We start from the raw sequence: 55,224 nt of genomic DNA on the forward strand, positions 1-55,224 counted from the left end.
AGTTGTCCTCCAGTTTTCTTGAAAACCATATCAAGGGAGCGTTTGTGATACTTACTTGCTAGGTATTGCTTGAAAAAGGTCGGTCTAGATATTAAAGCTGTTAAAGCAGACACTCGGCAAAATCATACCAAATGACACAATTTGATATAATCTGACCCAATATTCTCTAACATGAATATTAGAGCTTTTTTGCTAGAATATAGGCAATCAAATTACGAGCTGCTATTAGAAAAGGTGAATTTTTGCCAATCTACAAATACTTATTGTCGATCTTAACCACTATCTCCGCTTTGGCCGGGGCTTTTTTGACTGCCAGCAGCGGCTTAGCGGCTTATTTAGCCGGCCAGCCCTTAAAGACGGGGATTTTTGCCGTCCTCTGCCTCTTAGAGGGGCTTAGCGCCTACCTTCTCTGGCGGCCGGGGAAACGGGCATTAGCTGTTTTGAATAGCGGCCTGCTGGCAGCAGCTTTGCTTTTGCTTTGGCAGGGAGAAGGCCTGGCAGCTGGAAGTGCCCTGGCTTTATTGGCAATCAACTATTTGCTGAAAAGGAAAGAGACCTGGGCCTGGACTCTGGCTTTAGTCTTGAACCTGGTCTTTGCCGCTTTGACCATGCTGCCCCACCAGTTTATGTCTTTCCCGGCTGCTTAGTTTTTTCACGAAAGAAAAAAGAAAATTAATTTGGATAAAATCAATTATTACGGGGTCAGCCACTACCTAAACAATTTGTCTAATGTCGACCAGCTCTACCAAAAGGTTGACCAATTGATGTACGAGGTGAGAAAGCAGGGTGGGGGCAATGTTTTGCTAGCCCGGTCCTGATTTTTTGGAAAAGAGATTGACTTTGGACAAAAAGCTCGTATACTTTAAATACAGATTAAGTTTAGCTGGGAAAGTGCTTTCAGCGGCTTGATTTGGTGAATAGGACGATAAACTAGGAAATCACTGCCATGATTTCCTGGTTTTTGTTTACCGCTTTTTCTAAAAAACGGATTGACATTTTCCCTAAAGTTAGTATACTTAAAACTAAATTAAGAACTGATGAAGAAAAGGAGAACCAAGATGGAATTCGCAGCTAAGAATTGTCAAATGCAAGTCATGCCAATGAACATGCTGATGTCCAGCATGCCTCTTAGCGTAGAAGCGAATACCTGTGGTTCACCATTCTAAGATTTCGTTACTGTATTGAAGATAGTAAAGGCCGCCTGAACTACTGGTTAGTTGGGCGGCTTTTTTTACGAGGTAAGGTTCATGTGCAGGAAACGGTATCAACAGACGAAACGCTGGCTGATCCTCTGGCGGGGAGCGGCGATTGGAGCCAGCTACATGTGTTGCTTGTGTTTTTAATAGCAATATTTCAGCAATCTAATCATTTCCAACAACTAAAAAATATTCCACATTCATAACACAAGCGAGGTAAAAAATATGAGTAAAGAAGCTATCAGCAACGAAGGTTTGTCATTTGAAACTTTGCAGGTCCACGCCGGCCAGCCAATCGACGAAACTGGCGCCCGGGCAGTGCCGATCTACCAGACCACGTCCTATGTCTTTGACGACGCTGACCAGGCCCTGGCCAAGCTGTAATTTTTGAAGAATCTCCTTATACTAAAAACAATGTTAAAAAAACGTTTCCTCAAGCAGGAAACGTTTTTGTATCTACATCTTCTTGATGGTCTCCATGTCATAGATGGAGTAGTCGCAGCGGTAAATAAAGAGCCGGTGGCCGTCGACATTGATCTGGGTGGTTGATGGCATGTCAGTGGCACTGACCCGGACCTTGTTGCCCGCATAAACGGCGATTGGCTTGCCGGCTTGGGACCGGATCATGATGACCTTGCCCTTGGAGAGCCAGTCGTTTCTGAAATTGTTATACATTATTGACAGAATCGGGATGGACCGCTGCTTGTCGGTAATGGTGACCTTTTTTGAAAAAGTATCTTCGTAATTGCGCAGGCCTTCATTGGCGATTAGGCTGGAGCCGACATGGATCATCTGCTGGCCGCCGAATTCCACGTCGATGACCTTGGACTGCTCGTCGCCGCTGGAATTTTTCTTGCTCATCGGCTTGTAGGTCTCAATGTGGACTGACTTGCCCTTGATCTGGTCGATCTTTTGCCCGTCGTAGTCATAGGTGGAGACGGTAAAAGGGATGCCGACTAGCTTTGACTTGAGGTCCAGGGTGTAGTCGCTGATCATGGAGCAGGAGGACAGGAGAGGCAGGAGGGCCAAGGCCAGGCAGGCCGCCAGGAGTCTTTCCTTTTTCATTTTTTCTCTTCCTTTCATTTAGACAAACGCTTTCTTACTATTAGTTTAATCGAACTTGCCCCCTAGGAAAAATACTATTTTTTATAAAAAAGACCTTGCCAAGACCCGGCTTTTAGATTATCCTAATAGATGTGTTGCGGAAGTAGTTCAGTGGTAGAACATCACCTTGCCATGGTGGGGGTCGCGGGTTCGAATCCCGTCTTCCGCTTCTTCGGGAATTAGCTCAGTTTGGTAGAGCGCTACGTTCGGGACGTAGAGGTCACAGGTTCAAATCCTGCATTCCCGATTAGCCAATGTGTGATCAAAGCGTTGCTTTATAGCGGCGCTTTTTTCTCATTTATGGGCAAAAAAGACTTGCAAAAGATAAAATTTTTGGTAAACTAATAAATGTATCGCGGAAGTAGTTCAGTGGTAGAACATCACCTTGCCATGGTGGGGGTCGCGGGTTCGAATCCCGTCTTCCGCTTCATCAAAGACTCGCTGATTAGCGGGTCTTTTCTTTTTGCCTTATAATAGATCTGCAGGGCACCTGGCTTGTCGAAAAGATCGGGAAATGTTATGCTTGCAAGCATAGCAATTTTTGCCTTTTTACCTATTTATTGGCAGACGTGAAGGAGGAAATCATGGCAGCAGCAAGTCAGGCAGAGTACGAGCTATTACTTGAGCAGGCCAAGGCCTTGACGGCCGCAGAGAGCGACTGGATCGCTAATACCGGCAACGTTTCGGCCCTTTTGAAAGCGGGGATGAAAAACGTTAATTTTGCCGGGGTCTACCGCTTTGAAAAAGGGGAATTGATCCTGGGGCCCTTCCAGGGGATGCCGGCCTGCGTGCACATCCAGCTGGGCAAGGGGGTCTGCGGGAAAGCGGCCCTGGAAAAGAAGACGCAGATCGTGGCCAATGTCCATGACTTCCCAGGCCATATCGCCTGCGACAGTGCCTCAAATTCAGAAATCGTCGTGCCGATTTTTGACCGGGATGGCAGCCTTTGGGGCGTGTACGACTTTGACTCGACTAATTTGAACAATTTTGATGATTTGGACCAGAAGTACTTAGAGCAGATCGCGGCAGTAGCTTTAGGCAACTAGGTCCGGTGTGAGGCGATTTGATATGCAAAATTCATACAGTAAGAGCAGCAGACAGGTTTTGGAAATTGCCCAGGAACAAGCCAAGGAGTTTCACCACCGTCTGGTCGGGACTGAGCATGTCCTTTTGGCCCTGGTAATCGAAGCTGACGGCAAGGCCGGTAAGATTCTGCGAACCATGAACGTGACGCCGACCGGGGTCAAGGAAGAAATCGAGCGCTACACGGGCTACGGCTCAGCGGCTCCAACCAGCTACATGGAATTTTCTCCCCGTCTGACTCTGGCGCTGGATTATGCCAAGCGGAATTCTAAACTCCGGTCCAGCAAGGAAATCGAAACGACTGACATTCTCCAGGCTTTGGTCTCCAGTGAGCAGATCCTGTCAGCCATGATCCTGCGCAACCTGGACGTGGACCTGGAAAACTTGAAAGACGAACTGGATGATGCCAACCAGGTGACCGGGGAAAGCAGCCAGGCCAGCCGGCCAGCCGCGGCAGGCAGCAGCCAGTCGCAGACGCCGATTTTGGACCGCTTCGGGATTGACTTGAACCGGCGGGCTAAAGAAGGTGACATTGACCCGGTGATCGGCCGTCAGCGGGAACTGGACCGGGTAATTCAGATCCTGTCCCGGCGGACCAAGAACAATCCGCTTTTGGTCGGTGAGCCTGGGGTCGGCAAGACCGCGGTCGCTGAAGCTTTGGCCAGCGCGATCGTTGCTAAAAAGGTTCCCCGGGACCTGGCTGACAAGCGGGTGGTTTCACTGGACGTCAACAGCATGGTGGCCGGTACCCGCTACCGGGGCGAATTTGAAGAGCGGATGGACCGCTTGATCAAGGAAGTTACCGCCAGCAAGAATGTCATTCTTTTTGTCGATGAAATTCACTCTTTGGTCAAGGCCGGGGACGCGGAAGGGGCGATGAGCGCCTCCAACACCTTGAAGCCGGCATTGGCCCGCGGGGATATTCAATTGATCGGGGCCACGACCTTTGAAGAATACCGCAAGCACATGGAGAAAGACTCGGCCTTTGTTCGCCGCTTCCAGCTGGTCCGCCTGGCTGAGCCAAATGAAGAAGAAACCTTGCAGATTTTGCATGGGATCAAGGACAAGTATGAAGACTACCACCGGGTAGCCTTGTCAGAAGAAGCCTTGCAGGCAGCAGTTGACTTGTCTAGCCGCTACATTGCTGACCGCTACCAGCCGGACAAGGCCATCGACTTGATCGATGAGGCCAGCGCGGCGGTTAAACTGGCTAATGATACTGGCGAAGACAAGGACCTGGCTGAAATTGATTTGGAAATCAGCCGGACTCTCAAGCAAAAGAACGATGAAGCAGCCAAGCAGAACTTTGCCCAAGCCGCTAAGCTGCGCGACCAGGAAATCGCCTTGCGGCAAAAGCGGAGTGAGATCGCCAAGAAGCTGGCTGGCAAGGATGAGAAGCGGTCAGTCGTTGGCGCCGAAGACGTGGCTAAGGTGGTCTCTATCTGGACCGGGGTTCCGGTAACCCAGCTTAAGACCAGCGAAAACAAGCGTCTGGCCCGCCTGGAAGGGATCCTGCATGAAAGGGTTATCGGCCAAGACGACGCCGTCAAGGCCGTGGCTAATGCCATCCGCCGGTCAAGAAGCGGCCTGAAGGATGAAAACCGGCCAATCGGTTCATTCCTCTTCCTGGGCCCAACCGGAGTCGGCAAGACCGAACTGGCTAAGGCCGTGGCTGAGGCAGTTTTTGGCTCAGAAGACAACATCATCAGAGTTGACATGTCAGAATACATGGACCGGGAATCTTCCTCCAAGCTGATCGGGTCAGCGCCTGGTTACGTCGGCTATGAAGAAGGGGGCCAGCTCTCCAACAAGGTCCGGGAACATCCTTACTCAGTCGTTCTTTTTGACGAAGTGGAAAAGGCTAACCCGGAAATCTTCAACGTCCTGCTGCGGGTGCTGGATGAAGGCTTCATGACTGACTCTCTGGGCCGGAAGGTCGACTTCAGAAACACGATTATCATCATGACCTCCAACCTGGGTTCCAGAAGCCTGGAGGCTGACAGTCACGTGGGCTTCTCAGCCAGCCAGGAAGACCAGGGCAAGCTGATCGCGGAAAAGGTAACCAAGGCTACCAAGGACTTCTTCCGGCCGGAATTTTTGAACCGGATCGACGAAAAGATCGTCTTCAAGCCGCTGGAAGCCAAGCAGCTGCGGGAAATCGTGACGCTTTTGACCCGGAAGCTGGTCAAGCGGCTGGCGGAAAAAGACATTACTTTACGCCTGTCGCCAGCTGCCTTGGACCAATTGGCCAAGGACGGCTACAATCCGGAAATGGGAGCCCGGCCATTGCGGCGGACTATCCAGGATGAAGTTGAAGACGAATTGGCCCAGGACCTGGTCAGCGAAAAGCTGCGGGCCGGTGACACGGTCAAGATTGGCGCCCGGGGCGGCAAGCTGCGCTTTGAAATCGTCAAGGCCAAGACTGGTGAAAAAATCAAGGGATAATGAATAGATAATTTTTGGAGGCAGATTATGTTTGGCAAGAAGAAAAAAGCTGACGCTGCTAAGGCAGAACAAGAAGCAAGCAAGAAGACTGACGGGCGGATCCTGCTTTATAGCGACATCATCGACGCTCTTTACGACGAAATGCCGGCAGAAGAGCGGGAGGCCCTGCTGGAAGCTAAGCAGCAGCTGGAACAGAAGGTCTACCTGGGCAAGGTGATGCGGGACTTGCGGATCGCTTTAGAGCCGGTCGCGATCAAATCCCAGCTCAGCCCGCAAGGCAAGCAGATTTTCTGGAATATCACGGCTGGCGGCTACCAGCTCACCGGGGTTGGTCTGGCCACCCAGGCAGCCCTGCTTTTTAGCAGCCGCTAGGGCTTGCTTTCCTTTAAAATTAGTGATACAATATTGGGCGATTTAAAAGGCTGAAGTTCAGGATTTTACTGATATATTGTCCAGTAAAATGATAAAGACAAAAACGACAGGTTCGTTTTTGTCTTTTTTATGCCCAAAATCCCGGCCTTTTTAAAATGTAACACAAATGTAATATTTGCTCTCTTCAACAGGATAGAAAGGATGTTTTCCTTGCTAAACGGACACGTAGTTAATTACGGACAACACCGGACAAGACGCAGCTTCTCTCGGATTAAGGAAATCCTGCCGCTGCCTAACTTGACCGACGTACAGACTGAATCATACAAGTGGTTCCTTGACGAAGGCATCAAGGAAGTTTTTGACGACATTCTGCCAATCAGCGACACTTCAGGCCGCTTGACTCTGGAATACGTCGACTACAAGCTGCAAGAACCTAAGTATACTGTCGATGAATCACGCAAGCACGACGCGACTTACTCAGCTCCAATGCACGTGACTCTGAAATTGACCAACCACGAAACTGGCGAAATCAAGACCCAAGACGTCTTCTTCGGCGACTTGCCGCTGATGACCAAGTCCGGCTCCTTCATCGTTAACGGGGCGGAAAGAGTTATCGTTTCTCAGCTGGTTAGATCACCTGGTGTCTACTACAGTGGCGAATTCGACAAGAACGGCCGGCAAATCTTCGGCACGACTGTCATCCCTAACCGCGGGGCTTGGCTGGAATTCGAAACTGACGCCAAGAACATTTCCTACGTCCGAGTTGACCGGACCCGGAAGCTTCCTTTGTCTGTCTTGGTCCGGGCCCTGGGCTTTGGCTCCGACAGCGAAATCAAGGAAATCTTCGGCGACAGCGACACTTTGGACTTGACTTTGGACAAAGATGTTCACAAGAACCCAGCGGACAGCCGGGTAGCAGAAGCCTTGAAGGACATCTACGACCGCCTGCGTCCAGGTGAACCAAAGACTACCGACTCATCCCGGAGTCTCCTGGTTTCCCGCTTCTTTGATCCACGCCGCTACGACCTGGCTGCTGTTGGCCGCTACAAGGTCAACAAGAAGCTGAGCTTGAAAAACCGGCTTTTGGGCTACACTTTGGCTGAAACCCTGGCTGACCCTGACACTGGGGAAGTTCTGGCTGCCAAGGGGACAGTTGTCAACAACGAAGTCATGGACGTTCTGAAGGACTACCTGGACCGCGACGACTTCAAGACTGTTACCTACACGCCATCTGAAGAAGGCGCGATTCCAGAACCTGTAACTGTTCAGGAAATCAAGGTCTTCTCCCGTGAGATTCCTGACCGGGAAATCAAGCTGATCTCCAACGGCCACATTGCTGAAGACGTTAAGTGCATCACTCCAGCCGACATCATCGCTTCTGTCAACTACTTCCTGGAACTCCAAGAAGGCGTCGGCAACATCGATGACATCGACCACTTGGGTAACCGCCGCATTCGCCGGGTTGGCGAATTGCTGCAAAACCAGATGCGGATCGGTTTGGCCCGAATGGAACGGGTTGTCCGCGAACGTATGTCAATTCAAGACGCCGCTACGGTTACTCCGCAGCAATTGATCAACATCCGGCCAATCGTTGGTTCAATTAAGGAATTCTTCGGTTCATCCCAGCTTTCCCAATTCATGGACCAAAACAACCCGCTGGGTGAATTGACCCACAAGCGGCGTATGTCCGCCTTGGGGCCTGGTGGTCTGTCCCGTGACCGGGCCGGCTACGAAGTCCGGGACGTTCACTATACCCACTATGGCCGTCTGTGCCCAATCGAAACGCCAGAAGGTCCTAACATCGGTTTGATCAACTCTATGGCCACTTATGCCATCATCAACAAGTACGGCTTCCTGGAAACCCCATACCGGCGCGTTTCCTGGGCAACCCACAAGGTTACCGACAAGATCGACTACTTGACTGCTGATGTAGAAGACAACTACATCATCGCCGGGGCCAACACTCCTTTGAACGAAGACGGCTCCTTTGTTGATGACGTGATCCTTTGCCGGCACCGGGAAGACAACGTCGAAGTAAGTCCAGACCGGATCGACTACATGGACGTTATTCCGAAGCAGGTTGTTTCCGTAACTTCCGCATGTATTCCATTCCTGGAAAACGACGACTCCAACCGGGCCTTGATGGGGGCCAACCACCAACGTCAGGCTGTTCCTTTGATCAACCCGCATGGCCCGCTTGTGGCTACTGGTATGGAATACCGGGCAGGTCACGACTCCGGTGACGCCTTGCTGGCTGAAGCAGACGGTGAAGTTGAATACGTGGACGCAAATGAAATCCGCGTTCGCCGCGAAGACCAGACACTGGACACTTACACTCTTGAAAAGTACCGCCGGTCAAACGCAACTAAGAACTACAACCAGACGCCAAACGTCAAGCGTGGCGACAAGGTTGTTGACGGCCAGGTAATTGCCAACGGTCCATCAATGGCTGACGGCGAACTTGCCCTGGGTCAAAACCCGGTTATCGCCTTCACCACTTGGAACATGTACAACTTCGAAGACGCCATCATGCTGAGCGAACGCCTGGTTAAGGAAGACGTCTACACTTCAATCCACATTGAAGACTACGACTCAGAAGCCCGTGACACTAAGCTGGGGCCGGAAGAAATCACCCGGGAAATCCCTAACGTTGGTGAAGACGCCTTGAAGGACCTGGATGAAAACGGGATCATCCGGATCGGTGCCGAAGTTCACGACGGCGACATCCTGGTCGGCAAGGTTACCCCTAAGGGGATCACTGAACTGAGTGCCGAAGAAAGACTGCTGCACGCCATCTTCGGTGAAAAGGCCCGTGAAGTCCGTGATACTTCATTGAAGGTACCTCACGGCGGTGGCGGTGTGGTTCAAGACGTTCAAGTCTTCACCCGTGAAGCCGGCGATGAACTGGCACCAGGCGTTAATACCCTGGTCCGGGTCTACATCGTGCAAAAGAGAAAGATCCAAGTCGGGGACAAGATGTCTGGTCGTCACGGTAACAAGGGTACGGTTGCCCTGGTTGCGCCAGTTGAAGACATGCCATACCTGCCAGACGGTACTCCAGTCGACATCTGCTTGAACCCAATGGGTGTGCCATCACGTATGAACATCGGGCAGCTGCTTGAAATCCACTTGGGCCGGGCAGCCCGGGCCTTGGGTATCCACGTGGCTACTCCGGTATTCGACGGGGCCAGCGAAGATGACGTTTGGGACTTTGTCCGCGAAGCCGGTGTTGACTCAGACGGTAAGACTGTCCTTTACGACGGCCGGACCGGTGAACCATTCCACAACCGGGTTTCAGTCGGGGTTATGTACTACTTGAAGCTGACTCACATGGTTGACGACAAGATCCACGCGCGGTCAATCGGGCCTTACTCACTTGTAACCCAACAGCCTTTGGGTGGTAAGGCACAATTCGGTGGCCAGCGTTTCGGTGAAATGGAAGTCTGGGCTTTGGAAGCCTACGGTGCAGCCTACACCTTGCAAGAAATCCTGACCTACAAGTCTGACGACGTTGTTGGCCGTGTCAAGGCCTACGAAGCAATCGTCAAGGGCGAAAGAATTCCTAAGCCAGGCGTGCCAGAATCATTCCGCGTTTTGGTTAAGGAACTGCAATCATTGGGTCTGGACCTGCGCGTTTTGGACAGCGACGAAAATGAAGTCGAACTGCGCGACATGGACGAAGACTCAAATGAACACGTAAACATCGATACTTTATCTCGCCTTGCGGAAGCGCAAGAAAAGAAGAAGTTGGCCGAAGAAGAGGCTGAAATCGCCGCGGAAGCTGAAGCAGAAGGCAGCGTGGAAGAAGACGCGGCTGAGGCAGATGCTGATGCAAATGAAGCTGAAACTGCTGACGATGACAAGGCTTCAAAGTAATTGGGAGGTTAAACTTTGATCGACGTAAATAAGTTTGAAAGCATGCAGATTGGTTTGGCTTCACCAAACAAGATCAGAAGCTGGTCTTACGGGGAAGTTAAGAAGCCGGAAACCATCAACTACCGGACTTTGAAGCCAGAAAAAGACGGTCTGTTCGATGAACGGATCTTCGGGCCAACCAAGGACTATGCTTGTGCCTGTGGCAAGTACAAGGGCGTTCGCTACAAGGGGATCGTCTGTGACCGGTGCGGGGTTGAAGTAACGACCTCTCACGTGCGCCGGGAACGGATGGGCCACATCGAACTGGCTGCTCCTGTAACCCACATCTGGTACTTCAAGGGTATTCCATCAAGAATGGGCCTGGTTTTGGACGTATCTCCAAAGCAATTGGAAGAAGTTATCTACTTTGCTGCCTACATTGTCATCGATCCAGGTGACACTGGCCTGGAAGCCAAGCAGCTCTTGACTGAAGCTGAATACCGGGAAGAAAAGGCCAAGTACGGCAACCGCTTCGTAGCTAAGATGGGTGCCGAAGCCATCCGCGACCTGCTTAAGCAGGTTGACCTGGACAAGGAAGTTACTGCCCTTAAGGCAGAACTGCAAACCTTGAAGGGGCAAAAGCGGACCCGGGCTATCCGCCGGCTGGACATCCTTGATGCCTTTAGAAACAGCGGCAACAAGCCTGAATGGATGGTTATGGAAACTGTTCCGGTTATTCCGCCGGACTTGCGGCCAATGGTTCAGCTGGAAGGTGGCCGTTTCGCAACTTCCGACTTGAACGACCTTTACCGCCGGGTTATCAACCGTAACAACCGGTTGAAGAAGCTGCTGGACATGCACGCTCCTGGCTTGATCGTGCAAAACGAAGAGCGGATGCTGCAAGAAGCAGTTGACGCCTTGATCGACAACGGCCGCCGGGGCCGCCCAGTTGTTGGGCCAGGCAACCGGCCACTGAAGTCTATCTCACACATGCTGAAGGGTAAGCAAGGGCGTTTCCGCCAAAACTTGCTTGGTAAGCGTGTTGACTACTCCGGCCGTTCAGTTATCGACGTTTCTCCAAAGCTGAAGATTTACCAATGTGGTGTTCCGCGTCCAATGGCTCTGGAATTGTTCAAGCCATTCGTTATGCGGGAACTTGTCCGCCGGGGCATTGCTTCCAACATTAAGAACGCTAAGCGCAAGATCGACCGGGAAGACGACGACATCTGGGACGTATTGGAATACGTCATTAAGGAACGTCCAGTTCTTTTGAACCGGGCACCTACCCTGCACCGTCTGTCAATCCAGGCCTTTGAACCAGTTTTGGTTCCAGGCAAGGCCCTGCGTTTGCACCCACTGGCTTGTGAAGCTTACAACGCCGACTTCGACGGTGACCAGATGGCCATCCACGTGCCGTTGTCAGACGAAGCTGTGGCTGAATCCCGCCTCTTGATGCTGGCTGCCCACCACATCTTGACTCCTAAGGACGGTACCCCAATCGTTACTCCGTCCCAGGACATCGTTTTGGGTAACTACTGGCTGACCCAAGCTGAAATCGGCCGGGAAGGCGAAGGCATGATCTTTGCTACTCCAGAAGAAGCAACCATTGCCTACAACAACGGCGATATTCACTACCACACCATCATCGGTGTGTCAGCCGCTTCAATGCCGAAGAAGGACTGGGGCGCGGGCCACGAAGACAGCATTTTCGTAACTACTTACGGCCGCTTGGTCTTCAACTCCCTCTTCCCAGACGACTACTTCTACATCAACGAACCAAGCCAGGACAACTTGAAGCAGCCAATGGCTGACAAGTACTTCCTGGAAGATGGCCAGGACATCCACGACAAGATCGCTGAAGTTGGCCAGGACCTGGTGGCTACGCCATTCAAGAAGGGCTTCCTAGGTGAGACTATTTCTGAAATCTACAAGCGCTACCAGGTACAAAGAACTTCAGAATACCTGGACGACTTGAAGGAAATGGGTTACTCAGCTTCAACTATTTCCGGCTTGACTATCGGTATGGCCGACGTTCCGGAAACCAAGACCAAGGATGCCTTGGTTGCTGAAGCCCGCAAGCAGGTTAAGGAAGTATCCAAGATGTTCCGCCGGGGTAAGCTGTCTGACAAGGAACGTCACGACAACATCATCAAGATCTGGACTGACTGTAAGGATGCCGTTCAACAGGAAATTGCCGAATTCAAGGACCAAAAGAACCCAATCTCCGTCATGCAGCAGTCCGGTGCCCGTGGTAACATCTCCAACTTTACCCAGCTGGCTGGTATGCGTGGTTTGATGGCCACACCAAGTGGTGAATTGTTCGAAATTCCGGTTATCTCCAACTTCAAGGAAGGTCTGACCGTTCTGGAACTGTTCATGTCCACTCACGGCGCCCGGAAGGGGATGACTGACACGGCCTTGAAGACTGCCCAGTCTGGTTACCTAACCCGTCGTTTGGTTGACGTTGCCCAGGACGTTATCATTCGTGAAGACGACTGTGGCACTGACCGCGGCATTACTGCCAAGGCCATCGTTGACAAGGATGCCGGCTTGATTGAATCACTTTACGACCGTCTGGTAGGCCGCTTTACCAACCGGACTGTCCGTGACCCGCAAACTGGTGAAGTCATCTGCCCTAAGGGTGTCTTGATGGACGAACAAATGGCGCAGAAGATTGTTGACGCTGGCGTGCAGGAAGTCCAAATCCGGTCAATCCTGACTTGCAACACTTCCCACGGTATCTGCCGGAAGTGCTACGGCCGGAACCTGGCTACTGCCGAAGAAGTTGAAATCGGTGAAGCAGTTGGTACGGTTGCCGCTCAGTCAATCGGTGAACCAGGTACCCAGCTGACCCTGCGTACTTTCCACACCGGTGGTGTTGCCGGCGCAGAAGACATCACTCAAGGTCTGCCTCGTGTGCAAGAATTGTTCGAAGCCCGCAACCCTAAGGGTCGCGCGGTCATCTCTGAAGTTGACGGTGTTGTTGACAAGATCGAAAGCAACGCGGCTGAACACTTGCAAGAAATCACCGTTAAGGGCAAGATCGACACCAGAGTCTACACGATTCCTTACACTGCTAAGCCAGCAGTTCAAGAAGGCGATGAAATCCACCGTGGTGACAAGCTGATCCCTGGTTCTATTGACCCTAAGGAATTGATCAAGGTAACTGACACTTTGACGACTGAAGAATACATCCTGGCTGAAGTCCAGAAGTCATACCGGACTCAGGGTGTTGACCTGGCCGACAAGCACGCCGAAGTCTTGACCAGACAGATGCTGCAGAAGGTCCGGGTCCTTGACCCAGGTGAAACCGACATCTTGCCAGGTGAAGTCATGGACATCGCTGAATTCCGCGACAGAAACCGTGACGTCATCATCAGCGGCGGGATCCCGGCTACTGCCCAGGCTGACATTCTGGGTATCACCAAGGCTGCCTTGGAAACTAATAGTTTCCTGTCAGCTGCTTCATTCCAGGAAACTACCCGGGTTCTTACCGACGCGTCAATCCGCGGCAAGAACGACCCACTTCTTGGTTTGAAGGAAAACGTCATCATCGGGAAGATCATCCCAGCTGGTACTGGTATGCCAATTTACCGCGAGCAAGTGCCAAAGGCCGATGTTCAACAACCAGACTCAGTTTACTCAATCGCTGACCTGGAAAAGAAGATGGAAGACGAAAACAAGGAAACTGAAAGCAAGTAATCCAGTTTAATTAACAAGAAAAAACGCTCGAATGGCTCAAAGTCATCCGAACGTTTTTTCTTTTGCCCTAAAGGAAAAATTGGAGGTTGAGGCCCCAGAATAAGTAGGGCAGGAAGGCGAAGGGCTCTTTACCCGGCCGCTTATGCCAAAGCGCGTGGGCGATGGCCAGCAGGGAGGCCAGCAGGAAACTCTTCACAGCAACGGGACATGAAAAATTTAAAGACAGGAGTAAAAAATGCCAAACGTCCCCGGTTCCCATTTTCCCTGTAAAAGCGAGCCAGACCAGGACCGCCAGAAAAATGGCCGCCTGCCCCAGGCCTTCCGTGTCTGGTGCCTGGAAAAAATGTATCAGCCCGGTGGCCAGTGGCACGACGAGCAGGCAAGTATCAAAAGACTGCTCATGGAGGTCGCTGACAACCATTAAAAAGAAGTTGATTATAAAGAGTAGAGAAATAACACTGCTCCTAGAATTGGAGATTAAATAAACTAACAAATTTCCGGCCAGGATGATGTAAGGAGTATCATCAGCCAGCCAGCTTTTACACTCAAGGATGGTATTATAACGGTAGTGGTCGGCGATGAGAGCTGCCAAAAGACCGCAGAGTAAAGAAATCATTTCGCTGAGCATTTTTTCCCTCCACTTACTATTACACCTTTTTTGCCTATATTTTTTAAAAAGGCAAAAAAATGTTAGTTTAGGGAAAATCTTTACCTGCTAAAAAACAAACTTCTCCAGAGCCTGGGCAATTCCGTCTTCGTCATTGCTGCTAGTGACATAGTCAGCGGCTTGCTTGACCAGGTCATTGCCGTTGCCCATGGCCACGCTGGTGCCGGCAAAAGCAGGCCTTGGCGATGGCCTGGATTTGTCCGCGTGAATTGAGCAGGGTGCCGTCAGTGTCGATAGCAATTAATTTGATCATTTTTTACCTCATTTTTTCTTTTCTACTAACTGCAAATTAATATTTTTCGCCTAAAATAAATCTTAGTACAGATGGAAAGCGCGGTCATTGGCGGAAAAAGCGCAGCTTTTTCCAAGCAAGAAATTCTTGAAAAAAAGCTTTGCATTGGCTGGCAAATGGAGTATACTAACAGATGTATGTTTTGAAGATTACTCCGCGAGGCAAAAAAGAAACTCCCGGATATGTGAACAAAATGATATATAAATTTAGGAGGAACTAGTTAATGCCAACCATTAATCAATTGGTTAGAAAAGGCCGTCACTCAAAGACTACTAAGTCAAAGTCACCAGCCTTGAACTACAGCTACAACAGCATGAAGAAGGAACAAGTCTTCAACCCAGCACCACAAATGCGTGGGGTTGCGACTCGTGTCGGTACTATGACGCCAAAGAAGCCTAACTCAGCTTTGCGTAAGTACGCCCGTGTACGTCTTTCAAACTTGACTGAAGTTACTGCCTACATCCCAGGTGAAGGCCACAACTTGCAAGAACACTCAGTTGTCTTGATCCGTGGGGGCCGTGTAAAGGACCTTCCTGGTGTACGTTACCACATCGTTCGTGGTGCCCTTGACACTGCTGGTGTTGACGGCAGAAAGCAAGCTCGTTCCAAGTACGGCGCTAAGAAGGGTTAAAGGAGGACTTAAATAATGCCAAGAAAAGGTCATGTTTCAAAGAGAGACGTTTTAGCAGACCCAGTTTACAACTCAAAGCTGGTTACTAAGCTGATCAACCACTTGATGAAGGATGGTAAGAGAGCTCAAGCTTCATCAATCCTTTACGACGCTTTTGACATCATCAAGGACAAGACTGGCAAGGAACCAATGGATGTCTTTGAAGAAGCCATGAACAACGTTAAGCCAGTTTTGGAAGTTAAGGCTCGCCGTATCGGTGGTTCTAACTACCAAGTTCCTGTAGAAGTTCGTCCAGAAAGACAAACTACTTTGGCATTGCGTTGGCTTGTTTCATACTCCCGCCTGCGTAACGAACACACTATGGATGAACGTCTGGCAAACGAATTGATCGATGCCTCAAACAACACTGGTTCAGCCGTTAAGAAGCGTGAAGACGTGCACCGTATGGCAGAAGCCAACCGTGCCTTCGCTCACTACCGTTTCTAATCTAGTGCTCGTTATCTAAGGAGATAGAAAATTATGGCTAACAAACGTGAATTCTCATTAGAGAAGACTCGCAACATCGGTATCATGGCCCACATCGACGCCGGTAAGACTACTACTACTGAACGTATCCTTTACTACACTGGTAAGATCCACAAGATTGGTGAAACTCACGAAGGTGACTCCCAAATGGACTGGATGGAAGAAGAAAAGGAACGTGGGATCACGATCACTTCCGCAGCCACTACTGCTCAATGGAAGGACCACCGGATCAACATCATCGACACCCCAGGACACGTTGACTTCACTATCGAAGTTGAACGTTCCCTGCGTGTCCTTGACGGCGCCGTAACTGTTCTGGACGCTCAATCAGGTGTTGAACCACAAACCGAAAACGTTTGGCGTCAAGCTGAAAACTACGGTGTTCCACGGATCGTCTTCGTTAACAAGATGGACAAGATCGGTGCCAACTTCGACTTTTCAGTTAAGAGTCTGCACGAACGTTTGAACGCTAACGCTATCGCCGTTCAAATGCCTATCGGTGCTGAAGACCAATTCGAAGGCGTTATCGACTTGTTCGACATGGTTGCTGACGTTTACGACGAAGACAAGTTGGGCGCAAACTGGGAAACTATTCCAGTTCCAGACGAATACAAGGAAGAAGCTGAAAGCCGTCGTGAAGAAATGATCGAACAGATCGCTGAAATTGACGACGACATCATGGAAAAGTTCCTTGGCGGTGAAGAAATCTCCAACGAAGAACTTAAGGCTGCTTTGCGTCGGGCAACTTTGAACTTGAAAGCCTTCCCAGTATTTGCTGGTTCAGCCTTCAAGAACAAGGGTGTGCAAATGATGCTTGACGGCGTGATCGACTACCTGCCATCACCACTTGACGTTAAGCCATATGTTGCTCACGACAAGGACGGCAACGAAGTTGAACTGCTGGCTGACGACAACAAGCCATTCGCAGCTTTGGCCTTCAAGATCGCTACTGACCCATTCGTTGGTCGTTTGACTTTCATCCGTGTCTACACTGGTTCATTGGAATCAGGTTCTTACGTATTGAACGCTTCAAAGAACCAACGTGAACGTGTTGGCCGTTTGCTGCAAATGCACGCCAACTCACGTACTGAAATCCCAGAAGTCTTCTCAGGTGACATCGCTGGTGCCATCGGTTTGAAGAACACCACTACTGGTGACTCTTTGACTGACCCAGCTCACCCATTGATTCTGGAAAGCCTGGACATCCCAGCTCCAGTTATCCAAGTTTCAGTTGAACCTAAGTCAAAGGCTGACCGGGACAAGATGGACGTCGCTTTGCAAAAGCTGACTGAAGAAGACCCAACTTTCCGGGCTGAAACTAACCCAGAAACTGGTGAAACTTTGATCTCCGGGATGGGTGAACTTCACCTGGACATCATGGTTGAACGTATGAAGCGTGAATTCAACGTTGAAGCAACGATCGGTGAACCACAAGTTGCCTACCGTGAAACCTTCACTGTACCGACTCAAGCTCAAGGTAAGTTTGTTCGTCAGTCCGGTGGTAAGGGTCAATACGGTGACGTTTGGATCGAATTTACTCCAAACGAAGGCAAGGGCTACGAATTCGAAGACGCCATTGTCGGTGGTGTAGTTCCTCGTGAATACATCCCATCAGTTGACGCTGGTCTGCAAGAAGCCATGAAGAACGGTGTTCTGGCTGGCTACCCATTGATCGACGTTAAGGCTAAGCTGTACGATGGTTCATACCACGAAGTCGACTCAAGTGAAGCTGCCTTCAAGGTTGCCGCATCATTGGCTTTGAAGAACGCTGCTTCAAAGGCCGGCGCTGTTATCCTTGAACCAATCATGAAGGTTCAAGTCATCGCTCCAGAAGAATACCTTGGTGACGTTATGGGCTCAATCACTGCTCGTCGTGGCCAAATGGAAGGTATGGAAGACCGGGCAGGTGCCAAGGTCATCAACGCGATGGTTCCATTGTCAGAAATGTTTGGTTACGCAACTACCCTGCGTTCATCCACTCAAGGCCGTGGTACCTTCACGATGGTTATGGACCACTACTCACCATGTCCTAAGTCAATCCAAGCTGACATCATCAAGAAGCGTGGCGGCAACGCTTAATGCTTCCTAGCATGATCTAAGCCTTGATTTAGACCAAAACAGAAATCCTAGCAAAGACATTGCTTGTCCTTGCTAGGATTTTTTGTATTTTTAAAAAACTGTATTCTGGAAATATGTTAAAAAGGAAAGAAAAATTTCTCCACCAAGGGAAAGTAATTATAGAAAATTTTTTCGAAAAAAATCGGGCTAAACCCTTGCTATTTAAGGCTTAAGGCCTTATACTAGATAAAGTGCTTTTGAGAGGGAAGTTGCCCTCTGAGTACAAATTGTAGTTAGCTTCGACGCGGAAGGTTGCGGCACACCAGGCTGCATTGCCACAGTGGTTGTGCAGGGAATTTTCGCCGAGCTAGTCATCTTTTAAAGAAGACGTATAGGAGGTAATTAGATGGCAAATGAAAAGATTCGTATTAGATTAAAGTCTTACGAACACAGCATTCTCGATGAATCAGCTGCTAAGATTGTGGACACTGCGAAGAGAACTGGCGCTGAAATCTCAGGTCCAGTTCCGCTTCCAACTGAAAGAACTTTGTTCACTGTTCTGCGTTCACCACACATGAACAAGGACTCACGTGAACAATTCGAAATGCGGACCCACAAGCGTCTGATCGACATCTTGAACCCAACCCCTAAGACGGTTGACTCATTGATGAAGCTCGATCTGCCAAGTGGCGTTGACATCGAAATTAAGCTTTAATTTTTAGATAGAAAGAGGTGTAATCATGACCAAAGGAATCTTAGGAAGAAAAGTTGGCATGACTCAAATCTTCACTAAAGATGGTGTTCTTGTACCAGTAACTGTTATTGAAGCAACTCCAAACGTTGTTATGCAAGTTAAGACTGTAGAAAACGACGGTTACGAAGCTGTACAATTGGGCTACCAAGACAAGCGTGAAGTTTTGAGCAACAAGCCAGAAAAAGGTCATGCTGATAAGGCAAAGACTTCACCTAAGCGCTTCATTCGTGAACTCCGCGGAGTAGAGCTTAGTGACTACGAAGTCGGCTCAGAAGTTACTGTGGAGACGTTCAAGGAAGGTGACGTTGTCAACGTTACTGGTACTTCAAGAGGTCATGGCTACCAAGGTAACATCAAGCGCCACCACCAATCACGTGGTCCTGAAACCCACGGTTCCCGTTACCACAGAATTCCGGGTTCAATGGGTTCAATCATCAACCGCGTGCCAAAAGGCAAGAAGTTGCCAGGTCACATGGGTGTGAAGACTGTTACTATTGAAAACTTAGTAGTAGAAAAAGTTGTTGCAGATAAGAACGTCTTGATGATCAAGGGTAACGTACCAGGTGCCAAGAACTCATTGATCGTTGTTAAGTCATCTGCAAAGGCTAGCAAGTAGGAAGGAGGACTCAAATGGCTAATTTCAAACTTATGGATCAAAACGGCAACAACGCTGGTGAAGTAACTTTAAACGACAACGTGTTTAGCGTTGAACCAAACGAAGCTGTTGTCTTTGATGCAATCATCAGACAAAGAGCTGGCAAGCGTCAGGGTACCTCTAAGGTGAAGAACAGATCTGCCGTTCGCGGTGGTGGTAAGAAGCCTTGGAGACAAAAGGGTACTGGTCGTGCTCGTCAAGGTTCAATCCGTGCTCCACAATGGCGCGGCGGTGGTGTTGTCTTTGGGCCTACTCCACGTTCCTACGCTTACAGCATGCCAAGAAAGCAACGCCGTCTGGCTATCAAGTCTGTCTTGTCACAAAAGCTCCTTGACCAAAACTTGGTAGTTCTGGACAAGCTTACTCTGGACGCTCCTAAGACTAAGGACTTCGTTGCAATCTTGAACGGCTTGAAGCTTGAAGGCAAGGTTCTGGTTGTTTCAGACGACAAGAACGTACAACTTTCAGCCAAGAACCTGCCAAAGGTTAAGGTTGTTCCAGTTAACGGCTTGAACGTTGAAGACGCCGTTAACTACGACAAGCTCGTTTTGACTCAAGACGACGTTAAGAAGATTGAGGAGGTATTGGCTTAATGGACGCACGCGACATTATCTTAAGACCTGTTATCACTGAAAAGTCAGCCGACTTGATGGACAGCAAGAAGTACACTTTCGACGTGGCCTTAACTGCTACCAAGCTTCAAGTTCGCGACGCTATTGAAGAAATCTTCGATGTTAAGGTTAAGAGCGTGAACATCATGAATGTTCGCGGCAAGGACAAGCGCGTAGGCCGCTACACTGGCAAGACTGCCCGTCGCAGAAAGGCAATCGTCGCTTTAACTGAAGATTCAAATGACATCAAGATTTTCAAAGACGAAAACAACGAATAAATCAAGTAATTAGGAGGTCAGTAAATTGGCTATTAAAGTTTACAAGCCAACATCAAACGGTCGTCGTAATATGACTTCTTCTGACTTTGCAGAAATCACTAAGTCAAAGCCTGAAAAGACTTTGCTTGCTTCTAAGTCAAAGACTGCAGGTCGTAACTCATACGGTCACATTACTGTAAGACACCGTGGCGGCGGTCACAAGCAACAATACCGTATCATCGATTTCAAGCGTACTAAGGACAACGTTAAGGCTAAGGTTGTCGCAATCGAATACGATCCAAACCGTTCAGCAAACATCGCCTTGCTGCACTACACTGATGGTACTAAGGCTTACATCTTGGCTCCTAAGGGCTTGACTGTAGGTTCATGGGTAGAATCAGGCGCAGATGCCGACATCAAGGTTGGTAACGCATTGCCACTGAAGAATATCCCAACTGGTACTGAAGTTCACAACATCGAACTTAAGCCAGGCAAGGGTGGCCAAATCGCACGTAGTGCTGGTACTTCAGCTCAAGTTTTGGGTGTTGACGGCAAGTACACTCAAGTTCGTCTGCAATCCGGCGAAGTTCGTGAAATCCTTTCAGAATGCCGCGCTACTATCGGTGCTGTCGGCAACGAACAACACTCACTGATCAACATCGGTAAGGCTGGTCGTTCACGCTGGATGGGCAAGCGTCCACAATCCCGTGGTTCTGTAATGAACCCTAACGATCACCCACACGGTGGTGGTGAAGGTAAGGCACCTGTCGGCCGTCCACAGCCAATGACTCCATGGGGCAAGAAGTCACGTGGTGTTAAGACTAGAGACAGCAAGAAGGCTAGTGAAAAGTTAATCATCCGTCACCGTAAGGGTCGTAAGTAAGAGAAGGGGGTAATTAAATGAGCCGTAGTATTAAAAAGGGTCCTTTTGCAGACGCCCACCTTTTGAAGAAGGTTGACGAGCAACAAGACGCAGAAAAGAAGCAAGTTATCAAGACTTGGTCACGTCGTTCAACTATTTTCCCTTCTTTCGTAGGGTTGACTATCGCTGTTTACGACGGTAGAAAGCACGTTCCAGTTTTCGTAACTGAAGACATGGTTGGTCACAAGCTGGGCGAATTCGTACCTACTAGAACCTTCCGCGGCCACAAGGCTGACGACAAGGCATCCAAGTAATAAGGAAGGAGAAACAATTAAATGGCAGAACAAATTAGTTCAGCTAGAGCTGAAGCAAGAACTGTTCGTATCGCCCCAAGAAAAGCTCGTCTCGTTGTAGACTTGATCCGGGGTAAGAGCGTTGCTGAAGCATTGGCAATTTTGAAGTTTACGCCAAAAGCTGCTTCCCCAATCGTTGAAAAGGTTTTGCGTTCAGCAGTTGCTAACGCAGAACACAACTACGATCTTGAAAGTGCAAACCTTTACGTATCAGAAGCATACGTTAACGAAGGTGCTACTTTGAAGAGATTCCGTCCACGTGCCAAAGGTTCAGCTTCTCCAATCATGAAGAGAACCAGCCACGTAGTTGTTGTTGTTTCAGAATTGAACGATTAAGGGAGGTATTTGAATGGGTTCAAAGATTAACCCAATTGGTTTCCGTCTTGGTGTTAACCGCGACTGGGAAGCTAAATGGTACGCTGCTAGAGGCTACAAGGAAACTTTAAACGAAGACCTTCGGATCAGAAAGTTCCTCGATGAAAAGTTGAAGGATGCCTCCGTATCCACTGTTGAAATCGAACGTGCTGCTAACCGTGTAAACATCGCTATCCACACTGCTCGTCCAGGTATGGTTATCGGTAAGGGCGGCGCTGAAGTTGAAGCCTTGAATAAGGAAATCAACGCTTTGACTAACAAGCAAGTTCACATTAACATTGTTGAAATCAAGAAGCCTGATCTCGACGCCAAGCTTGTTGCTGACGGCATCGCTCGTCAACTTGAAGCTCGTATCGCTTTCCGTCGTGCCAGCCGTCAAGCTGCACAACGTTCAATGCGTGCCGGCGCCAAGGGTATCAAGGTACAAACTGCAGGCCGTTTGAACGGTGCTGACATGGCTCGCCGTGAATGGCACACTGAAGGCAGTGTTCCACTTCATACTTTAAGAGCTGACATCGACTACGCATGGGTAAACGCATTTACTACCTACGGCGAAATCGGTGTTAAGGTTTGGATCAACCGTGGCGAAATTTTGCCAGGTCGCAAGAATCAACCTGCAAAGCGTTCAAAGGGAGGTAAGAAGTAATGCCTTTAGTACCAAAGCGTGTAAAACACCGTCGTGAATTCCGTGGTAAGATGCGTGGTGCTGCCAAGGGTGGCAAGACTGTAGCATTTGGTGAATACGGTCTTGAAGCACTTGAATCCCACTGGATTACTAACCGTCAAATCGAAGCTGCCCGTGTTGCGATGACTCGTTACATGAAGCGTGGTGGTAAGGTTTGGATCAGAATCTTCCCTCAAAAGTCCTACACTGCTAAGGGTGTTGGTGTACGTATGGGTTCCGGTAAGGGTGCACCAGCAGGTTGGGTAGCTGTAGTTAAGAGAGAAAAGATCATGTTCGAAATTGGTGGCGTTTCAGAAGAAACTGCTCGTGAAGCAATGCGCCTCGCAGCAAGCAAGCTTCCAATTAAGTGCAAGTTCGTGAAGAGAGAAGACCAGGAAGCAGGTGGCGCAACTAATGAAGACTAAGGAAATCAGATCATTATCAACTGATGAATTGTTGGCAAAGGAAAAGCAATACAAGGAAGAATTGTTCAACTTGCGTTTCCAACAAGCTACCGGTCAATTAGAAAACACCGCTCGCTTGAGCCAAGTCCGTAAGAACATCGCTCGGATCAAGACTATCTTGAGCGAAAAAGAATTAGAACAAAACTAGTGGAAGGGAGATACTAACTTGAGCGAATCAATCGAAAGAAACCGCCGCCATGTTTACCAAGGCCGTGTCGTTTCCGACAAGATGGACAAGACTATCGTTGTTGTAGTTGATACTTACAAGAACCACCCAGTTTACAGCAAGCGTACTCGTTACTCAAAGAAGTACTACGCTATGGATGAAAATAACGAAGCCAAGGTAGGCGACATCGTTCGTATCATGGAAACCCGTCCATTATCACGTACTAAGCGTTTCCGTTTAGTTGACATTGTTAAGAAATCTGTTTAATTTACGGATTAGCTAAGGGAGGATTTAATAGTGATTCAAACTGAAACTCGTTTGAAGGTAGCTGACAACTCCGGTGCACGTGAATTGCTTGTTATCCGCGTTATGGGCGGGTCAAAGCGCAAGACCGGTAACATCGGTGACATCGTTGTCGCAGCTGTTAAACAAGCAACGCCAGGTGGTGTTGTAAAGAAGGGTGACGTCGTTAAGGCTGTTATCGTAAGAACCAAGTCAGGCGCTCGTCGTGAAGACGGTTCATACATCAAGTTTGACGAAAATGCAGCAGTTATTATCAACGCTGACAAGAGCCCTCGTGGTACTCGTATTTTCGGGCCAGTTGCACGTGAACTCCGTGAAGGGGACTTCATGAAGATCGTTTCACTTGCCCCTGAAGTATTGTAAAAGGAGAGTTGCGCGAATGTTCGTTAAAACTGGTGACAAGGTAAAAGTTATTGCCGGCTCAGAAAAAGGCAAGGAAGGCACTGTCCTTTCCGTAAACGTTAAGAAGAACCGCGTGGTTGTTAAGGGTGTTAACATGATCAAGAAGGCTACCAAGGCTTCAGCTGCTAACGCTAACGGCGGTGTGGTTGAAACTGAAGGTTCAATCCACGCTTCTAACGTTAAGGTTATTGCTAAAGCTGAAAGCAACAAAGATTAATTAGGGAAGGAGGACACTAATGGCTAATAGTTTTGCAACTAAGTACAACGAAGAAATCGTTCCTGCATTGACTAAGAAGTTTAACTACACTTCAAGCATGCAAGTACCAAAGATCGACAAGATCGTTTTGAACATGGGTGTTGGTGACGCCGTTGCCAACGCAAAGAACCTGGACGAAGCTGTTGAAGAATTGACTCTGATCTCTGGCCAAAAGCCAATGATTACCAAGGCCAAGAAGTCAATCGCCAACTTCCGTTTGCGTGAAGGTATGTCTATCGGTGCTAAGGTTACCCTTAGAGGCGACAGAATGTACGACTTCCTGAGCAAGCTGATCAACGTATCTCTTCCACGTGTTCGTGACTTCCGTGGTGTTTCAACTCGTTCATTTGACGGCCGGGGCAACTACACTCTGGGTGTTAAGGAACAATTGATCTTCCCAGAAATCGACTTCGATAAGGTTAACCGCACTAGAGGTTTGGATATCGTTATCGTAACTACTGCTCAAACTGATGAAGAAGCTCGTGAACTTTTGACTCAATTTGGCATGCCATTTGCTAAGTAATTTGGAGGACATACATGGCTAAGACATCACAAAAGGAAAGAAATCACCGTCCTGCAAAGTTTTCTTCACGTGAATACACTCGCTGCGAACGTTGTGGGCGTCCACACTCTGTTTACCGCAAGTTTGGTTTGTGCCGCATTTGCCTGAAGGAATTGGGACACAAAGGTCAAATTCCTGGTCTTAAGAAGGCCAGCTGGTAAATCGGTAAGGAGGATAGCATAGATGGTATTGACTGACCCAATCGCAGACTTTTTGACTAGAATCAGAAACGCCAACATGGCTATGCACGATTCAGTAGAAATTCCTGCATCAAACATTAAGAAGTCACTTGCAGAAATCTTGAAGCAAGAAGGTTTCATCCGTGACTACGAAGTAACTGAAGACGGTAAGCAAGGCGTAATCAAGGTTACCTTGAAGTACGGTCCAAACGGTGAACGTGTTATCTCCGGTTTGAAGCGTATCTCCAAGCCAGGTTTGAGAAACTACGTTTCAGCTGACAACCTGCCAAAGGTTCTGAATGGCTTAGGTATCGCTATTGTTTCTACTTCAGCTGGTATCCTTACCGACAAGGAAGCTAGAGAAAAGAACGTCGGCGGCGAAGTTATCGCTTACGTTTGGTAATTCTGACAGGAAGGAGAACAATTAATGAGCCGTATTGGTTTAAAGGTAATTAACGTCCCTGAAAGTGTCACTGTTACCAAGAATGGTAATGAAATTACTGTTAAGGGCCCAAAGGGTGAATTGACTAGAGAATTCGACCCACGCATCAAGTTTGAACAAGAAGACGGCGTAATCCGCTTCACTCGTTCAAACGAAAATGACAAGGCTATCCACGGCACTATGAGAGCCAACCTGGCTAACATGATCGAAGGTGTCGTAACTGGCTACAAGAAGGAATTGAAGCTGATCGGTGTTGGTTACCGTGCAGTTGCCAAGAACAATGTCTTGACTCTGAACGTTGGCTACTCACACCCAGTTGAAATGAAGGCCCCAGAAGGCGTTACTGTTACTACCTCATCAGCAACTGACGTTACTGTTGAAGGTATCTCAAAGCAAGTAGTCGGCCAATTTGCTGCGGAAATTCGCGCTGTACGTTCACCTGAACCTTACAAGGGCAAGGGTATCCGTTACGCTGACGAAGTCGTTCGCCGCAAGGAAGGTAAGACTGGTAAGTAATAGAAAATAATTTTGAGGTGAAATTGTGATTTCAAAACCAGATAAAAACAAGTTGCGCTTAAAGCGCCACAGACGTGTTCGCGGTAAGATTTCTGGTACTGCTGAGCGCCCACGCTTGAGTGTTTTCCGTTCAAACACTAACATCTACGCTCAATTGATTGATGACGTAGCGGGTGTCACGCTTGCAAGTGCCTCAAGTTTAGACAAGTCCGTTTCAAAGGATGCTACCAAGGTAGAACAAGCTCAAGCTGTTGGCAAGGCCATCGCTGAAGCTGGTAAGGCCAAGGGCATCACTGAAGTTGTCTTCGACAGAGGTGGTTACATCTACCACGGTCGTGTAGAAGCTTTGGCTGACGCAGCTCGTGAAAACGGCTTAGAATTCTAGGAAAGGAGATTAACACATGGCAAACCGCAACGATTCAAGAAATCGTAGAAACAAGGACGACATCGAAGATCAACTGGTCGCTATCAACCGGATTACCAAGGTTGTTAAGGGTGGTCGCCGTCAAAGATTTGCTGCCTTAGTTGTCGTTGGTGACAAGAAGGGTCACGTTGGCTTTGGTACTGGTAAGGCAACTGAAGTTCCAGAAGCTATCCGCAAAGCAGTCGAAGCCGGCAAGAAGAACATGATCTCAGTTCCAACTGTTGGTACTACTATTCCTCACGAAGTACTTGGCCACTACGGCTCAGGTAACGTTCTGCTTAAGCCAGCTGAAGCCGGTTCTGGTATTGCAGCTGGTGGTGCCGTACGTATCGTTATGGACATGGCTGGTGTCGGCGACGTTACTTCCAAGTCTTTGGGTTCAAACACTCCAATCAACGTTATCCGGGCCACTATCGATGGTCTGCAAAAGTTGAAGACTCGCGAAGACGTTCTGAAGCTTCGTGAATCAGCTAAGAGCTTGCAAGATTAGGGAGATTATAGATGACAGATTTAAAGATTACTTTAATTAGAAGTGTTGCCCACCGTCTGCCTGAACAAAGAAAAGTTGTTAAAGCTCTCGGCTTAGGCAAGATCAACAGTACTGTTGTCCAACCAGACAACGCTGCAACTCGTGGCGCGCTGATGAAAATCGCTCACTTAATTTCTGTTGAAGAAGTTAACAAATAAATCAAGGAGGGTCCAATTTAATGAAACTTAATGAATTACACCCATCCGAAGGTTCACGCCACGCTAGAAAGCGTGTCGGCCGTGGTACTTCAAGTGGCTTCGGTAAGACTTCAGGTCGTGGTCAAAAGGGTCAACACGCACGTTCCGGCGGTAACACCCGTTTAGGTTTTGAAGGTGGTCAAATGCCATTGTTCAGAACTATGCCTAAGCGTGGTTTCAAGAACATCAACCGCAAGGAATACGCAATCGTTAACCTTGCAGATTTGAACAAGTTCGAAGAAGGCAGCGTAGTTGACTTCGAAGCTTTGAAGGCTAAGGGCTTGGTTAAGAAGCAATTGTCTGGTGTCAAGGTACTTGGCAACGGCGAATTGAACGTTAAGTTGACTGTAAAGGTTAACAAGGTTTCTGAAGCTGCTAAGAGCGCGATCGAAGCAGCTGGTGGCACTGTAGAGGTGATCTAATGTTTTCAACCTTGAAGAACGCCTTCAAGGATAAGGAAATTAGAAATAAGCTTTTCTATACTTTGTTTATCCTTGTAATTTACCGACTCGGTGCAAATATTACAGTTCCGGGGATAAATGCGAAAGCTCTGACGACGGTTGCTAATACGGGACTTGTTTCCGTGTTAGATACGGTTTCCGGTGGTGGCTTGGACAACTACTCCATCTTCTCTTTGGGGGTATCACCATACATCACCGCGCAAATCGTTATCCAACTGCTGCAGATGGACATCGTACCAACGCTTGTCGAATGGGGCAAGCAAGGGGAAGTTGGTCGGCGCAAAACCAATCAGGTTACCCGGTATTTAACGCTGTTTGTTGCTTTTGTCCAGAGTGTGGGGATTACATTAGGTTTTAACGCCTTGTCTTCCTTCGGTCTGGTTAAGACTCAAACTTGGCAAACCTACTTCGAAATCGGTATGATCATGACAGCTGGTACCTTCCTGTTAACTTGGCTGGGTGATGAAATTACCGATAAGGGTTTAGGCAATGGGGTTTCAGTAATTATCTTTGCTGGGATCATTGCCCGCCTGCCAGGCGGACTTTACCAAGTCTTCCAAGATCAGGTGATCAACAACAGTGCAAGTGATCGCTGGCAAGGAGTTGCGTTCTTCGTTGCGCTTATTGTCGCAATTTTATTGGTAACGAAATTCGTTACCTGGGTTGAACAAGCTGATCGTCGCATTCCTATCCAATATACGAGAAGAGCGGCGACCAGTGGATCAGAAAGTTTTCTACCATTAAAGGTTAACGTCTCCGGCGTTATTCCAGTTATCTTCGCCAGTTCGTTCATCGTTACGCCAGCCACGATTCTGATGGCTTTCCAAGGCAAGTACGGCGACACGACTTGGTATCAGGTCTTATCGAATATCTTTAGCTTGCAGACGACCCCTGGTGCAATTATCTACACCCTTTTGATCATTCTATTTACTTTCTTCTATGCCTTCGTTCAGGTAAATCCTGAGAAGCTGGCGGAAAACTTACAAAAGCAGGGTGCATATATTCCTAGCGTGTGGCCAGGTAAGGACACTGAGAAATATATGAGTTCAATGTTGCTGAAGCTTTCAACGGTCGGGTCCGTATATCTGGGTTTGGTTGCTTTGCTTCCACAGCTTGCAACCAACATCTGGGACCTGCCAAGTTCAATTGGCTTGGGTGGGACCAGCTTGTTGATCGTTATCGGGGTTGTTCTGGAATTGTCACGGCAAATCAACGGTTTGTTGATGAAGCGTGAATATGCCGGATTTATTAGATAGGTGAAAAAATATGATTAATTTGATTCTTCTTGGTCTGCCAGGCGCAGGCAAGGGTACTGCATCTGAACAAATCGTTGACAAGTATCACTTGGCTCACATTTCAACCGGTGATATGTTTAGAGAAGCTATGGCTAACAAGACTCCAGTAGGCTTGGAAGCCAAGTCTTACATCGACAAGGGCGATTTGGTTCCAGACGAAGTAACTGCTAAGTTGGTTGAAGATCGTCTCGGTCAAGACGACGTTAAGAATGGTTTCATTCTTGACGGTTTCCCGAGAACGACTAACCAGGCAGAATTGCTCGACGAAATCACTACCCGCTTGAACAAGCAGCTGACCAACGTCATCGCAATCGATGTCAAGGAAGAGACTTTAATCGATCGTTTATCTGCACGGTTCATGTGCAAGAATTGCGGCGCAACTTACAACAAGTTCTCAAAGAAACCTAAGGTCGAAGGGACTTGCGACCGTTGCGGCGGCCACGAGTTCTATCAACGTGAAGACGACAAGCCTGAAGTTGTCAAGAACCGGCTGGAAGTTAACGAAAAGATGAACGCTCCATTGAAGGAGTACTATGACAAGAAGGGTTTGCTCGCTACTGTAAACGGCGAACAAGCACCTGAAAAAGTTTTTGCAGATATCGACGCTATCCTGAGCAAGGATTAGCTGAAAGAATTTGCAAATTTTTTCGAACGTGTTATAATTTCGAAGTATGACTGTTTTGATTGCGGAGGGGCAACTTTGGCAAAAGATGATGTCATTGAAGTAGAAGGTAAGGTAGTTGATACCTTACCTAATGCTATGTTTAAAGTCGAATTGGAAAACGGTGCCACTATTTTGGCTCACGTTTCCGGCAAGATCAGAATGCACTACATTCGGATCCTGCCTGGCGACCGGGTCACTGTGGAGCTGTCTCCATATGACTTGACTAAAGGTAGAATTACGTATCGGTTTATTAAATAAAAACGGAGGCAAACATGAAGGTTAGACCATCTGTTAAGCCAATGTGCGAACATTGCAAGGTCATTAAGAGACATGGTCGTGTTATGGTTATTTGCCCTGCAAATCCAAAGCACAAGCAACGTCAAGGTTAATTTTAGAAAGTAGGAGGTGCATTATATGGCACGTATCGCTGGTGTTGACTTACCAAGAGATAAAAGAGTTGTTATCGCTTTAACTTACATTTACGGTATCGGTGAACACACTGCACAAGAAATCTGTGCAGCAGCCGGTGTATCTGAAGACGTTCGTTCAAAGGACTTGACCCCAGAACAACAAGAAAAGCTTCGTGCAGAAGTCGACAAGTACCGTGTTGAAGGTGACTTGCGTCGTGAAGTAAGCATGAACATTAAGCGTCTTGTTGATATCGGTTCATACCGTGGTATCCGTCACCGTCGCGGTCTTCCAGTTCGTGGTCAAAACACCAAGAACAACGCACGTACTCGTAAGGGTGCTAAGAGAAGCCGTTAATCCAAAAATAATATAAGGAGGTTTATTGATGCCTGCAAAGAAAACTGCTCGTAAGCGTCGTGTGAAGAAGCACGTTGAAAGTGGCGTGGCTCACATTCACTCAACGTTTAACAACACTTTAGTTATGATTACTGACGTTCAAGGTAACGCCGTTGCTTGGTCTTCAGCTGGTGCTTTGGGTTTCAAGGGTAGCCGTAAGTCTACTCCATTTGCTGCGCAAATGGCTGCCGAAGCTGCTGCTAAGAGCGCAATTGACCAAGGTATGAACCACATCGAAGTATCAGTTAAGGGCCCAGGTTCTGGTCGTGAATCAGCAATCCGTGCTCTGCAAGCTGCTGGTCTGGAAATCACTTCAATCCGTGACGTTACTCCAGTACCTCACAACGGTTCTAGACCACCAAAGCGTCGTCGTGTTTAATAAAATCTTACTTTGAGACGTGCGTTTTGAAAGGGGCCCAGTAATGATTGAATTTAAAAAACCAAATATTACCGTCGTGGATCAAGAAGACAGTTACGGTAAGTTTGTCGTTGAACCGCTGGAGCGTGGGTTTGGTACTACCTTAGGTAATTCACTGCGTCGGGTTTTGCTGACTTCTGTTCCAGGGACCGGTTTGGTGAAGGTGAAGATCGATGGTGTCTTGCACGAATTCACTACTGTTCCCGGTGTTAAGGAAGACGTAACCAAGATCATCTTGAACCTGAAGAAGCTTGAACTCAGAGCCTATACTGAAGAAGTAAAGACGATCGAACTCGACGTTGAAGGTCCAGCTACGGTAACTGCTGAAGATTTGAAGGCTGACGCTGATGTGGAAGTCTTGAATCCTGACCAATACATTTGTACCATCGCTCAAGGTGGCCACCTGCACATGTGGATTGATGTCTGCAACGGCCGGGGCTACGTACCAGCCAGCGAAAACAAGACTGCTGAAATGTCTATTGGTGACATTCCAGTTGACTCACTTTTCTCACCAATCGAAAAGGTTAACTACCAAGTTGAATCAACCCGGGTTGGTAAGAGAGAAGACTTTGACAAGCTTACCCTGGAAATTTGGACAAATGGTTCAATCGCTCCGAATGACGCCCTCAACTTTGCCGCCCGTGTTCTGGTCGAACACTTCAAGGCCTTCGAATCAGCTGACGCTGCTGCCGAAATCGGCGAAGTTATGGTAGAACAGGAGAACGACCAAAAGGAAAAGAAGCTCGAAATGACTATCGAGGACCTGGACCTTTCAGTTCGTTCATACAACTGCTTGAAGCGGGCTGGCATCAACACCCTGCAAGACTTGACTGTTAAGTCAGAAGCAGAAATGATGCGGGTACGCAACCTGGGACGTAAATCATTGGAAGAAGTTAAGAATAAATTGGCAGACCTGGGTCTTTCACTTCGTCAAGAAGACTAGTCTGTAATAAAGGAGGCACATTAATGTCATACCGTAAATTAGGTTGGGACAGTAGTCAAAGAAAAGCTATGCTCCGTGAAATGACTACCCAATTGATCATTAACGAACGCATCGTCACTACTGAAGCTCGCGCTAAGGAAGTACGTCGCACTGCTGAAAAGATGATCACTTTGGGCAAGCGCGGTGACTTGGCTGCAAGAAGAAAGGCTGCTGCTTTTGTACGTAACGAAATCGCTGATATCCACGAAGAAGGCGACGAAGTAGTTGTTAAGTCAGCACTTCAAAAGCTCTTCAGCGACGTAGCTCCTCGTTACAAGGACCGTAACGGTGGTTACACCCGGATCATGAAGCTGGCAGTTCCTCGTAAGGGTGACGCAGCTCCTATGGTAGTTTTGGAATTGGTTTAATTCTTAAGCTGTAAATTTAATACTTTTTGAAATTATTCATGAAAGCGAGAATAAGCGCGATGATGATGGGGAAACCTTAGTCTAGCTTAGATGGTTCGATATCATCCCTCTTCATGGATGATTTTTTTTTCGCTTTTTTTCCGTCACTTGATACAATAGAAGAAAATGAGCAAATAGGTGGTGACGCGATGAGCGACAATATTATTTCTTTTGACCATGTGACTTTTACTTACCCGGACAGCCCGCGGCCAGCAGTTTCTGACCTCTCTTTTGCGATTGAGCGGGGAAGCTGGACAGCTTTGATCGGCCATAACGGCAGCGGCAAGTCGACGGTCTCTAAATTGATCAATGGCCTGCTGGCACCGGATGACTTGGACAAGTCCACTATCATGGTTGACGGGGTCAAGCTGAGGGCTGACACGGTTTGGGAAGTCAGAGAGAAGGTCGGCATTGTCTTCCAGAATCCTGATAACCAGTTTGTCGGGGCCACGGTCAGTGACGATGTTGCTTTTGGCTTGGAGAACCGGGCAGTACCCCGGCCGGAAATGCTGAAAATCGTCGCTCAGGCGGTCGCTGACGTTGGTATGGCTGATTATGCCGACAGCGAGCCCAGCAACCTCTCAGGGGGGCAGAAACAGCGCGTAGCGATCGCCGGAATCTTGGCGGTCAAGCCCCAGGTCATCATCCTGGATGAGTCGACCTCCATGCTGGACCCAGAAGGCAAGGAGCAGATTTTGGACCTGGTCCGGAAGATCAAGGAAGACAATAACTTGACGGTTATTTCCATCACCCACGACTTGGAAGAAGCTGCGGGGGCTGACCAGGTTTTGGTCTTAGACGACGGCCAGCTGCTGGACCAGGGCAAGCCGGAGGAAATTTTTTCTAAGGTGGAGATGCTGGAGCGGATCGGCCTGGACATTCCCTTTGTCTACCGGCTCAAGCAGCTCTTGAAGGAACGGGGGATTGTGCTCCCGGATGAAATTGATGATGAGGAAAAGTTGGTTCAGAGCTTATGGCAATTAAATTCGAAAATGTAAGTTATATCTACAGCCCTGGCTCACCGCTGGAGGCGATCGGCCTGGACCAGCTGAATTTCAGTCTGGAAGAGGGGAAGTTCATCGCTCTGGTTGGCCATACGGGCAGCGGCAAGTCGACCTTGATGCAGCACTTTAACGCGCTGTTAAAGCCTACCAGCGGCAAGATCGAAATCGCGGGCTACACTATCACCCCCGAGACTGGGAATAAGGGCTTGAAGGACCTGCGCCGCAAGGTGAGCCTGGCCTTTCAGTTCCCTGAGGCCCAGCTCTTCGAAAACACGGTTCTAAAGGACGTTGAGTATGGGCCAAGGAACTTTGGCTTCAGTGAAGATGAGGCCCGTGAGGCGGCCTTAAAATGGCTTAAAAAGGTGGGTCTGAAAGATGACTTGATTGAGCATTCGCCATTTGACCTGTCCGGCGGGCAGATGCGGCGGGTGGCCCTGGCTGGGGTTTTGGCCTATGAGCCGGAGATCATCTGTTTAGATGAGCCGGCAGCTGGCCTGGACCCAATGGGGCGGCTGGAAATGATGCAGTTGTTTAAGGACTACCAGGCAGCCGGGCATACGGTGATTTTGGTAACCCACAACATGGATGACGTGGCAGATTACGCCGACGACGTCCTGGTCTTGGAACATGGCCGCTTGATCAAGCACGCCAGCCCTAAGGAAGTCTTCAAAGACAGTGAATGGCTGCAAAAGCACCACCTAGCTGAACCCCGCAGCGCCCGTTTTGCCGCAAAACTTGAGGAAGCCGGCTTAAAGCTGCCGGGCCAGCCCTTGACTATGCCGGAACTGGCGGACGCGATCAAGCAAAGCCTAAAGGGGGGAGAGCATGAGTAAGATTATTATCGGCCGCTACCTGCCGGGGACGACCTTTGTCTACCGGGTAGACCCGCGGGCCAAGCTGCTGACGACTTTTTACTTTATCATCATGATCTTCCTGGCCAACAACTGGGTCAGCTATCTGGTGATCAGCATCTTTGGCCTGGCCTGCGTTTTCGCGACGGGCTTAAAGGCCAGAGTCTTTTGGGACGGGGTCAAGCCAATGATCTGGCTGATTGTTTTTACCTCCCTTCTGCAGACCTTCTTCATGGCCGGTGGAAAAGTCTACTGGCACTGGTGGATACTTACCCTGTCCAGCGAGGGCTTGATCAATGGTTTGTACGTCTTCATCCGTTTTGCCATGATTATTCTGGTGTCAACGGTGATGACGGTGACGACCAAGCCCTTGGAAATCGCGGATGCCATGGAATGGATGCTGACGCCGCTCAAGCTCTTCAAGGTCAACGTGGGCATGATCAGTCTGGTGATTTCGATCGCCTTGCGCTTCGTGCCGACCTTGTTTGACCAGACGGTCAATATCATGAATGCCCAGCGGTCCCGGGGCGCCGACTTTAACGACGGCGGCCTGGTCAAGCGGGCCAAGTCAGTCGTTCCGATGCTGGTGCCGCTTTTTATCGATTCTCTGGAAGTGGCCCTAGACTTGTCCACAGCCATGGAATCCCGGGGCTACAAGGGCAGTGAAGGCCGGACCCGCTATCGGATTCTGGAATGGAGCAAGGTGGACTTGATTCCGGCTGTTTACTGCCTGCTGTTGACAATTTTGATGATCACGACAAGGATGCATTGATGACGAGCAGATACAAATTGACATTGTCCTATGACGGCCATGACTTTCATGGTTTCCAGTCCCAGCCTGGGCAAAGAACGATTCAAGGGACGGTAGAGGAGATCCTCAAGCGGATGACCAAAGGCCAGGAGGTCCGGGTCTTCGGGTCAGGCCGGACTGATGCCGGAGTCCACTCAGTCGGGCAGGTAATCCACTTTGACTATCCAGGCAGGGAAATTCCGGCAGCCAACATGATCAAGGCCCTAAATTCCCAGCTGCCGATGGATATGGTTTTTACTGACTGTGAAATTGTGGATAAAGATTTCCACTCCCGCTTTTCCGTCAAGGGGAAGTGGTACCGCTACCGGGTCAGCCTGGACGGCTTCGTGAACCCCTTCAAGCGTTTTTACACAGGCCATTATCCATATCCGGTGGATGTGGATAAGATGCAGGAAGCTGCCAAGGACCTCCTGGGCCGGCATGATTTTACCAGTTTCGCGGCTAGCGGCGGGCAGATTGAGGATAAAGTTCGGGACATGTACTATGTCAATGTGGCCTTGGATGAAGAAAACAACGAAGTGATCATGGACTTTATCGCGACCGGCTTTTTGTACAACATGGTCCGGATCCTGGTGGCCACCTTGCTAGAGATCGGCAATGGCCGCCGGCCGGTGCACGACTTAAAGCGGGTGATCGCGGCCAAGAACCGGCTGGAGGTCCAGCAGACTGCCCAGGCCAGCGGCTTGTACCTTTACCATGTCTTTTACGAGGAAGTGCCAAGAAAATATCGGCTCGACCTTGATTTATAATTGACATTTTGGTATTTAGGACATATGATATAAGAGTATGTTTGTCCACGATAGGCCCCGGAAACTTATTGTATTCAAACTACGAATTAAACGGAGGAATTTACATTGCGTACTACACCATTAGCAAAGACTAGTGAAATTGAACGTAAGTGGTACTTGATTGACGCTACTGATGTTTCATTGGGTCGTCTTTCAACTGCTGTTGCTACTATCCTTAGAGGTAAGAACAAGCCTCAATTTACTCCAAACGTTGACACGGGTGACAACGTCATCATCGTTAACGCTTCTAAGTTGAAGCTTACTGGTAAGAAGGCTACTGACAAGATCTACTACCACCACTCAGAATGGCGTGGCGGTTTGAAGTCTGTTTCAGCCGGCGAATTGCTTGCCAAGAACCCTGTTAAATTGGTTGAATTGTCAGTTAAGGGTATGCTTCCAAAGAACACTCTTGGCCACCAAGAATTCTTGAAGATGCACGTTTATGCTGGTGAAGAACACAAGCACGAAGCGCAAAAGCCTGAAAAGTTAGACATTAACAATTTGATCTAGGAGGTAGTTTAGATGGCACAACAAGCTGCATATGCAGGTACTGGTCGTCGTAAGGACGCCGTAGCTCGCGTTCGTTTAGTACCAGGCGATGGTAAGATCACTGTTAACAACAAGGATGTTGCTGACTACATTCCATTGCCAATCTTGGTTAAGGACCTTAAGCAACCTTTGACTTTGACTGAAACTGAAGGCCAATACGACGTTATCGTTAACGTTAACGGTGGTGGTTTCTCAGGTCAAGCCGGTGCGATCCGTCATGGTATCGCCCGTGCCCTTCTTGAAGTAGACCCAGACTTCCGAGGTCCACTGAAGAAGGCTGGCTTCTTGACTCGTGACCCAAGAATGAAGGAAAGAAAGAAGCCAGGTCTGAAGAAGGCCCGCAAGGCTTCACAATTCTCAAAGCGTTAATCTGGATCGTCAAGAACGGCATCAGATCAGCGGTTTCGAGACTTCAAACGGTCACATATGGTCACAACAGATCATATCGAATCCAAGAGATTTAAAGCATCAGCATCTTGCTGGTGCTTTTTTTCTGCATCAATTTCGGATAATGCTTTTCAGTAGAAAGGTGGGTATCTCTTAAGCCATGAAATGTGCTTGCAGGGATACCTATTTTTTTAGTTGTTACTTGTATTTTTGCTTAATGGGGGTAAAATTGACATGAAATTAAAGAGAATGCTTACATTTTATGAAACGGGAATATAAAAAGTATTATGAAAAAAATCTTGACCAGTAAAGTTGCTAGAAGCATATTGGCGTTTATATTTATATTTTTTACGGGGTGGTCTGCCGCAAGATTAACAGTACGGACAGAAAGTTCTAATTCGCCATATGACTACTTGATTTTAGGAGGGTTTAGTCTGGTTTTAGGCGTTTTGGAACTCTATAGGTTAATTAATAGTAAGTAATCTAAAGATCAAATAATCAAGATTAAAGATTGTAAAGAAAGCAGATCTCCGGATCTGCTTTTTTGCGGTCAAAAAGTCCGCTTTTGACTATAATTAAGGCAGAAACAATTACAGCAGAAGGAAAAGAGGGCATGATGAAAAAAGGCGACAAATTGATTGACTGGGCCATGGAAATCCAAGCGATTGGGCAGACCGGCCTGGCCTACAGCAAGGATGTGTTTGACACTGAGCGCTACAGCCGCCTGCGGGAAATAGCCGCGGAAATGCTAGCGGAAAAAAGTGAGGTCAACTATGACAAGGTCAAAGAGCTCTTTTGCAATGAAATTGGCTACCAGACCCCGAAAGTCGCGACCAGGGCGGCCATCTTCAAGGATGACCAGATTCTCCTGGTCCAGGAAAAAGAAGGGCACTGGTCCCTGCCCGGTGGCTGGTGTGATGTCGACCAGTCTCCGGCTGACAACTGCGTCAAGGAGTGCCGGGAAGAGTCAGGTTTAACTGTCAAACCGGTCAAAATTATTGCTATTCAAGACCACTTCAAGCACCATGGCTCCATCCATCCTTACGGGATTACCGATATCTATTATCTCTGCCAGTCCTTAGGCGGGGAATTCCAGGCCAACTCCGAAACCAGCCAGGCAGCCTGGTTTAAAGAAGATGACCTGCCACCCCTGGCGGAAAATAAGAATTCAACTGAACAGGTGAAGATGTGCTTTGCCGCGCACCGGGATGCCAACTGGCAAACTTTATTCGACTAAAAAACTCGCCGTGAGGCGAGTTTTTACTATCTATTCTTTTTCAATTCCTATTTTTCTTTGTTTTCCTTACTTCCTAGCAGCTAATTGCCGGCAGACCAGGACCATCAAGAGGCAGCTGAGCAAGCTGTAGACCCCGCCAAAGTAGGGGGTGCTGGAAATACCAGTCAAGCCTGCCGCTTGCGCCGCCGTAAAGGAGCCCAGGGAAATGCCGATATTGGCAAAAATCGAGTTGAAGCTGGAGGCGAAGTCGATTGACTCTGGATATTCAGCCGCGGCCAGGTCCAGGAAATAAACCTGAGTGGATGACCCGTACATGCTGTTGGTGCAGCAGATGCCGACGATGCACAGGAAGGCCAGCCAGGACAGCGGCAAAAGCGGCGCCAAGAGGAAGAGCAGGATGGTCTGAATGCCGAAGACCAGGGGCAGGCGGTTGATCCCGCCGTGGTCTGCCAGAAAGCCCCCGGTCTTGTTGCCGGCGATAAAGGCTAAGCCCAGCAGCAAGAGCAAGATGTTCAGCCAGCTCTTTGGGAAATGCATGTAGTCGGTGATCAAGGACCGGATGTAGGTATAGTAGGTATACTGAGCCGCGCAGGCCAAAATGATAGCCAGGAGGGTCAGCTGGATCTGCCGGTTGCCCAGGATGGAAAACTGCTTATTACCCTTGCTGGACTGGCTCTGTGGGGTGTCCCGGGGCACGAAGATCAGTAAAAGGGCGAAGGTTACGAGCGTCAGAAGCGAGATCATCCAGAAACTGGCATGCCAGGAAAAAGTGGTTGAGATGAAGGTCCCGATGGGCAGGCCAATGATGGAAGCAATCGAGAAGCCGGCAAAAATCCAGGAGAGAAGCGAGGCCCTTTTTTCCAAGGGCGCGACGAAATTGGCGATAACCAAGATCAGGGAAATAATCGCCCCGGCCGTAGTGGCAGACAGGATTCTGGACAAAAGCAGGCTGATATAGCTGTAAGACAAGGCCGTCCAGGTGTTGCCGATAAAGAAGATCCCCATCAAAAAGAAGAGGAGCTGGTGGCGCTTGAAATACTTGGTTAGGGAAGTGACCAGGGGAGTAGCGATGGCATAAACCAGGGCAAATACGGTGACCAGGTAGCCCAAGCTGCTGAGGGAGGCATTTATTTCCCGGGAAATATCCGGCAAAACACCGACGATCATATATTCATTGCAGCCCAACATGAAGGCCACGAAGACGAAAAGAAAGGCTTGAATTTTGTAACGTGACATGCGAAAACTCCTATAAGAATACACTCTTAATTAGTTTAACAGAAAAAATGTTAAAATGAAGATGATGATAGTAAGTCTTGAGTAAAGAAAGCAGGTTTAACTATGCAGATTCAAGTTAAATTGGACAAGGGCTATTTGCCCGATGAATATGCCAAGTATGCCAGCGTTACAGAAGCCGGCAACCCGGTAGTGTCTTTTCCCTTTACTTTGACGGGCCTGCCGGAAGGGAGCAAGTACCTGGCCTGGTCCTTGGTCGACTATGATTCCATTCCGGTCTGCGGCTTTGCCTGGATCCACTGGCTGGCCAGCGACGTGCCGGCAGTCAGCGAAATTCCAGCTGACTTCAGCCGGACGACGGATACGCCTCAGGGCTACAACAGTACTGTTTCTCGTTTTTTGAATGATCCGGAAGAAGTGCATACGGGCTATATCGGGCCGACTCCGCCGGACAAGGATCACGACTACCGCTTCCGGGTCTACGCTTTAAGCGAGAAGCTGGACCTGGAAGAGCCTTATTACTACAATGAATTCTTGCGCGCCTTGAAGGGCAAGGTCTTGGCTGAAAGCCAGCTTGACCTGCCGGCCCGGGTTTAAGGTAAAAGATTTTTTAGAAAAAGTTGCCGGAAACTGTTGACCAAAGCTGGGAAATTAGGTAATATAGTATTTGTTGAGCGATCAGCTCACAAGTAAGATTGCGTTATAGCCAAGTGGTAAGGCAACGGTTTTTGGTACCGTCATGCGCTGGTTCGAATCCAGCTAACGCAATAAGCAAGGCTAGGCCGGAAGGCTTGGCCTTTTTTGCGCGCTAAAAAAGCAAGACAAAAATCTGGTAAAATGGAAAAGAACTTTTGTTGGCAGATTGATTTTAAGAAAAGAGGCAGCAGATGGCTGGAAAAGAACAAGAAGCGGAAAAAATGCAAAAGCTGCTAGGCCAGCTGGAAGAAGAAATTTCCTTGAGCTACTTCCTTAAGCCTGGTACCATCACGGTTGGCCGCGACCTCTTGCAGGCCATGCAGGACCTGTTGGCCAATCCTAAAAAATGGGAAGAAAATTAACGCGCCATGCTTGACTTTAATTTATATTTAAGATATAGTTGAAGCAGCAAATGTTGAGAGAGGACAAGAATCATGAACGCTTTAATCAGCAAGAACGCGAAATTCTTTAGCTTTTATTACTGGAACTAGCTTGCATCTGCGGGTGCAAGTCTTCAAGCAAGAACATGCATCTGCAGTTTCAATAATAAGAGTTTTCTCAGCATTTTTTGAAACGGTAGGAATCAGGATCCGGCGGTTTCAAGAACACGCGCATTAGCAGACTTTGGTAATCGTGGATCATCTGATCCACGATTTTTTGTTTTTACGGTAGCCAAGGAGGACACCATGGTTGATTTAACGAAGCACTTTAAGCAGGGGGTAGCAGAAGTAAAGTCTTCAGCTATTCTGAATTTTGCCAAGTATACGAGCCAGTACCCGGACATCGTCAAGTTCACGGTTGGCGAACCGGACTTCAATACCCCGGACCATATCAAGACGGCTGCCATCAAGGGGATCGTGGATAACCACTCCCACTACGCTCCTTCAAACGGGACGCCTGGACTCAGAAAAGCGGCGGCAGACTTCCTGGCCCGGCATTACGACATGCACTATAAGCCAAGCGAAATCATCGCCACCAACGGGGCAACGGAAGCCATCTACACAGTCATGTCTGCCATCATCAACCCAGGTGACGTAATGGTTCTGCCAACTCCGATCTTTCCTTTATATATTGCTGACGCGGCCTTGGAAAAAGCGGAAGTTGTCCAGATCGACACTTCCAAGACCGGCTTCAAATTAACGCCAGACCAGCTGCAGGCAGCCGTTGCCGAATACGGCGACCGCCTCCGGATTCTGGTCATGAACTACCCGACCAACCCGACCGGGGTCATGTACAGCCAGGAAGAGCTGGATGCTTTGGCGGCGGTGATCAAGGACCGGCCAACTTTTGTCCTCTGTGATGAAATCTACAGTGAACTAAACTACGAGCAAGAGCACGCCTCAATGGCCAAGTCCCTCAGAAGCCAGGCCATTGTTTTAAATGGGGTCTCCAAGTCCTGGGCCATGACCGGCTACCGGATCGGGATCATGGCTGCTCCCCAGGAAATCACTGACCAGCTGGCCAAGGTTCACCAGTTCATCACCACGACTGAACCGACCCCAATGCAGGACGCGGCTGAGGAAGCTTTTAAAAACGGGGACAGGGATGCCCGGGAAATGAAGGCTGCCTTCAAGGAGCGCCGGGACTACCTCTACCAGGCTTTAACGGAAATCGGCTTTGAAGTGATCAAGCCGCAGGGGGCCTTCTATATCTGGGCCAAGATTCCAGCCGGTCTTAACCAAAAAGACACGGAATTCGTTTATGAGCTGGCTGACCAGGCCCATGTCGGGGTTTGTGCTGGTTCCTGGTTCGCCAAGGGCGGGCAGGGCTGGCTCCGCTTCTCCTACGCGACAGCCCTGGACGAAATTAAAGAAGGCGTAAGCAGAATCAAGAAATTTGTCGAGGAAAATAAGAATGATGGAAAGTAAAGAAATAAACGGCCTTAAGCAAGGCACGCTGAACATTTTAAATGGGATCGGACTTGGGGTCATTGCTGCCCTGGTGCCGGCCGCGATTTTAGGCCAGCTGATGAAGGCCCTCTTGGGTGTAGCTCCGGCTTTTGCCCAGACGGTTATCAACATCACTACTTTTACCCAGAGCCTGTTGGCGGCTATGGCCGGCTTCTGCGCGGCCTACCTCTTCCAGATGAACATGATCCAGATGTGTTCGGTCGCAGCCGCGGCCATGATCGGGTCTGGCGCGGTTACTTTTAAAAACGGCTTGATTATGGTCGCCGGGACTGGTGACGTTATCAACATCGGCTTGACGATCACCCTGGCCATCCTCTTGATCAAATTGATTGGCAACAAGCTTGCTTCCTACACGACTATTCTCTTGCCAATCATCGTCTTGGTCGTTGGCGGCGGGATCGGCCTCTTGATCTTGCCATACGTTAAATTCGTGACCACTTTTATCGGCATGATCGTCATGGCCTTCACCAAGCTGCAGCCACTCTTGATGGGTGTCTTGATCGGGATGTCCTTCGCGGCCATGATCGTGTCGCCGATTTCTTCAGTTGGGATCGCGGTGGCGATCGGCTTGACTGGGGTTGCTTCCGGAGCCGCTAACCTGGGCATCACCGGGGCAGCTTATACTTTGGGGATCATGAGCTACAGCGTCAACGGGATGGGGACCACCTTGGCTCACTTCATTGGGACGCCTAAGATCCAGATGGCCAACATGCTGGAAAAGCCGAAGCTCTTTGTCCCAGTCCTGCTTTCATCTGGTCTGTCCGGTCTGCTGGCTGCCATCTTCAACCTGCAGGGGACGCCAAATTCCGCTGGCTTTGGCTTCAGCGGCCTGATCGGGCCCCTGGCGGCTTACGCCAAGATGACGCCAGGCTGGGGGAGCATCATCCTTTTGATGGTTCTTTACGTTGTTTACCCGGTCGCCTTGGGCTTCTTCATGCGCTGGCTTTTCATCGACCGCTTGAGCTTTGCTCAGGCAGAAGACCTGCGCCTGGAAGTTTAAGCTAAAAAGTAAAAAAATTGCCAAAAAGCCTTGCACTTGCCCTGTTTTTTCGTTAATATAATAGAGTACTTCAACGGAGGAATAGCGAAGTGGCTAAACGCGGCGGTCTGTAAAACCGCTCTCTCTGAGTTCGGTGGTTCGAATCCACTTTCCTCCATTGATTGCGTTATAGCCAAGTGGTAAGGCAACGGTTTTTGGTACCGTCATGCGCTGGTTCGAATCCAGCTAACGCAATTGTTCTAAAGAACACCCAACCCGAAAGAAGAGCTTCTGACTGAGTCAGGAGCTCTTTTTTTGTCCCAAGCAAAAGAAAAGCAATTTTTGGCCAGGGGAAATGCTTAAAAATAGATGAGAAAGGTTACTTTCAGAGAAAATGTCTTTCTTTCATAAGTAATGATGTACATTCTTAGTATTACTTGCTATACTAAAAACTAAGTTGTTGGTTACTTTTAGTAAGTTCAAGAAGTATAAATGCAAGTAAGATTAGATTGGATAGATTAAGTAAAATTTCGGGAGGCAAGAAATTGCATAAGAAGAGGATTGTGTCAGTAACGCTTTTAGCTACGGCGGCGCTTTTGACGGCCTGCGGGCAAAACAAGGAGGCTTCCAGCTCCAAGCAGGTGATGAAGACAGCCGTGACCGGTGAAATCAGCACCCTGGACTCCAGCAAGTACGGGGACACTGTCAGCTCTGAAACCCTGCAGAACTCCATGGAAGGGCTCTACCGTTTTGATAAAAAGGGGCAGGCCCAGTTGGCCGGGGCGGTCAAGGTGACCAAGTCCAAGGACCAGAAGGTTTACACCTTTACCCTTAGAAAAAACGCCAAGTGGTCCAACGGGGATCCGGTAACGGCCCAGGACTACGTCACTGCCTGGCGGCGAACAGTTGACCCCAAGAACGATTCCCTGGACAGCGACAGCTACCAGGTGATCAAGAACGGGACGGACATCGTAGCTGGCAAGAAGAAGGTGTCCAGCCTGGGCATCAAGGCCTTGGGCAAGTACAAGCTGCAGATTACCCTAGAAAACCCGATCCAGTATTTGCCGGACCTCTTGACTGGGGCCCAGTTCTACCCGCAGGACACGAAGATCGTCAAAAAGTACGGGTCTAGCTACGGGACCAGCTCTAGCAAGCTGGTTTACAACGGACCATTTACTGTCAGCCAGTGGACCGGATCCAACCTCAAGTGGACTTTGAAGAAGAACAAGACTTACTGGAATGCCAAGTCAGTCAGCTTGAGCGCGGTCAAGGTCCAGGTCATCAAGACCACCTCTACCGGCCTCAACCTCTACAAGGGCGGGCAGCTGGACTACGCGCCAGTTGATGCTGACTACGTCAAGCAGTATGAAAAGAATGCTGACTACCACACTAAGACTACGCCAACTAACGGCTACATGGTCTTTAACACCAAGCGTAAGACCACCGGTAATGTCCACGTCCGCCGGGCAATCAGCCTGGGCGTGAACAAGCAGGAATTGGTGAAGACGGTCTTGCACTCGGGCAAGGCTGCCCAAGGCCTGGTAGCCAGTGACTTCATCTATGATGAAAGCGGCAAGGACTACCGGACCAGTGCCGGCAAGCTGATGACCTACAATTTAAAGCAAGCTCAAAAGGAATGGGCTTTGGCCAAAAAGCAGCTGGGCAAGTCCAAGATCACGATTGAGCTTTTAACCAGTGATATGGATGCGTCTAAGCGGGTAGGTGAATACCTGCAGAGCAACTTGATGGAGAACCTGCCGGGCTTGACCGTTAAATTGCGGTCAATTCCACTGAAGTCCCGCCTGGCGGACACGACCAAGCATAACTTTGACATGGTTTACGGGACTTGGCAGCCAAGCTTCCAGGACCCGATCGACTACTTGACCATCGGTGGCCTCTTCAACCTGGAAACTGACTACAAGAACAGCACTTTCTGGAAGGAAATCAACCAGGCGAAGAGCACTTACGCCACCCAGCCAGCCAAGCGACAGGCCAGCTTGATCGCTGCTGAAAAGCAATTGATCCAAAAGGATGCTTTCGCGGCACCACTCTACCAAGCCGGGGTTTCCTACCTGCTTAAGTCCAAGGTGACCGGCTTCCGCCTGTCTCCTTACGGGACTGTTGCCTACTACTGGGACATCAAGATTAAATAAAACAAGTTCTAAGCCGGTAAAAGCTGCCAGTTTCTCTCAATAAGGAAGAAACTGACGGCTTTTTTTGCGAAAAAAAGAAGCATTCTGCAACTATTTTGCCCGTATAGCGGGTACAATAGTATTTAGTTTTTTGACCAGGAGGCGGACATGAGCAAATACATCAAAGTTGGCAGCGGCGGTGGTGAAGTGACCTGGCACCGGGCCATGCTCGACATGGAGCCGGGGGACTATCTGCTGCTGGAGCCCGGCTATTACGTTTGGCCCCGGGGCCGGCTATTAGAAGACGTGACCATCAAGGGCCTGGGGGCCAGTCCGGAAGACACCCGGATCCGCAGCTTTTTCTCAATCGGGAAAAACAGCTCCCGGGTGGTTTTTGAAAACTTGACTCTGGAACCTTACGGGGACGTAAATACCCTGGATTTGCCGGAAGAGACCAACAGCTACCTGATCCTGCGCGGCTGCGTCTTGACCGGGACCGGCAGCATGACGACTACGATTTCCGTCAACGGCCAGGACACGGTGGAAATGTACTCCTGCCGCCTGCTCAACGGGACCCTGTCCTTTTTTGAAAAAGCCAATTTCCGCCTGGAAATGGCGGACTGCCTGCTGGACTATGAATCAGAAAAATTCGGCACCATCTCTTTGGAAGGGACCGGGACGGCCATCATTAATAATTCCGAGATCCGGGGGACGGTCAACAGCTTTGATTCCAGCAACATCGAATTAAACATCAATAACTCCGCCATCGGCAACCTTAACTTAGGCGGCAAGAGCTGGGTTAATGTCTACGCCTGCCGTTTTCTTAACCGGGACTACAGCCTTTATGCCCGGGGCGAATGCTGGCTGAACATCCTGGAGAGCCAAATGCCTAGCCAATTGGCCATCGAAGACCACTGCCACTTGCTAATGCAGAACAGCCAGCTCTACAGTTTCCAGGCCAGAGGGGAGAGCCAGAGCTTTTTATCCAATGTCCAGATCGCGGCCGCGGTCAGCCTGGAAGGCAAAAGCTTCCTGGAAGGCAGCTTAGTGACCTTCTCCGGCAACGGCGACTACCCTTACTTCATCTTCCTGGTCGACCAGGCGGTATTGAAGGGGCGGAACCTGCAATTTGACCCGCAGAACTGGCCGGTTTTGGTAGACAATGATGCCCGCTTAGTGGCCAATGCCCTTTATTACCAGGGGGCGCCACTGGAAATCAAGTGTGAGCATCCGGAAAATATCTCTTTGATGGGGATCAAGTGGACTGAACGGAAGGAATAGAAAGGAGCCACCATGCGCTTAATCAAAGTAAGCCAGGACCCCCGGGACTTGTCCTGGGAGCAAGCTTTAGACCAGCTGGAAGACGATGACGTGCTCATGCTGGCTCCCGGCTTTTATCAAATTCCTTTTGGGAAAAAGCTGAAGAACATCGTGATCAAGGGGACGGGGACAGCTCCAGATATGACGACACTGGTTGGCACGGTCATCCTGGATGGCCGCTATTTGACCCTGGAAAACCTGGCCGTCAAGACCAAGGCAATTGCCGGGGCCCTGGTCAGAGTTGACGAAGGAGAAAATGCTCCTTACCTGACCCTGCGCGGCTGCCGGCTGGAAGCAGCAGACACGGCTCTCATGACCCAGGGACCGGTCTGGCTGGAACTTTACTCCTGCCAGGTCAAAGGGGTAATCCGCCTGGTTGGCGATAAGGAGCAGCATGTCCAGATCTCTTCCAGTGAAATCGCGGCAACTCCAGCTGCTTTTACCGGCAATGGCTTTGGCCTATTAGCCATCAGCCAGTCCCAGATCAAGGGGGATTTTGTCCTGGAGGAAAGTTCGGCCTATGAAGGGCACTTTGACCAGACGGCTTTTGACCAAGTGACCAGCTTGAGCGAAGGAAACGACCTTTACGTCACTGAGTCTGCCCTGTCTTTAACTCTGAAAAACGGCCAGGCAGACCTTTTGAACTGCGACTTGCCGGGGACAGCCCTTTTGGAAAAAGCCAAATCAGCTGCTTTCCAAAACTGCACTTTTAAACAATTCAAGCAGGTCAGCGGGAGCAGCAACTTAACCAACTGCCACTTGGAGGTAGGGGAAATCATGGGCCAGGGCAAGGCTTTTTTTTGCCGGCCGCACTTTTCCTGCAGCGAAGGCACTTGGCTTAGCCTAAGTGGCTCAGTCCAGGTCCGCCTGCAGGATGCCCTCTTAAACGTGGCTGGCAGCCACTTGCGCCTGGCCGACAAAGCCGGAATCTTGGGTAATATTTTGGAGAGCGACCAGGACCAGCTACTGGTCAAGCAGACTGGCCGGGGCAAGGTAAAATTGACGGGAATTAAATGTAAACTTGTCTAAAGGCCGCCTTTTGCTATAGAATTTAATTAAGATCCAAGCTTGATGATTCTGTGGGGGGACAGACCGATGCAAGAACCAATGTACATCAAAATTCACAACCAGCTGCGCCGGGACATTGAAAACCATGTCTACCAGGTGGGGGACCGGATTCCAGCCGAACGGCAGCTGGCCGAGCAGTTCAAGGTGTCGCGAATGACCCTGCGTCAGGCCATCAAGACCCTGGAAGAAGAAGGGATTTTGGAAAGACGGCTGGGCAGCGGGACTTACGTGGCCAGCCAGAAGGTCCAGGAAAAGATGTCCGGGATCATGTCCTTTACTGAGATTACCCGGGCCAACGGGCAGACCCCGTCCAGCAAACTGGTGTCTTACAAGATCACCCAGCCTTCCCTGTCTGAAAAGGAGCGGCTGGCCCTTGAAGGCGGCGACAAGGTTCTGCGCATGGAGCGGATCCGCTATGCCGACCAGGTGCCAATCTGCCATGAAATCGTGACGGTGCCAGAAGACCTGATCGCGGCTTTTGCCAAAGAAGACGTGTCAAGCCACCTTTACCAGACCTTGGAAAAGCAGGGGGGCTACCAGATTGGGGATGCAACTGAGTATATCTCAGCCACTGTCGCCAATGAACAGGAGGCCCGCCTGCTCAATTGCCGCCGTGGGGAAGCCTTGATTACCCGCCGGCAGGTCACCAAACTGGCCGATGGCCGGCCCTTTGAATACACGCGGGCTTCATACGTGGGTGAGCGCTTCGAATTTACTTTCAGCAAATAGCCAGCTGGATAGCTGAATAAGAGAATGACAAAGAGACAGGTTCAGTCCTGCCTCTTTTTGCTTCCTTTAAAAAAGGGCAAAAGATGGAACTTGCTTTTGGCGGCAGGGGGCGAATTTGCTAAAATGGACTTGATACTATTAGCTAATGATTAACGAGGCACTATGAAAAGCATACTATTCCGCCTATATCTGGCAGTCATGAAATTTTTGGCCCGCTGGCAAAAAGAAGACCCCAACACATACGTGATTTTGAACGGGGCCGGCCGGTCGGGGTCAAATGGCTACCTTTTTTATAAATATCTGCGCCGCGAGCACCCGGAAGTCACGGCCTACTTGATCGAGCCCTGGCCTTCTTCCCACCTGCCCTGGTCAGACTGGCAAAAAATCGGCCGGGCCAAGTACGTCTTGACCACCCACCAGCCCTTCAAGGTCCGGAAAAGCCAGGTCAACCTGGCCCTCTGGCATGGGATTCCGCTAAAGCGGATGGGGACCATGGCCAACAATACTCAGCGCCGGGACAACCAGAGAAATGAAAAGCTCTGGCACAAGATGGCCGACCTGGTCACCGCCAGTTCGGAACTCTATGAAAGCTTGATGAGCGCCTGCATGGGGATTGAAGGTCCCCGCTATGTCCAGCTGGGTTTCCCCAGAATTGATTCCTTGCTCAAGTCTCCTTATAAGAAAGAACAGCTTCTGGCTGACTTTTTCTCCTGCCAGGACCCGGAGGCCCAAGTAGGGATCTATGTGCCGACTTTCCGCTATGAATTGGAAGAGCCGGAAGTGATGGAGCGGATTAAGGAAGGGAACTTTTTTGCCTTCAGCGACTTCGACCTGGCCGCTTTAGACCAGGCCCTGGCTGCTAGAAAGCAGTACCTCCTGGTCAAGCTCCACCCTTGGGAAATGAAGCTCTTCAGCGACTTCCACTTAGCGGCCAAGCACGTGGCCTTTTTGAACAATTCCGATCTTTTGGCGAAAAAGCTGGACCTCTACGAAATCCTGGGAGCCACCGACTTCCTCATGACCGACTTCTCTTCGATCTACTTTGACTACCTCCATTTGGACAAGCCGCTGATTTTCATCACCAACTACCTGGCCCAGTATGAAAAGACCCGGGGCTTTTTGCTGGGGCCTTATAAAAAAATCGTCCCTGGTCCCTGCGTGGCCAGCCAGGCTAACCTGGTCAAGCAGCTGGGTGAAAAAGACGGGTATGGCCTTGAGCGGAAAAAGTGGCTGGAGCTGAGCGACCAGGCCGACCACGGCCAGGCCTGCCAGACAATTTTTGATTACTTAAGCGGGGTCTGATCCTTGAAAAAAACTTTTCTGAACATCTTCTATAACGCGGTCTACCAGGTCTTCCTGGTCCTGGTGCCCTTGATCACGGTTCCTTACCTGTCCAGAGTCCTGGGCCCGACGACCTACGGGATCTATTCCAGCGTCAACAACACGGTCCAGTTTCTGATGATTTTCTGTGTCCTGTCTTTATCCAATATCGGGGTCAGAAGCATCTCTAAAGCTAGGGCCAAAAACAAGAGCGGGGAACTGACCGAGGCCTTCTGGGGCTTGTGGTACTTCCAGTTTATCGGCGGCTTGGTAACCATCGCCTTGACTGTCTTGACCTGCTTGGCCCTCAAGGTCCGTTACTGGAACTACTTCCTGCTGATGCTGCCATACTTGATTGCCGCCCAGTTTGACATCTCCTGGTTCTTCCAGGGCCTGGCTGATTTTGGCCGGGTGGTCTTAAGAAACACCATCGTCAAGGTCGTCAGCGTGGTCTTTATCTTGCTTTTGATCAAAAGTCCGGCTGACCTGTGGAAGTATTTCTTGATCATGTCCGTGTCTACTATGCTGGGTTCCTTTGTCTTCTGGTTCAGCATCGGCAAGTATGTCGGCCGGCCAGTCAAGCATTTCTATCATTTCGTGGAAACCCGCCGGGCGATCATGACCTTGATGATTCCCCAGATCGCGACCCAGATTTACACTTCCTTGGACAAGCCCCTTTTGGGCCTCTTCCAAAATACGGCCCAGGTCTCTTACTATGATAATTCCCAGCGGATTTCCAACATGATCCTGGGGGTTATCACCAGTATTTCTCTGGTCATCATGCCACAGATGGCGGTCCAGGGGAAGGAAACCCAGAAGAAGGTCTTGAAGAAGTCCCTGGAAGCCACGACCATGCTGGGAACCATGTTTGCCATGGTGGTCATGGCCAATACCAAGGAATTCGTGCCCTTTTTCTTCGGGAAAAAATATATCCCGATGACCCCCTTGATGTTCTTCTTCACCTTGACCATCATCTTGATCCCTATGGGCGGGGTCTTCGCCAACCAGTTTGCCCTGGCCAACAAGCGGGACAAGGACTATGCCATTCCGGTTACGATCGGGGCGGTCCTGGAGCTGGTCTTCAGCTACTTTTTGGACCGGCCTTTCGGGGCAGCAGGGGCCATGGTGGCGATCCTCTTGACTGAAGCTGTCGTTCTCTTTCTGCGCTGCTGGATCGTGCGGGATGGTTATGACTTCAAGGAAACTTTCAGCGATGTGCCCAAGTGCTTTTTGGCCATGGGGATCAGCCTGGCGGCAGGGATGCTGTGGCCTTGGCAGATTCCAAGTGCTTTTATCAACATGACGGTCAAGTCCCTGGTCATTATAGCCTTGTACCTGGCCATTCTCTGGCTCTTGAAGTTTGACTTGAACACAGACTTGGTCACGATCGTCAAAAAGCGCTTGAAAAAATAGCTACTAATAAGGAAGAAATCAGCAAAAATAAACAAAGAAAGCGTGTAAGCATGGTAAAAATCAATATTTTGGGCGTTGGCTTCGACAAGTACAGCCTGGCGGAATTTGAAGCCCGCTTTTTGGACCGCTTGCGGAAAAAAGAATCCACCCTGGTGGTCACGGCCAACCCGGAAATCGTCATGGCCGCTAAAGAAGATCCGGAATACCGGGAAATCATCAACAATGTGGCGGATTACGTAACGGCTGACGGGATCGGCATCATCAAGGGGGCCAAGATGCTAGGGATGAAGCTGCCGGAGAGAGTAACCGGCTACGACCTCTTTTGCTGGTACCTGCAAATCGCCAATGAAGACCACTTGCGGGTCTACCTGATTGGGGCCAAGCTAGCCGTAATCGCTGCCGTTAAGGAAAAAATCGCCAAGGACTACCCGGGCATCGACTTAGTCGGCGCTGAGGATGGCTACTCCCAAGATGCCCTGCCGGAAATTGCCAGCCGGATCGCCCAAAGCAGGCCCGACCTGGTCTTCGCGGCTCTGGGCTTTCCTAAGCAGGAGAAGCTCCTGGCCATCTTGCGCAAGCAAAACTTGCCAGCTAGCATGATGGGGGTGGGCGGCAGCTTTGACGTCTTCGCCGGCGCCGTCAAGCGGGCACCGAAGCTCTTCCAGGATGCCCACTTGGAATGGTTCTACCGGCTCTTGAAGGAACCAAGCCGGATCGGCCGGATGATGGTTTTGCCAAAATTCGTCGTGGAAGTTAAAAAGAGCAAGAAGCGGGACAAGCAATAATGAAAGTACTGCATATTAACGCCGGCCTGGAAAGCGGGGGCGGGCTGACCCATATCGTGAACCTGCTTTCCCAGGCCAAAAAGGCGGGGCAGGATTTTGACATCTTGACCTTTGCTGAAGGGCCGGTTGCCCAGGCTGCCCGGGAAAAAGGGATCAAGGTGATTGTTTTAGGTGGCTCCAGCCGCTACGACCTGGCCCTGCTCAAGCGGCTGAAAAAGACAATCAAGGATGGGCATTACGACCTGGTCCACAGCCATGGAGCCCGGGCCAACCTTTTTGTCAGCTTGATCAAGTCATCCTTGCCTTGTCCCTGGCTGATCACGGTCCACTCGGATCCGGCGATCGACTTTGAAGGACGGGGAATCGCGGGGAAGATTTTTACCAAGCTGAACCTGCGGGCGATCAAGCAGGCCGATGGTGTCTTTGCCATCACTCCCCGTTTTGAAAAAATTCTGCTGAATTACGGAGTAAAGCCCAGCCGGATTTACGTTATCTATAACGGGATCAGCTTTAGGGACAATAGAAATATAGCAGGCAAGGAAGACCACGCCGGCTTCAACATCATCAATGTTGGCCGCCTGGAAAAGGTCAAGGGGCAAGATCTTTTGCTCAAGGCCTTTAAAGCAGCCAATTTGCCGCAAGCCCACCTCTATATCGCCGGCAGCGGCAGCCAGGAAGCGGACTTGAAAAAATTACGGCAGGATTTGGCCTTAACCGACCAAGTGACTTTTACCGGCTTTTTGACCCAGGAAGAATTAAGGCAGCTCTACCGGAAGATGGACCTGGCCGTCTTGTCTTCTTACTCAGAAAGCTTCCCCCTGGTCTTGCTGGAAGCAGCCGACAACCTGCTTCCACTTTTATCTACTGACGTGGGCGGGGCCAGGGAACTGATTCCAGAAGGAAAAGGCTGGGTTGTGCCGGTCAACGAAGAAAAAAACATGGCCGGTCAGTTAAAAGCAATCGCGGCTTTGCCAAAAGAAGAGCTCGCAGCAATTGCCCAAGCGGAAAAAGCCTATGCCCGCCAGCACTTTTCCCTGGACCGGCAACTGGCTGATGTTCTGGCCGGCTACCAGGCCTGCCTGCAAGGAGAAAAAGCATGATTCCCAAAATTATCCACTATGTCTGGGTGGGCGGCAATCCCAAGTCCAAGACCATCCAGACCTGTCTGGCCTCTTGGCAAAAGCGCCTGCCGGACTATGAAATCATCGAATGGAACGAAGATAAGCTGGACCTGAATGCCAACAAATATGTCAAGCAGGCCTACCAGGCCAAGAAGTGGGCCTTCGTTTCCGACTATGTCCGGGCCAAGGCCCTCTATGAAATGGGCGGGATCTACCTGGACACCGACGTCATGGTCTTAAAAGATTTTGACGACTTGCTAAATGACCGGGCCTTTATCGGCTTTGAAAACAATGACTACCTGTCCGCTGCAATCATCGCGGCGGAGAAGGGGCATCCTTTTATGGCTGACATTCTGCACTACTATGACGACCTGGATTTTGCCTTTGACCAAAAGGACCAGCTGGCCGGGGTCAACTCCCTGTCTGTCACGGAAATTCTCAAAGAAAAGTATGGCCTTAAGACCGGCAACCAAGAACAACTATTAAAGGAAGGAATCCATGTTTATCCAGACGGGATCCTCTGCAACCCTTCCCCTCAGTCCCGGTCCATTCACCTTTTTACCGGGACCTGGATGGAAGGAAAAAATTCCTGGAAGCACGACCTGGTCACCTTTTTGAAATTACATATCCGCAGTCAAAAAGCTGCAAAAATTTACTACCAGCTCTTCAGACGATAATTTTTTAAAGAATCTCGTGAAAATACATTTCTGAAAACAGGGACTGCATTTTTTGAGTATAATTAAAGGTAGAAAACACGAAGTAGAAGATTGCGAGGCAGCAAATGAGAGAGTTGCAAAAGAAAATTGTCGAATATGAGCACGTTTTGCCGGAAATCGATCCCCAGGAAGAAATCCGCAAGACGGTTGACTTCTTAAAAGGTTACTTGAAGGCTAACCCCTTCTTGAAGTCATATGTTTTGGGGATTTCCGGGGGCCAGGACTCAACCTTGACCGGGAAGCTGACCCAAATGGCAATTTCCGAAATGCGGGAAGAAACTGGCGATGACAGCTACAAGTTCATCGCTGTCCGCCTGCCATATGGCGTCCAGGCCGATGCCGCTGATGCCGCTGACGCGGTAGCCTTCATCCAGCCGGATGTGGACTTGATCGAAAACATCAAGCCAGCCACTGACGCCATGGTGGCGACCTTGAAGGAAACGGGCGTGGAAATGACCGACTTTAACAAGGGCAACATCAAGGCCCGGCAAAGAATGGTCATGCAGTATGCCATTGCTGGGGCTAACGAGGGCGCGGTTGTGGGGACTGACCACGCGGCCGAAAACTTCTCTGGCTTCTACACCAAGTACGGCGATGGCGCGGCTGACCTGACCCCGCTCTTCCGTTTGGACAAGCGGCAGGGCAAGCAGCTCCTGGCTGCTTTGGGCTGCCCGGAACACCTTTATTTGAAGGCCCCGACGGCCGACCTGGAAGAAGAAAAGCCATCCTTGCCGGATGAAGTTGCCTTGGGCGTGACCTACGAGGAAATCGATGACTACCTGGAAGGCCGGGAAGTCAGCGACCAGGCAGCGGAAAGAATCGAAGAATTGTGGACCAAGAGCGAGCACAAACGCCACCTACCGGTTACAATTTTTGATGATTATTACAAAAAATAGGGGCAGATTTGGTAAAAAACTTGTTTCAAGCGCCAATTTTTGCTATATTAATCGTGTCATAAGGGAGTAACGGCAAGCATAGCTTGCGACAAGCCCAACAGCCGGGAGCCGTGTTGGTTACCTGGGCTTGTCTTAATTAGTGAGACTTATGTGCTTTTGTTAAGGGGCACGTAAGTCTCTTTTCTTTTTAAAGGAGGAAAATACTGTGGCTAAGAAGTATTACAGCCAGGACATCCAGGGCACTCTAGCCGAGTTTGGCTCGGACGCCAACCATGGGATCAGTTCGGCTGAAGCCAAGAAGCGCCTGGACCAATACGGCCCGAACGCTTTGGCCGGCAAAAAGAAACGTTCAATGTTTGCCCGCTTCATGGACCAGTTCAAGGACTTGATGATCATCGTCCTGCTGGTTGCCGCTGTTTTGTCCGGGGTAGTTGCCCAGGAATGGACAGACGCGGGGATTATTTTAGTAGTCGTGCTTTTGAACGCGGTCCTGGGCGTGATCCAGGAAGCTCGGTCAGAAGCAGCGATTGAAGCCTTGAAGGACATGTCCACGCCAAGCGCCAGGGTGCGCCGGGACGGAGCGGTAATTGAAGTTCCGTCAACGGATATCGTGCCAGGTGACGTGGTCTTGCTGGAAGCCGGTGACGTGGTTCCGGCCGACCTGCGTCTTTTGGTAGCGGAAAGCTTGAAGATTGAAGAAGCGGCCTTGACCGGGGAATCGGTTCCGGTGGAAAAGAGTAATGAAACCCTGCATGGGGAGGACATTGCCCTGGGTGACCGGATCAACATGGCTTACTCCAGCACCAACGTGACCTATGGACGCGGGGAAGGTGTGGTTGTCGCTACGGGGATGAACACGGAAGTCGGCAACATCGCCAAGATGCTGAACGAAGCTGACGAAACTGACACTCCTCTTAAGCAGAACTTGAACCAGCTGGGCAAGACCCTGACTTACATGATCCTGGCCATCTGTGTGGTCGTCTTCATTATCGGGGTTATCCGGAACCCGCAGCATGAACCGATGAATGCTTTGCTGATCGACATGTTCTTGACGGCGGTTTCTCTGGCAGTTGCCGCTATTCCAGAAGGTCTGCCGGCGATCGTTACGATCATTTTGGCCCTGGGTACCCAGACCATGGCTGATCACAAGGCTATCGTCAGAAAGCTGCCAGCCGTTGAAACCTTGGGGGCAACGGACATCATTGCTTCTGACAAGACTGGTACCTTGACCCAGAACCGGATGACGGTGGAAAAGGTCTACTACGACGGGATCCTGCATGATGCTAGCGATGACATCGACTTGACCAACCAGGCCTTGATTACCATGCTTTTGGCCAATGACACCAA

64 protein-coding genes, 6 tRNA genes and 3 pseudogenes (1 of these 73 only partly in view) are annotated in these 55,224 nt (G+C 49.6%); 68 read left to right on the top strand and 5 right to left on the bottom strand.

The window, feature by feature from the left end; translation table 11 throughout:
• Positions 1-242 precede the first annotated feature (242 nt).
• From Q0J41_RS07105 to Q0J41_RS07115, 3 genes and pseudogenes are all read left to right on the top strand, one after another.
• Positions 243-647, top strand: a complete 405-nt coding sequence (locus Q0J41_RS07105) for a hypothetical protein (protein ID WP_296227798.1) — start codon at positions 243-245, stop codon at positions 645-647.
• A 30-nt stretch (positions 648-677) separates the two neighbouring features.
• A complete protein-coding gene (locus tag Q0J41_RS07110; protein WP_296227801.1) occupies positions 678-818 on the top strand; it encodes a hypothetical protein in 141 nt (46 codons plus the stop codon).
• Positions 819-1,421: 603 nt separating this feature from the next.
• A pseudogene (locus Q0J41_RS07115) lies at positions 1,422-1,565 on the top strand (bifunctional O-acetylhomoserine aminocarboxypropyltransferase/cysteine synthase); the annotation flags it as partial.
• A gap of 87 nt (positions 1,566-1,652) precedes the next feature.
• Here the strand turns inward: Q0J41_RS07115 and Q0J41_RS07120 are convergent.
• Entirely contained in the window at positions 1,653-2,279 is a 627-nt protein-coding gene (locus tag Q0J41_RS07120; RefSeq protein ID WP_296227803.1) for a DUF5052 family protein, read from the bottom strand.
• Positions 2,280-2,397: 118 nt separating this feature from the next.
• Here Q0J41_RS07120 and Q0J41_RS07125 point away from each other — a divergent pair.
• The 8 genes from Q0J41_RS07125 to rpoC all read left to right on the top strand — a co-directional run bounded on the left by Q0J41_RS07125 (position 2,398) and on the right by rpoC (position 13,757).
• Positions 2,398-2,469: transfer RNA gene (locus tag Q0J41_RS07125), tRNA-Gly, on the top strand.
• 4 nt (positions 2,470-2,473) lie between these two features.
• A tRNA-Pro gene (locus tag Q0J41_RS07130) sits at positions 2,474-2,547 on the top strand.
• Between the two features lie 108 nt (positions 2,548-2,655).
• Positions 2,656-2,727 (top strand) — tRNA-Gly (locus Q0J41_RS07135).
• 157 nt (positions 2,728-2,884) lie between these two features.
• A complete protein-coding gene (locus tag Q0J41_RS07140) occupies positions 2,885-3,346 on the top strand; it encodes a GAF domain-containing protein (RefSeq protein ID WP_296227805.1) in 462 nt (153 codons plus the stop codon).
• 22 nt (positions 3,347-3,368) lie between these two features.
• Positions 3,369-5,828, top strand: a complete 2,460-nt coding sequence (locus Q0J41_RS07145) for an ATP-dependent Clp protease ATP-binding subunit (RefSeq protein WP_296227806.1) — start codon at positions 3,369-3,371, stop codon at positions 5,826-5,828.
• A gap of 27 nt (positions 5,829-5,855) precedes the next feature.
• Complete coding sequence (locus tag Q0J41_RS07150; RefSeq protein WP_296227808.1) at positions 5,856-6,200, top strand: bacteriocin immunity protein; 345 nt, start codon at positions 5,856-5,858, stop codon at positions 6,198-6,200.
• 201 nt (positions 6,201-6,401) lie between these two features.
• A complete protein-coding gene (rpoB, locus tag Q0J41_RS07155) occupies positions 6,402-10,076 on the top strand; it encodes a DNA-directed RNA polymerase subunit beta (protein WP_296227811.1) in 3,675 nt (1,224 codons plus the stop codon).
• Positions 10,077-10,091: 15 nt separating this feature from the next.
• Positions 10,092-13,757, top strand: coding sequence for a DNA-directed RNA polymerase subunit beta' (gene rpoC, locus Q0J41_RS07160; protein ID WP_296227814.1), 3,666 nt, complete (start codon positions 10,092-10,094; stop codon positions 13,755-13,757).
• Between the two features lie 67 nt (positions 13,758-13,824).
• Here rpoC and Q0J41_RS07165 read toward each other — a convergent pair whose 3' ends face one another.
• Both Q0J41_RS07165 and Q0J41_RS07170 read right to left on the bottom strand, forming a co-directional pair.
• Entirely contained in the window at positions 13,825-14,385 is a 561-nt protein-coding gene (locus tag Q0J41_RS07165; protein ID WP_296227816.1) for a prepilin peptidase, read from the bottom strand.
• Positions 14,386-14,472: 87 nt separating this feature from the next.
• Positions 14,473-14,595, bottom strand: a pseudogene (locus Q0J41_RS07170) (HAD hydrolase family protein); the annotation flags it as partial.
• Between the two features lie 344 nt (positions 14,596-14,939).
• On the opposite strand from Q0J41_RS07170, the gene rpsL reads away from it, so the two are divergent.
• The 38 genes from rpsL (at position 14,940) to rpsI (ending at position 36,304) form a co-directional block, all read left to right on the top strand.
• The gene (rpsL, locus tag Q0J41_RS07175) at positions 14,940-15,347 is read left to right on the top strand and encodes a 30S ribosomal protein S12 (protein ID WP_003613306.1); all 408 of its coding nucleotides are present in this window, start codon (positions 14,940-14,942) and stop codon (positions 15,345-15,347) included.
• 15 nt (positions 15,348-15,362) lie between these two features.
• Positions 15,363-15,833 carry a 30S ribosomal protein S7 gene (gene rpsG, locus Q0J41_RS07180; protein ID WP_002878218.1) on the top strand — a complete coding sequence of 157 codons (471 nt, stop codon included), beginning with the start codon at positions 15,363-15,365 and terminating at the stop codon, positions 15,831-15,833.
• 33 nt (positions 15,834-15,866) lie between these two features.
• Positions 15,867-17,951 (top strand): elongation factor G, encoded by a 2,085-nt coding sequence (gene fusA, locus Q0J41_RS07185; protein WP_296227830.1) that lies wholly within the window; start codon positions 15,867-15,869, stop codon positions 17,949-17,951.
• 385 nt (positions 17,952-18,336) lie between these two features.
• Entirely contained in the window at positions 18,337-18,645 is a 309-nt protein-coding gene (rpsJ, locus tag Q0J41_RS07190) for a 30S ribosomal protein S10 (RefSeq protein WP_154486195.1), read from the top strand.
• A gap of 25 nt (positions 18,646-18,670) precedes the next feature.
• A complete protein-coding gene (gene rplC / locus Q0J41_RS07195; RefSeq protein ID WP_002878214.1) occupies positions 18,671-19,300 on the top strand; it encodes a 50S ribosomal protein L3 in 630 nt (209 codons plus the stop codon).
• Between the two features lie 14 nt (positions 19,301-19,314).
• Positions 19,315-19,932, top strand: a complete 618-nt coding sequence (rplD, locus tag Q0J41_RS07200; RefSeq protein WP_002878213.1) for a 50S ribosomal protein L4 — start codon at positions 19,315-19,317, stop codon at positions 19,930-19,932.
• Positions 19,932-20,228 (top strand): 50S ribosomal protein L23, encoded by a 297-nt coding sequence (rplW, locus tag Q0J41_RS07205; RefSeq protein WP_296227834.1) that lies wholly within the window; start codon positions 19,932-19,934, stop codon positions 20,226-20,228. The genes rplD and rplW overlap by 1 nt, the downstream gene beginning before the upstream one ends.
• A gap of 25 nt (positions 20,229-20,253) precedes the next feature.
• Positions 20,254-21,090: a 50S ribosomal protein L2 gene (gene rplB, locus Q0J41_RS07210; protein ID WP_270447281.1), complete on the top strand. Its 837-nt coding sequence runs from the start codon at positions 20,254-20,256 to the stop codon at positions 21,088-21,090.
• A 17-nt stretch (positions 21,091-21,107) separates the two neighbouring features.
• Entirely contained in the window at positions 21,108-21,383 is a 276-nt protein-coding gene (gene rpsS / locus Q0J41_RS07215; RefSeq protein WP_296227838.1) for a 30S ribosomal protein S19, read from the top strand.
• 21 nt (positions 21,384-21,404) lie between these two features.
• A complete protein-coding gene (gene rplV / locus Q0J41_RS07220; protein WP_002878207.1) occupies positions 21,405-21,758 on the top strand; it encodes a 50S ribosomal protein L22 in 354 nt (117 codons plus the stop codon).
• Positions 21,759-21,771: 13 nt separating this feature from the next.
• Positions 21,772-22,443, top strand: coding sequence for a 30S ribosomal protein S3 (rpsC, locus tag Q0J41_RS07225; protein WP_260264692.1), 672 nt, complete (start codon positions 21,772-21,774; stop codon positions 22,441-22,443).
• On the top strand, positions 22,443-22,886 hold the full coding sequence (gene rplP / locus Q0J41_RS07230; protein WP_002878205.1) for a 50S ribosomal protein L16: 444 nt from the start codon (positions 22,443-22,445) through the stop codon (positions 22,884-22,886). The genes rpsC and rplP overlap by 1 nt, the downstream gene beginning before the upstream one ends.
• On the top strand, positions 22,876-23,073 hold the full coding sequence (gene rpmC / locus Q0J41_RS07235) for a 50S ribosomal protein L29 (RefSeq protein WP_002878201.1): 198 nt from the start codon (positions 22,876-22,878) through the stop codon (positions 23,071-23,073). The genes rplP and rpmC overlap by 11 nt, the downstream gene beginning before the upstream one ends.
• A gap of 18 nt (positions 23,074-23,091) precedes the next feature.
• Entirely contained in the window at positions 23,092-23,358 is a 267-nt protein-coding gene (gene rpsQ / locus Q0J41_RS07240; protein ID WP_002878196.1) for a 30S ribosomal protein S17, read from the top strand.
• Positions 23,359-23,388: 30 nt separating this feature from the next.
• Positions 23,389-23,757 (top strand): 50S ribosomal protein L14, encoded by a 369-nt coding sequence (rplN, locus tag Q0J41_RS07245; RefSeq protein ID WP_002878195.1) that lies wholly within the window; start codon positions 23,389-23,391, stop codon positions 23,755-23,757.
• Between the two features lie 16 nt (positions 23,758-23,773).
• The gene (gene rplX, locus Q0J41_RS07250) at positions 23,774-24,013 is read left to right on the top strand and encodes a 50S ribosomal protein L24 (RefSeq protein ID WP_050889557.1); all 240 of its coding nucleotides are present in this window, start codon (positions 23,774-23,776) and stop codon (positions 24,011-24,013) included.
• Between the two features lie 19 nt (positions 24,014-24,032).
• The gene (rplE, locus tag Q0J41_RS07255) at positions 24,033-24,575 is read left to right on the top strand and encodes a 50S ribosomal protein L5 (RefSeq protein ID WP_003620844.1); all 543 of its coding nucleotides are present in this window, start codon (positions 24,033-24,035) and stop codon (positions 24,573-24,575) included.
• A 14-nt stretch (positions 24,576-24,589) separates the two neighbouring features.
• A complete protein-coding gene (locus Q0J41_RS07260) occupies positions 24,590-24,775 on the top strand; it encodes a type Z 30S ribosomal protein S14 (protein ID WP_296227852.1) in 186 nt (61 codons plus the stop codon).
• Positions 24,776-24,797: 22 nt separating this feature from the next.
• Positions 24,798-25,196 (top strand): 30S ribosomal protein S8, encoded by a 399-nt coding sequence (gene rpsH, locus Q0J41_RS07265; RefSeq protein WP_296227854.1) that lies wholly within the window; start codon positions 24,798-24,800, stop codon positions 25,194-25,196.
• Between the two features lie 24 nt (positions 25,197-25,220).
• Positions 25,221-25,751, top strand: coding sequence for a 50S ribosomal protein L6 (gene rplF, locus Q0J41_RS07270; RefSeq protein ID WP_296227856.1), 531 nt, complete (start codon positions 25,221-25,223; stop codon positions 25,749-25,751).
• Between the two features lie 25 nt (positions 25,752-25,776).
• The gene (rplR, locus tag Q0J41_RS07275; protein ID WP_270447284.1) at positions 25,777-26,136 is read left to right on the top strand and encodes a 50S ribosomal protein L18; all 360 of its coding nucleotides are present in this window, start codon (positions 25,777-25,779) and stop codon (positions 26,134-26,136) included.
• A gap of 16 nt (positions 26,137-26,152) precedes the next feature.
• Positions 26,153-26,665, top strand: coding sequence for a 30S ribosomal protein S5 (gene rpsE / locus Q0J41_RS07280; protein ID WP_296227859.1), 513 nt, complete (start codon positions 26,153-26,155; stop codon positions 26,663-26,665).
• A gap of 11 nt (positions 26,666-26,676) precedes the next feature.
• On the top strand, positions 26,677-26,862 hold the full coding sequence (rpmD, locus tag Q0J41_RS07285; protein WP_002878183.1) for a 50S ribosomal protein L30: 186 nt from the start codon (positions 26,677-26,679) through the stop codon (positions 26,860-26,862).
• 20 nt (positions 26,863-26,882) lie between these two features.
• Complete coding sequence (rplO, locus tag Q0J41_RS07290; RefSeq protein ID WP_296227863.1) at positions 26,883-27,323, top strand: 50S ribosomal protein L15; 441 nt, start codon at positions 26,883-26,885, stop codon at positions 27,321-27,323.
• A complete protein-coding gene (secY, locus tag Q0J41_RS07295) occupies positions 27,323-28,618 on the top strand; it encodes a preprotein translocase subunit SecY (protein WP_296227865.1) in 1,296 nt (431 codons plus the stop codon). Before rplO ends, secY begins: the two co-directional genes overlap by 1 nt.
• 10 nt (positions 28,619-28,628) lie before the next feature.
• Complete coding sequence (locus Q0J41_RS07300) at positions 28,629-29,282, top strand: adenylate kinase (RefSeq protein WP_296227867.1); 654 nt, start codon at positions 28,629-28,631, stop codon at positions 29,280-29,282.
• A 75-nt stretch (positions 29,283-29,357) separates the two neighbouring features.
• Positions 29,358-29,579 carry a translation initiation factor IF-1 gene (gene infA / locus Q0J41_RS07305; RefSeq protein WP_002878178.1) on the top strand — a complete coding sequence of 74 codons (222 nt, stop codon included), beginning with the start codon at positions 29,358-29,360 and terminating at the stop codon, positions 29,577-29,579.
• A 14-nt stretch (positions 29,580-29,593) separates the two neighbouring features.
• Positions 29,594-29,710, top strand: coding sequence for a 50S ribosomal protein L36 (rpmJ, locus tag Q0J41_RS07310; RefSeq protein ID WP_002878160.1), 117 nt, complete (start codon positions 29,594-29,596; stop codon positions 29,708-29,710).
• A gap of 25 nt (positions 29,711-29,735) precedes the next feature.
• The gene (gene rpsM, locus Q0J41_RS07315; protein WP_003613363.1) at positions 29,736-30,086 is read left to right on the top strand and encodes a 30S ribosomal protein S13; all 351 of its coding nucleotides are present in this window, start codon (positions 29,736-29,738) and stop codon (positions 30,084-30,086) included.
• A gap of 28 nt (positions 30,087-30,114) precedes the next feature.
• Positions 30,115-30,504 carry a 30S ribosomal protein S11 gene (gene rpsK, locus Q0J41_RS07320; RefSeq protein WP_201330222.1) on the top strand — a complete coding sequence of 130 codons (390 nt, stop codon included), beginning with the start codon at positions 30,115-30,117 and terminating at the stop codon, positions 30,502-30,504.
• Between the two features lie 43 nt (positions 30,505-30,547).
• The gene (locus Q0J41_RS07325; RefSeq protein ID WP_270447288.1) at positions 30,548-31,486 is read left to right on the top strand and encodes a DNA-directed RNA polymerase subunit alpha; all 939 of its coding nucleotides are present in this window, start codon (positions 30,548-30,550) and stop codon (positions 31,484-31,486) included.
• Between the two features lie 23 nt (positions 31,487-31,509).
• Positions 31,510-31,893, top strand: coding sequence for a 50S ribosomal protein L17 (gene rplQ, locus Q0J41_RS07330; RefSeq protein WP_002878136.1), 384 nt, complete (start codon positions 31,510-31,512; stop codon positions 31,891-31,893).
• A 188-nt stretch (positions 31,894-32,081) separates the two neighbouring features.
• Positions 32,082-32,930 carry an energy-coupling factor ABC transporter ATP-binding protein gene (locus Q0J41_RS07335; RefSeq protein ID WP_296227973.1) on the top strand — a complete coding sequence of 283 codons (849 nt, stop codon included), beginning with the start codon at positions 32,082-32,084 and terminating at the stop codon, positions 32,928-32,930.
• Positions 32,906-33,769: an energy-coupling factor transporter ATPase gene (locus tag Q0J41_RS07340; protein ID WP_296227975.1), complete on the top strand. Its 864-nt coding sequence runs from the start codon at positions 32,906-32,908 to the stop codon at positions 33,767-33,769. The genes Q0J41_RS07335 and Q0J41_RS07340 overlap by 25 nt, the downstream gene beginning before the upstream one ends.
• Positions 33,762-34,559 (top strand): energy-coupling factor transporter transmembrane protein EcfT, encoded by a 798-nt coding sequence (locus Q0J41_RS07345; RefSeq protein WP_296227977.1) that lies wholly within the window; start codon positions 33,762-33,764, stop codon positions 34,557-34,559. The genes Q0J41_RS07340 and Q0J41_RS07345 overlap by 8 nt, the downstream gene beginning before the upstream one ends.
• Positions 34,559-35,347: a tRNA pseudouridine(38-40) synthase TruA gene (gene truA / locus Q0J41_RS07350; RefSeq protein WP_296227979.1), complete on the top strand. Its 789-nt coding sequence runs from the start codon at positions 34,559-34,561 to the stop codon at positions 35,345-35,347. Before Q0J41_RS07345 ends, truA begins: the two co-directional genes overlap by 1 nt.
• A gap of 105 nt (positions 35,348-35,452) precedes the next feature.
• Positions 35,453-35,896 (top strand): 50S ribosomal protein L13, encoded by a 444-nt coding sequence (gene rplM / locus Q0J41_RS07355; protein WP_296227981.1) that lies wholly within the window; start codon positions 35,453-35,455, stop codon positions 35,894-35,896.
• A gap of 12 nt (positions 35,897-35,908) precedes the next feature.
• Positions 35,909-36,304 carry a 30S ribosomal protein S9 gene (rpsI, locus tag Q0J41_RS07360; RefSeq protein WP_154546862.1) on the top strand — a complete coding sequence of 132 codons (396 nt, stop codon included), beginning with the start codon at positions 35,909-35,911 and terminating at the stop codon, positions 36,302-36,304.
• 71 nt (positions 36,305-36,375) lie between these two features.
• On the opposite strand, the pseudogene Q0J41_RS07365 reads toward rpsI, so the two are convergent.
• Positions 36,376-36,515: pseudogene (locus tag Q0J41_RS07365) on the bottom strand (site-specific integrase); the annotation flags it as partial.
• A gap of 420 nt (positions 36,516-36,935) precedes the next feature.
• On the opposite strand from Q0J41_RS07365, the gene Q0J41_RS07370 reads away from it, so the two are divergent.
• On the top strand, positions 36,936-37,559 hold the full coding sequence (locus Q0J41_RS07370; RefSeq protein WP_296227985.1) for an NUDIX hydrolase: 624 nt from the start codon (positions 36,936-36,938) through the stop codon (positions 37,557-37,559).
• Positions 37,560-37,625: 66 nt separating this feature from the next.
• Here Q0J41_RS07370 and Q0J41_RS07375 read toward each other — a convergent pair whose 3' ends face one another.
• Complete coding sequence (locus Q0J41_RS07375; protein ID WP_296227987.1) at positions 37,626-38,795, bottom strand: MFS transporter; 1,170 nt, start codon at positions 38,793-38,795, stop codon at positions 37,626-37,628.
• A 102-nt stretch (positions 38,796-38,897) separates the two neighbouring features.
• On the opposite strand from Q0J41_RS07375, the gene Q0J41_RS07380 reads away from it, so the two are divergent.
• The 18 genes from Q0J41_RS07380 to Q0J41_RS07465 form a co-directional block, all read left to right on the top strand.
• Positions 38,898-39,389, top strand: coding sequence for a YbhB/YbcL family Raf kinase inhibitor-like protein (locus Q0J41_RS07380; RefSeq protein WP_296227989.1), 492 nt, complete (start codon positions 38,898-38,900; stop codon positions 39,387-39,389).
• 99 nt (positions 39,390-39,488) lie between these two features.
• Positions 39,489-39,560: transfer RNA gene (locus tag Q0J41_RS07385), tRNA-Gln, on the top strand.
• 119 nt (positions 39,561-39,679) lie between these two features.
• Positions 39,680-39,850 carry a hypothetical protein gene (locus Q0J41_RS07390; RefSeq protein ID WP_296227992.1) on the top strand — a complete coding sequence of 57 codons (171 nt, stop codon included), beginning with the start codon at positions 39,680-39,682 and terminating at the stop codon, positions 39,848-39,850.
• Between the two features lie 324 nt (positions 39,851-40,174).
• Positions 40,175-41,356 (top strand): aminotransferase class I/II-fold pyridoxal phosphate-dependent enzyme, encoded by a 1,182-nt coding sequence (locus Q0J41_RS07395; RefSeq protein WP_296227994.1) that lies wholly within the window; start codon positions 40,175-40,177, stop codon positions 41,354-41,356.
• Positions 41,343-42,398, top strand: coding sequence for a PTS transporter subunit IIC (locus Q0J41_RS07400; RefSeq protein ID WP_296227996.1), 1,056 nt, complete (start codon positions 41,343-41,345; stop codon positions 42,396-42,398). Before Q0J41_RS07395 ends, Q0J41_RS07400 begins: the two co-directional genes overlap by 14 nt.
• Positions 42,399-42,473: 75 nt before the next feature.
• Positions 42,474-42,555 (top strand) — tRNA-Tyr (locus Q0J41_RS07405).
• Positions 42,556-42,560: 5 nt separating this feature from the next.
• Positions 42,561-42,632, top strand: a tRNA-Gln gene (locus Q0J41_RS07410).
• A 290-nt stretch (positions 42,633-42,922) separates the two neighbouring features.
• Complete coding sequence (locus tag Q0J41_RS07415; RefSeq protein WP_296227998.1) at positions 42,923-44,530, top strand: peptide ABC transporter substrate-binding protein; 1,608 nt, start codon at positions 42,923-42,925, stop codon at positions 44,528-44,530.
• Between the two features lie 147 nt (positions 44,531-44,677).
• A complete protein-coding gene (locus tag Q0J41_RS07420) occupies positions 44,678-45,790 on the top strand; it encodes a hypothetical protein (protein WP_296228000.1) in 1,113 nt (370 codons plus the stop codon).
• A gap of 12 nt (positions 45,791-45,802) precedes the next feature.
• Positions 45,803-46,858, top strand: coding sequence for a hypothetical protein (locus Q0J41_RS07425; protein ID WP_296228002.1), 1,056 nt, complete (start codon positions 45,803-45,805; stop codon positions 46,856-46,858).
• Between the two features lie 66 nt (positions 46,859-46,924).
• Complete coding sequence (locus Q0J41_RS07430) at positions 46,925-47,626, top strand: GntR family transcriptional regulator (RefSeq protein ID WP_296228004.1); 702 nt, start codon at positions 46,925-46,927, stop codon at positions 47,624-47,626.
• Positions 47,627-47,788: 162 nt separating this feature from the next.
• Positions 47,789-48,928 (top strand): CDP-glycerol glycerophosphotransferase family protein, encoded by a 1,140-nt coding sequence (locus tag Q0J41_RS07435; RefSeq protein WP_296228006.1) that lies wholly within the window; start codon positions 47,789-47,791, stop codon positions 48,926-48,928.
• Positions 48,929-48,931: 3 nt separating this feature from the next.
• Entirely contained in the window at positions 48,932-50,359 is a 1,428-nt protein-coding gene (locus Q0J41_RS07440) for an oligosaccharide flippase family protein (RefSeq protein ID WP_296228009.1), read from the top strand.
• A 50-nt stretch (positions 50,360-50,409) separates the two neighbouring features.
• Positions 50,410-51,144, top strand: a complete 735-nt coding sequence (locus tag Q0J41_RS07445; RefSeq protein WP_296228011.1) for a WecB/TagA/CpsF family glycosyltransferase — start codon at positions 50,410-50,412, stop codon at positions 51,142-51,144.
• Complete coding sequence (locus Q0J41_RS07450) at positions 51,144-52,244, top strand: glycosyltransferase (RefSeq protein ID WP_296228013.1); 1,101 nt, start codon at positions 51,144-51,146, stop codon at positions 52,242-52,244. Before Q0J41_RS07445 ends, Q0J41_RS07450 begins: the two co-directional genes overlap by 1 nt.
• Positions 52,241-52,942 carry a glycosyltransferase gene (locus Q0J41_RS07455; protein WP_296228016.1) on the top strand — a complete coding sequence of 234 codons (702 nt, stop codon included), beginning with the start codon at positions 52,241-52,243 and terminating at the stop codon, positions 52,940-52,942. The genes Q0J41_RS07450 and Q0J41_RS07455 overlap by 4 nt, the downstream gene beginning before the upstream one ends.
• 104 nt (positions 52,943-53,046) lie before the next feature.
• Positions 53,047-53,877, top strand: a complete 831-nt coding sequence (gene nadE / locus Q0J41_RS07460) for an ammonia-dependent NAD(+) synthetase (RefSeq protein WP_296228018.1) — start codon at positions 53,047-53,049, stop codon at positions 53,875-53,877.
• 205 nt (positions 53,878-54,082) lie between these two features.
• Positions 54,083-55,224: the 5' end (the start) of a calcium-translocating P-type ATPase, PMCA-type gene (locus Q0J41_RS07465; protein ID WP_296228020.1), read on the top strand. It continues 1,525 nt past the right edge of the window; 1,142 of the gene's 2,667 nt are visible here — the first part of the coding sequence; the start codon lies at positions 54,083-54,085; its stop codon lies beyond the right edge, outside the window.

It is taken from the genome of uncultured Lactobacillus sp. (assembly GCF_944327175.1).
Classification (GTDB): Bacteria; Bacillota; Bacilli; order Lactobacillales; family Lactobacillaceae; genus Lactobacillus.

Coding starts and splice junctions, on each gene's coding strand:
- Q0J41_RS07400 (WP_296227996.1), top strand. CDS start 41,343: ATGATGGAAAGTAAAGAAATAAACGGCCTTAAGCAAGGCACGCTGAAC.
- fusA (WP_296227830.1), top strand. CDS start 15,867: ATGGCTAACAAACGTGAATTCTCATTAGAGAAGACTCGCAACATCGGT.
- Q0J41_RS07445 (WP_296228011.1), top strand. CDS start 50,410: ATGGTAAAAATCAATATTTTGGGCGTTGGCTTCGACAAGTACAGCCTG.
- rpsK (WP_201330222.1), top strand. CDS start 30,115: ATGCCTGCAAAGAAAACTGCTCGTAAGCGTCGTGTGAAGAAGCACGTT.
- Q0J41_RS07370 (WP_296227985.1), top strand. CDS start 36,936: ATGATGAAAAAAGGCGACAAATTGATTGACTGGGCCATGGAAATCCAA.
- Q0J41_RS07390 (WP_296227992.1), top strand. CDS start 39,680: ATGGCTGGAAAAGAACAAGAAGCGGAAAAAATGCAAAAGCTGCTAGGC.
- truA (WP_296227979.1), top strand. CDS start 34,559: ATGACGAGCAGATACAAATTGACATTGTCCTATGACGGCCATGACTTT.
- Q0J41_RS07455 (WP_296228016.1), top strand. CDS start 52,241: ATGATTCCCAAAATTATCCACTATGTCTGGGTGGGCGGCAATCCCAAG.
- Q0J41_RS07375 (WP_296227987.1), bottom strand. CDS start 38,795: ATGTCACGTTACAAAATTCAAGCCTTTCTTTTCGTCTTCGTGGCCTTC.
- Q0J41_RS07425 (WP_296228002.1), top strand. CDS start 45,803: ATGCGCTTAATCAAAGTAAGCCAGGACCCCCGGGACTTGTCCTGGGAG.
- Q0J41_RS07300 (WP_296227867.1), top strand. CDS start 28,629: ATGATTAATTTGATTCTTCTTGGTCTGCCAGGCGCAGGCAAGGGTACT.
- rplC (WP_002878214.1), top strand. CDS start 18,671: ATGACCAAAGGAATCTTAGGAAGAAAAGTTGGCATGACTCAAATCTTC.
- Q0J41_RS07165 (WP_296227816.1), bottom strand. CDS start 14,385: ATGCTCAGCGAAATGATTTCTTTACTCTGCGGTCTTTTGGCAGCTCTC.
- Q0J41_RS07150 (WP_296227808.1), top strand. CDS start 5,856: ATGTTTGGCAAGAAGAAAAAAGCTGACGCTGCTAAGGCAGAACAAGAA.
- rpsJ (WP_154486195.1), top strand. CDS start 18,337: ATGGCAAATGAAAAGATTCGTATTAGATTAAAGTCTTACGAACACAGC.
- rpmJ (WP_002878160.1), top strand. CDS start 29,594: ATGAAGGTTAGACCATCTGTTAAGCCAATGTGCGAACATTGCAAGGTC.
- rpsL (WP_003613306.1), top strand. CDS start 14,940: ATGCCAACCATTAATCAATTGGTTAGAAAAGGCCGTCACTCAAAGACT.
- rplF (WP_296227856.1), top strand. CDS start 25,221: ATGAGCCGTATTGGTTTAAAGGTAATTAACGTCCCTGAAAGTGTCACT.
- Q0J41_RS07450 (WP_296228013.1), top strand. CDS start 51,144: ATGAAAGTACTGCATATTAACGCCGGCCTGGAAAGCGGGGGCGGGCTG.
- rpsE (WP_296227859.1), top strand. CDS start 26,153: ATGGCAAACCGCAACGATTCAAGAAATCGTAGAAACAAGGACGACATC.
- rpsI (WP_154546862.1), top strand. CDS start 35,909: ATGGCACAACAAGCTGCATATGCAGGTACTGGTCGTCGTAAGGACGCC.
- rpmC (WP_002878201.1), top strand. CDS start 22,876: ATGAAGACTAAGGAAATCAGATCATTATCAACTGATGAATTGTTGGCA.
- rpmD (WP_002878183.1), top strand. CDS start 26,677: ATGACAGATTTAAAGATTACTTTAATTAGAAGTGTTGCCCACCGTCTG.
- nadE (WP_296228018.1), top strand. CDS start 53,047: ATGAGAGAGTTGCAAAAGAAAATTGTCGAATATGAGCACGTTTTGCCG.
- rpsH (WP_296227854.1), top strand. CDS start 24,798: ATGGTATTGACTGACCCAATCGCAGACTTTTTGACTAGAATCAGAAAC.
- Q0J41_RS07345 (WP_296227977.1), top strand. CDS start 33,762: ATGAGTAAGATTATTATCGGCCGCTACCTGCCGGGGACGACCTTTGTC.
- rplW (WP_296227834.1), top strand. CDS start 19,932: ATGGACGCACGCGACATTATCTTAAGACCTGTTATCACTGAAAAGTCA.
- Q0J41_RS07325 (WP_270447288.1), top strand. CDS start 30,548: ATGATTGAATTTAAAAAACCAAATATTACCGTCGTGGATCAAGAAGAC.
- Q0J41_RS07140 (WP_296227805.1), top strand. CDS start 2,885: ATGGCAGCAGCAAGTCAGGCAGAGTACGAGCTATTACTTGAGCAGGCC.
- rpsG (WP_002878218.1), top strand. CDS start 15,363: ATGCCAAGAAAAGGTCATGTTTCAAAGAGAGACGTTTTAGCAGACCCA.
- rplP (WP_002878205.1), top strand. CDS start 22,443: ATGCCTTTAGTACCAAAGCGTGTAAAACACCGTCGTGAATTCCGTGGT.
- rpsS (WP_296227838.1), top strand. CDS start 21,108: ATGAGCCGTAGTATTAAAAAGGGTCCTTTTGCAGACGCCCACCTTTTG.
- secY (WP_296227865.1), top strand. CDS start 27,323: ATGTTTTCAACCTTGAAGAACGCCTTCAAGGATAAGGAAATTAGAAAT.
- rplD (WP_002878213.1), top strand. CDS start 19,315: ATGGCTAATTTCAAACTTATGGATCAAAACGGCAACAACGCTGGTGAA.
- rplX (WP_050889557.1), top strand. CDS start 23,774: ATGTTCGTTAAAACTGGTGACAAGGTAAAAGTTATTGCCGGCTCAGAA.
- Q0J41_RS07430 (WP_296228004.1), top strand. CDS start 46,925: ATGCAAGAACCAATGTACATCAAAATTCACAACCAGCTGCGCCGGGAC.
- Q0J41_RS07260 (WP_296227852.1), top strand. CDS start 24,590: ATGGCTAAGACATCACAAAAGGAAAGAAATCACCGTCCTGCAAAGTTT.
- rpoB (WP_296227811.1), top strand. CDS start 6,402: ATGTTTTCCTTGCTAAACGGACACGTAGTTAATTACGGACAACACCGG.
- rpsC (WP_260264692.1), top strand. CDS start 21,772: ATGGGTTCAAAGATTAACCCAATTGGTTTCCGTCTTGGTGTTAACCGC.
- rplE (WP_003620844.1), top strand. CDS start 24,033: ATGGCTAATAGTTTTGCAACTAAGTACAACGAAGAAATCGTTCCTGCA.
- Q0J41_RS07120 (WP_296227803.1), bottom strand. CDS start 2,279: ATGAAAGGAAGAGAAAAAATGAAAAAGGAAAGACTCCTGGCGGCCTGC.
- rpsM (WP_003613363.1), top strand. CDS start 29,736: ATGGCACGTATCGCTGGTGTTGACTTACCAAGAGATAAAAGAGTTGTT.
- Q0J41_RS07335 (WP_296227973.1), top strand. CDS start 32,082: ATGAGCGACAATATTATTTCTTTTGACCATGTGACTTTTACTTACCCG.
- Q0J41_RS07435 (WP_296228006.1), top strand. CDS start 47,789: ATGAAAAGCATACTATTCCGCCTATATCTGGCAGTCATGAAATTTTTG.
- rplQ (WP_002878136.1), top strand. CDS start 31,510: ATGTCATACCGTAAATTAGGTTGGGACAGTAGTCAAAGAAAAGCTATG.
- Q0J41_RS07380 (WP_296227989.1), top strand. CDS start 38,898: ATGCAGATTCAAGTTAAATTGGACAAGGGCTATTTGCCCGATGAATAT.
- rplO (WP_296227863.1), top strand. CDS start 26,883: ATGAAACTTAATGAATTACACCCATCCGAAGGTTCACGCCACGCTAGA.
- rplV (WP_002878207.1), top strand. CDS start 21,405: ATGGCAGAACAAATTAGTTCAGCTAGAGCTGAAGCAAGAACTGTTCGT.
- Q0J41_RS07395 (WP_296227994.1), top strand. CDS start 40,175: ATGGTTGATTTAACGAAGCACTTTAAGCAGGGGGTAGCAGAAGTAAAG.
- Q0J41_RS07145 (WP_296227806.1), top strand. CDS start 3,369: ATGCAAAATTCATACAGTAAGAGCAGCAGACAGGTTTTGGAAATTGCC.
- Q0J41_RS07340 (WP_296227975.1), top strand. CDS start 32,906: ATGGCAATTAAATTCGAAAATGTAAGTTATATCTACAGCCCTGGCTCA.
- Q0J41_RS07420 (WP_296228000.1), top strand. CDS start 44,678: ATGAGCAAATACATCAAAGTTGGCAGCGGCGGTGGTGAAGTGACCTGG.